The sequence below is a fragment of the Actinokineospora fastidiosa genome (genome assembly GCF_014648415.1).
Lineage (GTDB): Bacteria > Actinomycetota > Actinomycetes > Mycobacteriales > Pseudonocardiaceae > Actinokineospora > Actinokineospora fastidiosa.
This window is the reverse complement of sequence record NZ_BMRB01000011.1, coordinates 56,920-100,236: the sequence shown is the minus strand read 5'-3', so window position 1 is coordinate 100,236 and position 43,317 is coordinate 56,920. Positions and strand designations below refer to the sequence as shown.

47 protein-coding genes are annotated in these 43,317 nt (G+C 69.4%); 19 read left to right on the top strand and 28 right to left on the bottom strand.

Annotation, left to right across the window (positions count from 1 at the left end; all coding sequences use genetic code 11):
• Positions 1-396 (top strand): DUF349 domain-containing protein (locus IEY98_RS31315; protein WP_189214301.1); only part of this gene is annotated, 396 nt, incomplete at its 5' end.
• 424 nt (positions 397-820) lie between these two features.
• Here IEY98_RS31315 and IEY98_RS31310 read toward each other — a convergent pair.
• Both IEY98_RS31310 and IEY98_RS31305 read right to left on the bottom strand, forming a co-directional pair.
• Positions 821-1,246, bottom strand: a complete 426-nt coding sequence (locus IEY98_RS31310; protein WP_189214300.1) for a hypothetical protein — start codon at positions 1,244-1,246, stop codon at positions 821-823.
• Between the two features lie 82 nt (positions 1,247-1,328).
• Positions 1,329-1,826, bottom strand: a complete 498-nt coding sequence (locus IEY98_RS31305) for a hypothetical protein (RefSeq protein ID WP_189214299.1) — start codon at positions 1,824-1,826, stop codon at positions 1,329-1,331.
• Between the two features lie 195 nt (positions 1,827-2,021).
• Between IEY98_RS31305 and IEY98_RS31300 the strand changes: the two genes are divergently transcribed.
• Positions 2,022-2,960, top strand: coding sequence for a helix-turn-helix domain-containing protein (locus IEY98_RS31300; protein ID WP_229787807.1), 939 nt, complete (start codon positions 2,022-2,024; stop codon positions 2,958-2,960).
• Positions 2,961-3,452: 492 nt separating this feature from the next.
• Here the strand turns inward: IEY98_RS31300 and IEY98_RS31295 are convergent, their stop codons facing one another.
• From IEY98_RS31295 to IEY98_RS31195, 21 genes are all read right to left on the bottom strand, one after another.
• Positions 3,453-3,938: an Imm1 family immunity protein gene (locus IEY98_RS31295; protein WP_189214298.1), complete on the bottom strand. Its 486-nt coding sequence runs from the start codon at positions 3,936-3,938 to the stop codon at positions 3,453-3,455.
• The gene (locus tag IEY98_RS31290; RefSeq protein ID WP_189214297.1) at positions 3,935-4,801 is read right to left on the bottom strand and encodes a DddA-like double-stranded DNA deaminase toxin; all 867 of its coding nucleotides are present in this window, start codon (positions 4,799-4,801) and stop codon (positions 3,935-3,937) included. The genes IEY98_RS31295 and IEY98_RS31290 overlap by 4 nt, the downstream gene beginning before the upstream one ends.
• A gap of 256 nt (positions 4,802-5,057) precedes the next feature.
• Positions 5,058-5,354 (bottom strand): hypothetical protein, encoded by a 297-nt coding sequence (locus IEY98_RS31285; protein WP_229787805.1) that lies wholly within the window; start codon positions 5,352-5,354, stop codon positions 5,058-5,060.
• A gap of 216 nt (positions 5,355-5,570) precedes the next feature.
• Positions 5,571-6,335 (bottom strand): restriction system modified-DNA reader domain-containing protein, encoded by a 765-nt coding sequence (locus tag IEY98_RS31280; protein ID WP_189214295.1) that lies wholly within the window; start codon positions 6,333-6,335, stop codon positions 5,571-5,573.
• Entirely contained in the window at positions 6,332-6,748 is a 417-nt protein-coding gene (locus IEY98_RS31275; protein ID WP_189214294.1) for a hypothetical protein, read from the bottom strand. The genes IEY98_RS31280 and IEY98_RS31275 overlap by 4 nt, the downstream gene beginning before the upstream one ends.
• Positions 6,749-6,815: 67 nt before the next feature.
• Positions 6,816-7,073 carry a hypothetical protein gene (locus tag IEY98_RS31270; protein ID WP_189214293.1) on the bottom strand — a complete coding sequence of 86 codons (258 nt, stop codon included), beginning with the start codon at positions 7,071-7,073 and terminating at the stop codon, positions 6,816-6,818.
• Between the two features lie 82 nt (positions 7,074-7,155).
• Positions 7,156-8,895, bottom strand: coding sequence for a hypothetical protein (locus IEY98_RS31265; RefSeq protein ID WP_189214292.1), 1,740 nt, complete (start codon positions 8,893-8,895; stop codon positions 7,156-7,158).
• A 50-nt stretch (positions 8,896-8,945) separates the two neighbouring features.
• The gene (locus IEY98_RS31260; RefSeq protein ID WP_189214291.1) at positions 8,946-10,169 is read right to left on the bottom strand and encodes an AAA family ATPase; all 1,224 of its coding nucleotides are present in this window, start codon (positions 10,167-10,169) and stop codon (positions 8,946-8,948) included.
• Between the two features lie 1,305 nt (positions 10,170-11,474).
• On the bottom strand, positions 11,475-14,561 hold the full coding sequence (locus IEY98_RS31255; protein ID WP_189214290.1) for a transcriptional regulator: 3,087 nt from the start codon (positions 14,559-14,561) through the stop codon (positions 11,475-11,477).
• 183 nt (positions 14,562-14,744) lie between these two features.
• Positions 14,745-15,164 (bottom strand): hypothetical protein, encoded by a 420-nt coding sequence (locus tag IEY98_RS31250; RefSeq protein ID WP_189214289.1) that lies wholly within the window; start codon positions 15,162-15,164, stop codon positions 14,745-14,747.
• A gap of 49 nt (positions 15,165-15,213) precedes the next feature.
• Positions 15,214-15,603: a hypothetical protein gene (locus tag IEY98_RS31245; RefSeq protein WP_189214288.1), complete on the bottom strand. Its 390-nt coding sequence runs from the start codon at positions 15,601-15,603 to the stop codon at positions 15,214-15,216.
• Between the two features lie 101 nt (positions 15,604-15,704).
• Entirely contained in the window at positions 15,705-16,112 is a 408-nt protein-coding gene (locus tag IEY98_RS31240) for a TadE/TadG family type IV pilus assembly protein (RefSeq protein WP_268244622.1), read from the bottom strand.
• Between the two features lie 122 nt (positions 16,113-16,234).
• Positions 16,235-16,690: a TadE/TadG family type IV pilus assembly protein gene (locus IEY98_RS31235; RefSeq protein ID WP_189214286.1), complete on the bottom strand. Its 456-nt coding sequence runs from the start codon at positions 16,688-16,690 to the stop codon at positions 16,235-16,237.
• Between the two features lie 5 nt (positions 16,691-16,695).
• A complete protein-coding gene (locus IEY98_RS31230; RefSeq protein WP_189214285.1) occupies positions 16,696-16,884 on the bottom strand; it encodes a hypothetical protein in 189 nt (62 codons plus the stop codon).
• Between the two features lie 50 nt (positions 16,885-16,934).
• On the bottom strand, positions 16,935-17,828 hold the full coding sequence (locus tag IEY98_RS31225; RefSeq protein WP_189214284.1) for a type II secretion system F family protein: 894 nt from the start codon (positions 17,826-17,828) through the stop codon (positions 16,935-16,937).
• Between the two features lie 5 nt (positions 17,829-17,833).
• Entirely contained in the window at positions 17,834-18,760 is a 927-nt protein-coding gene (locus tag IEY98_RS31220; protein WP_189214283.1) for a type II secretion system F family protein, read from the bottom strand.
• Positions 18,748-20,121, bottom strand: coding sequence for a TadA family conjugal transfer-associated ATPase (locus IEY98_RS31215; protein ID WP_373292507.1), 1,374 nt, complete (start codon positions 20,119-20,121; stop codon positions 18,748-18,750). The genes IEY98_RS31220 and IEY98_RS31215 overlap by 13 nt, the downstream gene beginning before the upstream one ends.
• A gap of 101 nt (positions 20,122-20,222) precedes the next feature.
• Complete coding sequence (locus IEY98_RS31210) at positions 20,223-21,125, bottom strand: MinD/ParA family ATP-binding protein (RefSeq protein ID WP_189214281.1); 903 nt, start codon at positions 21,123-21,125, stop codon at positions 20,223-20,225.
• Entirely contained in the window at positions 21,125-21,835 is a 711-nt protein-coding gene (locus IEY98_RS31205) for an SAF domain-containing protein (RefSeq protein ID WP_189214280.1), read from the bottom strand. Before IEY98_RS31205 ends, IEY98_RS31210 begins: the two co-directional genes overlap by 1 nt.
• A 120-nt stretch (positions 21,836-21,955) precedes the next feature.
• On the bottom strand, positions 21,956-22,843 hold the full coding sequence (locus IEY98_RS31200; RefSeq protein ID WP_229787803.1) for a hypothetical protein: 888 nt from the start codon (positions 22,841-22,843) through the stop codon (positions 21,956-21,958).
• Between the two features lie 134 nt (positions 22,844-22,977).
• Entirely contained in the window at positions 22,978-23,370 is a 393-nt protein-coding gene (locus IEY98_RS31195; protein ID WP_229787801.1) for a hypothetical protein, read from the bottom strand.
• 578 nt (positions 23,371-23,948) lie between these two features.
• Between IEY98_RS31195 and IEY98_RS31190 the strand changes: the two genes are divergently transcribed.
• From IEY98_RS31190 to IEY98_RS31125, 14 genes are all read left to right on the top strand, one after another.
• The gene (locus tag IEY98_RS31190; protein ID WP_189214278.1) at positions 23,949-24,473 is read left to right on the top strand and encodes a prepilin peptidase; all 525 of its coding nucleotides are present in this window, start codon (positions 23,949-23,951) and stop codon (positions 24,471-24,473) included.
• Between the two features lie 710 nt (positions 24,474-25,183).
• Positions 25,184-25,558, top strand: a complete 375-nt coding sequence (locus tag IEY98_RS31185; RefSeq protein WP_189214277.1) for a hypothetical protein — start codon at positions 25,184-25,186, stop codon at positions 25,556-25,558.
• A complete protein-coding gene (locus IEY98_RS31180) occupies positions 25,558-25,797 on the top strand; it encodes a hypothetical protein (RefSeq protein WP_189214276.1) in 240 nt (79 codons plus the stop codon). Before IEY98_RS31185 ends, IEY98_RS31180 begins: the two co-directional genes overlap by 1 nt.
• Before the next feature lie 160 nt (positions 25,798-25,957).
• Positions 25,958-26,440 carry a hypothetical protein gene (locus IEY98_RS31175; protein ID WP_189214275.1) on the top strand — a complete coding sequence of 161 codons (483 nt, stop codon included), beginning with the start codon at positions 25,958-25,960 and terminating at the stop codon, positions 26,438-26,440.
• 7 nt (positions 26,441-26,447) lie between these two features.
• Positions 26,448-27,152 (top strand): 7-cyano-7-deazaguanine synthase QueC, encoded by a 705-nt coding sequence (gene queC / locus IEY98_RS31170; RefSeq protein ID WP_189214274.1) that lies wholly within the window; start codon positions 26,448-26,450, stop codon positions 27,150-27,152.
• Positions 27,153-27,359: 207 nt separating this feature from the next.
• On the top strand, positions 27,360-28,133 hold the full coding sequence (locus IEY98_RS31165; RefSeq protein WP_229787799.1) for a reverse transcriptase family protein: 774 nt from the start codon (positions 27,360-27,362) through the stop codon (positions 28,131-28,133).
• Positions 28,130-28,696 (top strand): formylglycine-generating enzyme family protein, encoded by a 567-nt coding sequence (locus IEY98_RS31160; RefSeq protein ID WP_229787797.1) that lies wholly within the window; start codon positions 28,130-28,132, stop codon positions 28,694-28,696. Before IEY98_RS31165 ends, IEY98_RS31160 begins: the two co-directional genes overlap by 4 nt.
• Positions 28,693-29,154 carry a DUF6884 domain-containing protein gene (locus IEY98_RS31155; RefSeq protein ID WP_189214272.1) on the top strand — a complete coding sequence of 154 codons (462 nt, stop codon included), beginning with the start codon at positions 28,693-28,695 and terminating at the stop codon, positions 29,152-29,154. Before IEY98_RS31160 ends, IEY98_RS31155 begins: the two co-directional genes overlap by 4 nt.
• Positions 29,151-30,215, top strand: a complete 1,065-nt coding sequence (locus tag IEY98_RS31150) for a glycosyltransferase family 2 protein (RefSeq protein ID WP_229787795.1) — start codon at positions 29,151-29,153, stop codon at positions 30,213-30,215. The genes IEY98_RS31155 and IEY98_RS31150 overlap by 4 nt, the downstream gene beginning before the upstream one ends.
• Complete coding sequence (locus IEY98_RS31145; protein WP_189214271.1) at positions 30,212-31,189, top strand: radical SAM protein; 978 nt, start codon at positions 30,212-30,214, stop codon at positions 31,187-31,189. Before IEY98_RS31150 ends, IEY98_RS31145 begins: the two co-directional genes overlap by 4 nt.
• The gene (locus IEY98_RS31140; protein WP_189214270.1) at positions 31,186-31,749 is read left to right on the top strand and encodes a phosphoribosyltransferase; all 564 of its coding nucleotides are present in this window, start codon (positions 31,186-31,188) and stop codon (positions 31,747-31,749) included. Before IEY98_RS31145 ends, IEY98_RS31140 begins: the two co-directional genes overlap by 4 nt.
• Positions 31,742-32,881, top strand: a complete 1,140-nt coding sequence (locus IEY98_RS31135; protein ID WP_189214269.1) for a glycosyltransferase family 4 protein — start codon at positions 31,742-31,744, stop codon at positions 32,879-32,881. The genes IEY98_RS31140 and IEY98_RS31135 overlap by 8 nt, the downstream gene beginning before the upstream one ends.
• Positions 32,881-33,735 carry a 5'-3' exonuclease gene (locus IEY98_RS31130; protein WP_189214268.1) on the top strand — a complete coding sequence of 285 codons (855 nt, stop codon included), beginning with the start codon at positions 32,881-32,883 and terminating at the stop codon, positions 33,733-33,735. The genes IEY98_RS31135 and IEY98_RS31130 overlap by 1 nt, the downstream gene beginning before the upstream one ends.
• A gap of 5 nt (positions 33,736-33,740) precedes the next feature.
• A complete protein-coding gene (locus tag IEY98_RS31125) occupies positions 33,741-34,370 on the top strand; it encodes a PIG-L deacetylase family protein (protein ID WP_229787793.1) in 630 nt (209 codons plus the stop codon).
• A gap of 948 nt (positions 34,371-35,318) precedes the next feature.
• Here the strand turns inward: IEY98_RS31125 and IEY98_RS31120 are convergent.
• From IEY98_RS31120 to IEY98_RS31105, 4 genes are read right to left on the bottom strand one after another with little or no spacing between them, the layout of a single operon-like run.
• Complete coding sequence (locus IEY98_RS31120; RefSeq protein WP_229787791.1) at positions 35,319-36,233, bottom strand: phosphotransferase enzyme family protein; 915 nt, start codon at positions 36,231-36,233, stop codon at positions 35,319-35,321.
• Positions 36,226-37,611, bottom strand: coding sequence for a helix-turn-helix domain-containing protein (locus IEY98_RS31115; RefSeq protein ID WP_189214308.1), 1,386 nt, complete (start codon positions 37,609-37,611; stop codon positions 36,226-36,228). Before IEY98_RS31115 ends, IEY98_RS31120 begins: the two co-directional genes overlap by 8 nt.
• A 4-nt stretch (positions 37,612-37,615) precedes the next feature.
• Positions 37,616-37,975, bottom strand: a complete 360-nt coding sequence (locus tag IEY98_RS31110; RefSeq protein ID WP_189214267.1) for a hypothetical protein — start codon at positions 37,973-37,975, stop codon at positions 37,616-37,618.
• A gap of 14 nt (positions 37,976-37,989) precedes the next feature.
• A complete protein-coding gene (locus IEY98_RS31105) occupies positions 37,990-39,273 on the bottom strand; it encodes a helix-turn-helix domain-containing protein (RefSeq protein ID WP_189214266.1) in 1,284 nt (427 codons plus the stop codon).
• 449 nt (positions 39,274-39,722) lie between these two features.
• Here IEY98_RS31105 and IEY98_RS32975 point away from each other — a divergent pair, with 449 nt between their 5' ends.
• The 3 genes from IEY98_RS32975 to IEY98_RS31090 all read left to right on the top strand — a co-directional run bounded on the left by IEY98_RS32975 (position 39,723) and on the right by IEY98_RS31090 (position 41,761).
• Positions 39,723-40,481: a 6-carboxytetrahydropterin synthase gene (locus IEY98_RS32975; RefSeq protein WP_229787787.1), complete on the top strand. Its 759-nt coding sequence runs from the start codon at positions 39,723-39,725 to the stop codon at positions 40,479-40,481.
• Entirely contained in the window at positions 40,478-41,191 is a 714-nt protein-coding gene (locus IEY98_RS31095; RefSeq protein ID WP_189214265.1) for a 7-carboxy-7-deazaguanine synthase QueE, read from the top strand. Before IEY98_RS32975 ends, IEY98_RS31095 begins: the two co-directional genes overlap by 4 nt.
• A 270-nt stretch (positions 41,192-41,461) precedes the next feature.
• The gene (locus IEY98_RS31090) at positions 41,462-41,761 is read left to right on the top strand and encodes an NUDIX domain-containing protein (protein WP_189214264.1); all 300 of its coding nucleotides are present in this window, start codon (positions 41,462-41,464) and stop codon (positions 41,759-41,761) included.
• Between the two features lie 142 nt (positions 41,762-41,903).
• Here the strand turns inward: IEY98_RS31090 and IEY98_RS31085 are convergent, their stop codons facing one another.
• Entirely contained in the window at positions 41,904-43,301 is a 1,398-nt protein-coding gene (locus IEY98_RS31085) for an FAD-dependent oxidoreductase (RefSeq protein ID WP_189214263.1), read from the bottom strand.
• Positions 43,302-43,317 lie beyond the last annotated feature (16 nt).

Sequence of the window (43,317 nt, the reverse complement as noted above, 5' to 3'; positions counted from 1 at the left end):
GAGAACGCCAAGCGCAAGGAGGAGCTGCTCGCCGAGGCCGAGAAGATCAACCCGCAGGGCGACCTGGAGGCGGCGCGCGCGCAGCTGCACCGCATCCAGGAGCGCTGGGAGGAGATCGGCAAGGTCCCGCGCGAGCGCATCCGCGAGCTGGAGGGCAGGCTCCGCGCCGTCGAGGAGAAGGTCCGCACCGCCGCCGACGCGCAGTGGCGCCGGACCGACCCGGAGGCCGAGGCCAGGGCCGCGCAGTTCCGCGAGCGGGTCGAGCAGTTCGAGGCCCAGGCGGCCAAGGCCCGCGCCGCGGGCGACAAGCGCCGCGCCGAGCAGGCCGAGGCGCAGGCCGCCCAGTGGCGGGAGTGGCTCGCCGCCGCCACGCAAGCAGCAGAACAAACCCTTTGAGCCGCCCGATTGGGACGAGTATCTATCGCCTCAATTACATCGATGGGCACATCCGCTCACGCCGCTGACCGGTCGCGATCAGCGCGTCCGATCACCGGCGATGCTGCCGTTGGAAGTTCCGCCGCACCGCCGACGATGTGAAGGCCACCACCGTGGAGGCTCGACAACCGACGGAACGGCCAGCGACAGGACAGCATCGTGCCTGGCTCGGTATCGCAGCTTCCTCGGGCTGCCAGTCCCTTCCCCACACCTCGACGCGGCTTGGCCACGTGGACTCGTTACGACGGGCGCCGCCAGCTTCAATCGCTGAAGATCGCGAACGACCGGAGGCCGAGTCCGATGGACCGAACGACGCATCGGGGTTTGATGTCGGCCGTGGCGGTCACCGTCGTCGAGAATGGCGTAGACGAGAAGCGTCCAACGTTCAGCTGTACGAGGACACAGGGCGCGTTTCCACGTCGCCGGCGCCTGCTCCGACCATGGCGGTGAACGGTCGGCCGTCGGTGCCGAGGAAGAGGATGCGTTGAGTGAACAGCGGTGGGTTGTCGTCGAGGGTGATGATGTTGTGGTCGCTGGCCAGTTCGAAGAGCGTGTTGGCGACCTCCCGGACGGTGGTGCGGTCGGGGTCGGCTTCGACCGTCAGTCCCTCCACGCGGATCTCCAGGACGCGCTGGTGCGGCAGGACGCTGATCATGGTGCGCACTTGTGTGGGAATGCCGCCGTCCTGGCGGAGTGCGGTGATGTCGTTCGCGAGCCGGACGGCGGCGGCTTCCAGGGTGTAGCCGAGGCCCATGCCCGCTTGCGCGCCCCAGACAACGTCTGAATCCGGGCGGGAGTTGAGGTGCGTCATGACACAACGCCCTTTCGCTGGGCGCGACGGGCCTGTGGCCGTCTGATCCTTCGTTTGGCTACGGGTTCACGAACGGGCATGGTCAGGCGACGGTCCCGGTTGTTTTCGGGCCGACTTCCGGCTCGGCGACGTCGGTGGCGTGTAGTGGGTGTACGCGCATGGTCGCGCGGTAGGTGCCGCCGCTGACGGTGCTGGCCTGCTTCAGCCAGGACTGTGCTGCGGTGGTGTCGGGGAAGGGTCCGATCCAGAGGAGCAGTCGCCGCGCGGGCGGATCGACCAGCACGGCCACCGCGACGGGTCCTGCGCGGTCGGTCCCAGGGTCGGATTCGTTGGCGGTGAGTAGTGCGTCGGCGACGTCGTCGGTCATTTCGAGCACTGTGCCGGTGGGTGCGGTGGTGGCGCAGGTGGTGATGGGGTCGGCGTCGGGCGGGTACAGCGCGAGCGTGCAGGCGAAGGTGGTGATGTCGCTGGCGAATCGTCCGGTCGCCATGTCGGCGTCGGCACGGTCGGCGTAGGGTCCGTGCACGGTCATCCCGTCGGCGCCGCGAAGTCGTAGTGTGGCGAACTGCTGCGGTTCCATCGTTGCCCCCGTCATTGGGCCGTGTTCGCCCGGCGGCTGCCCGGCAAGGGGTATGCACGCTCTACTCCGGCCGGACTGTCAAGCGATACACCGAACCGGGTGACGATCCACAAGAGACCGTGTCTCGCTCCACTCAACGCTTGACTTCGACGGCCGACAGAGCGTTCATGGTCGTGTGGCCCAGAAGGACCGGCGGTGCACTGGGTCATCCGGCTCCGGCCGAGGTGCCAGCCAGCCGTCGATCACGAGATTCGAGTCGATCGCGAAACCGAATCGAGGAACGTCATGACCGCATCAACCCGCACCCGTGCGAACGACAAGACCCGCGCCACCGGCGGGCTAACGCAAACGACCGAGATGTCCCGGACGCTGTCGCCGGATCCCGACCCCGTCGCGACGCCTCGAACTGACAGCGAGGACAAGCTGTGGGCGGCGTTGCACGCTCACCCGAACAGCACCGCCGCAGTGCTGTCCCAGGTCGCCGGGATCGGGAAAACCACCGCGCAGAAGATTCTGCTCCGGTGGGCAGGCGAAGGTGGCGTCACCCGCACCATCGGGAGGGTTGAGGCCGGACGCCGCGCCGCCGATCTGTGGACGATCACTGACAAGACTGCTCCCCCGGCAGACGTAGTCGAGCCCGACATCGCCACCAACGTCGCCTCTGAGAACGACCACGCCGCAGCCGACACGCCCGCGCCCGCACCACACAACCCGACCCTCACTGACCCCGAATCCGCTGACAGTGCCGAGAACAACTCGACCCCGACCGCCGCGGACGTTCAGGGCGCGGCTGCTCGCGAGTCCTCTACCCTGACTGACGAGGACACCGTCACCGAGACCGCCGAGCCGCCGGTCCGCAGTGCCGAATCCGTCGATACGGCGGATGGCGAAGGGGGCAAAGCCGAGCGACTAGCTCCGGGCGCGTTGCGCGGGATGGTCGAGGACTATCTGCGCGATCATCCCGGCCAGGAGTGCAGCCCGGTCGAGATCGCCAGGAAGCTCGGCGGCAAATCCACCGGCGCGGTCAGCAACGCGCTCGACAAACTGGTCGGCGATGGTGTCGCGGTACGAACCCAGGACCGTCCGAGGCGGTTCACACTCGCCCCGCCGGAGGCAACCACCGGATCACACTGACCATCCCGGAAACGCAGCGTCGGATGTGCCTCATCGGTGAAACCTCAGCGATGAGGCACACCGTGTTTCTCCGTGAGCAACACGGGGCGCGAGATCACGCTCCTGTTGGAGCAGAGTGACGGTGGCCGCCGTTCCAGCTCAAGCACACGTCTCCCGTAGTGCGGCTGGCCGGTCGTGAACAACACCAGGCGCCTACAGACCCATCCGAGCTGACGCCGCACGCTGGTCGTCCGAGCCAGCTTGGCCAGCGGGCGAGTTGAGCGAAGGGCGAGCGGTATCCGGGGCGCCGCCAGGGAAAGGCTTTCACCAACCCAAATGGTCGTTGTCGTGCTGGCCGACGGCGGCGTTCCCGGACGTGAGGGGCCCGGCCGCGTCGATACGGTTCGGCGGTTCGGGTGGGGTGTGACCTACGCGCTCGCTTGGCTTGGCCACGCTGTGGCGCGGTTGGTTGCAGCTCGCGAGCTTCCACCTGTGCTGCCCCGCTTCGTCTGGTCATCCCCAGACGTCGGCGTCGAGGGGGTCGGGCATGTCGCTGCCCGGGGTTCGTGGGGCCTTCCATTGCTGCCACCGACAGGTAGTCGGTCGGGTGCCGGTGCGCGCGTACTGGTGCACTGCTGCTCGGACGTCCGCGGCGGGGATCTCCGCGTCGGGGGGTAGTTCCATCTCGTTGTCCTGGTACCGGTACCGCAACACCGTCATCGTGTCAGCCAGGCCCTGACCGCGGGGGCCCGCCGAGCTGTAGTGCAGCGCCTTATCGTCGTTGTAGCGCAGGGCTCCGACCTCGCCCCGGAATCCGGCGTAGAGCGTGGTCTCGTCGTCACCGTCTCGGGTGATCTCCGCGACGATCCCCGTCTCGCTGAGGTGGCTCGCGATGCGGTCCAGCAGTGCATCGAGTTCGTCGGGGGTTGTGGCCACGTGGTCGCCGCCCTGGTTCGGCGCGAACCAGATGACCAGAGGTGGGTGGAACGGGGGTGTCACGTCGGCTCTCCGGTGAACGTGTGGCGGCTCTTGGGTGTGACCACCGTAACCGAACACCCCGGCGGGAGCAGGCGCGGCAAGTAGACGAAACAGGATCGGGGGCCGCCGCACAGCTCGTGGTTGATCACGAGGGTCACGGTGATGGTCTGGCCGGTCTGTTCCCAGCGTTGTCGAACGCGCGCGGCGACCTTGATCTCGACGTGCGCACTGATCGCGGCGAACCGGAAGCCGATCCTGTCCAGGTAGCTCTGCGCCAGGTCGGCGACCTCGTCCTCGCCGCTGATGATCTGTTGTGCGGGTCGGTCGCCGACGAACCACCGGCCGTGCGTCTTCCGTCCGCTGTTGGCCCCTTCGAGCGGAGGCGGTAGTTCTCGGCGTAGGTGCTCGACCCGGTCGATACCTGGTGTCGGCGACCGCGTCGCGGCCGAGGTGGGCGCCGGGAGGTTCGCCACGGTCGAGGTGTCGCCTGCGGCGACGTTGCTGAGGTAGGCGGTGAACCCCTGTTCGGCGTGGGCGGCCTGGGTGAGGACCTCGGCGATCCGGTGCAGCGCCGCCGTCTGGGCCGCGATCGCTTGCCCGGGTTCGGGTCGTCTGGTGCCTTGCGTGGCTTGCTGGAGGAGTGCCCGAGCGGCGTCGAACAGGGTTGCCGCGGTGAGCAGGGACGCCTTCCCGGCCTCGATCTTGGCGACTCCGTTCCGGATCGCGGCGGCGACTTCGGCGAGGGACACGCACTCATCCTCGCCATCGCCGGCGACGGCTCGGGCGGGTTCGGGTTCGCCATAGTCACGGTCCACTCGTTCGGGTGAACGACGAGTCGAGTCGGGTGCGTCGAGGGGTGCGCTGTCTGCGGGTCCCCCGCTCAACCAAGACGCCGACTTTGACTACGCGGGCGAGCAGGTAAGGGCACCTCTGGTCGTGGGGTGAAGTCCCGTGCACCGACCTTGCTGGTCGACATTCTCGTGGCCACACACGTCCCGCCCGCTGCGTCGGCGTCGCAGCCCTCCAGGGCACTGGCCGGTCCCCGCAAGAAGTGTTGCCCCGGAAGCGGGAACCGGAACGACACAGCCCAACTCGGCCGCGCGCCCTTCGGTGCACCGGCCCCGCTTCGGCGGCCGGAGGTCAGGCGGGGGCAATCCAGAGGCGGGTGCTCGGGTCCCACATCGCCTCGGTGTAGAGGCGGTGGAGGTCGGGTAGGTCGGGGCCGATCATCCAGCCGAGGCGCTCGCAGTCGGCGTGGCCTGGCCAGCGGCCGGTCCAGAGGTCTTGTCCGCAGTCGTGGTCGAGGTCGCACATCAGCCGTTGGTGGCCGGTGACGAGGCAGCGGGCGACATCGCAGCCGCCGTCGTACTCGTCGTATTCGTGGGCTTCGCCCACCTGCACGTCGCAGTCCGGGCACCGCTCCAGGGGGTCGGTCAACGAGGACAGCGCAGGCCGTCGCATTGAGTGGGGGTTGCTGTGGTCGCTCATCGTGGCCTCTCTGGTTCGGTCGTCAGTAGTAGTTGGGTTCTCGCCGCGGGGCCCGGGATACCTCCCGGAGCTGCCGCGGCGAGCGTCGATCATGTGGCGTGGGCACGGTTGGGTGTGCCGGTTGCCCGCCGGGGCGTTGTGTCCCGGCGGGCATCGGGCGGGGGTTCAGCGGGTGGCGAGATCGGTGCGCAGGTCGGCCAGGAGGCGGTCGTCGTGGGCGCGTCGCCAGAGATGCCAGCCGTTGGCGGTGGTGCCGGTGAGGGTGGTGGCGAGGGCGTTGACGGTGGACACGGCGAACCTGTCCGGTCCGTGTTGCAGGATCCCGCCCGCTACGACGGTGGCGCGGTGCGCGCCGAGAAGGACCGGCTCGCCCTGTTCGATCAGTCCGGCATCGAGGAGTGCGGCGAGTGTGTTGGGTTCACCGCCGGATGCGGGCTTGCCGGTGAGGATTGTCCACTGCGCGTCACTGAGGGCGGCGTCGGCGAGGACTCGCATGCGCAGGAGCACCGACGTGACGACCTCGTGCGGCCAACGCGTGTCGAGCGCCTGGTAAACCAGCACGGTGTGCCATTTGCCCTGGATGGCGGCGAGGACCTCGACGTCGACCCGGGTGGGGTCGTCGTCGGTGGGGGCGAGTAGCCGCAGCACGACGTCCCCGCTGTGCAGGTCGGCGGGCGGCGGTGCAGGTAGCCAGGTCCCGGCGAACAGGTCGGCGATGTCGGTGTGGGCGGGGTCGGGGGCGGGCGCGTCCCCGACGAAGCGCACCGGGGGCGCGGTGGCGTCGGTGGTGCGCACCGCGACCACGACCAGTCCCCACGCCCCGGTGGGCGGCCGCATCGGCACGGTGTGCGCGGGAGCCGGGGCGAGCAGAACGGTCTCGGGCGGTAGGACGTCGCGCAGGGTCGGCGTCGTGGTGGGGTGGCTGCTCATGCTCTTCCTCCAAAGGATGGGGTTGGGCAAAGGACTTGCGGTAGTGCTGACGTCAGCGCGCTGGGTCGACGGGCGGCGGGGTGGCGGGGCGGCACAGGTGGGAGTGCAGCGAGGACCCGTGCGGCGCGGTCGAGGAGCCGTTGGGCGATCGGGGCGAGTACTTCGGTGGCGTCGGGTACCAGCCGGGGAACGGGCGCGCTGTACCACCAGTTGTCCGGGGCGTCGGTGACGAGGCTGGTCCAGGTCAGCTGGTCGGTGAGCACCTCGGCGAGCGCGTGGCTGTCGGTGATGTGGCGGTCGCAGCGCACCCGCGCGCGGAGGACGCGCCCGCCGAGGTCGACGACGCGGGTGTAGTGGTAGTGCCAGGAGTTGACCGCCGTCTCCACGTCGAGGTCGGTCATGACGGTGGTCATCGCGGGTGCCCTTCGGTCGTCCGTCGTCGGTGATGGGTTCGCAGACTTGGGTCGGGCGGGGTGGCGGTCATGCCGACCACCCGAGGGCGTCGGCGGCGATCGCGGGCAGGTGACCGATCTGCTCGCCGGTGCCGAGCCACGCCACGGGAGGGTCGGTGGGTCGGATGCCCCACGACTGGGCGTCGTCGGGGGTGCGCACCACCCGCGCGAGGTGGTGTTCCATCGGGTAGCCGGGTTGGGCGGCGATCCGCAGCGGGGTGGCGGGGTCGTAGCCGGACAGGGCGGCGATGAGGTCGCCCACGGTCTGGGGGTGTTTGTAGGTCATGGCGGGTCACCTCGTGGTCGTGGGCTGGTGCGCGGGGTGAGGTGGTCCGGGGCGGGGGTGTCCCGCCCCGGGACCGGTGGGGCTAGCGGGTGGTCGCGCGGAGGGCGGCGGTGGCGGCGTGCCCGATGGCGCGGGCGGTGGTGGTGGGGTCGGTCAGCACGTGGACGGTGGACCCGGCGAGGGGGGTGTCGTGGGTGGCGGTGGTCAGCCACAGCACGGCGCACCCGGACGCGCGCAGCCGGTCGAGTTTGCGTTGCCCGTCGATGCGGGGCTGGTAGCGGTAGTCGCCGTCGGACACGATGACCAGCAGCCGCGCCGCGCCGGGGCGGGACAGCCCGAGGGCACCGTCGAGGGCGTCCAACGCGACCGGGATGTCCTCCCAGTTGTCGTTGGACTCGAACTCGGTGACCTCGGCGGGCGGGCGGCCGGGGTGGGTCAGCGGGCGCACATGGTGCCCGAAGATCACGGTGGCGGTGTCGGTGGGCACCCAGGTGTGGCGGGCGGCGTTGGCCAGAATCCACGCCGCCGAGGCCACGTGGGCGCGTGCCCACCCCATCGAGCCGGACACGTCGCACGCGATCCCGACCCGCAACGGCGGGACGGTGACCGGGGTGCGGGTGGTGCGGGTGAACGGTTCGGCGGTCACCACCGCCCCGGCGGCACGTTGGGCTTCGGCGGCACGCACCCCGCGCATCCGCAACCGTCCCGGCGGGACCTGCGAGGTGGACTTCACCGCGACCCGTTCCCGGACCCCGGCGGTGTCCAACGCCCGCGCCAACACCCGCGCGGCGGTGCGCTCCTCCGCCGTGGGCGGGCGGGTGCCCGCGAGCCGGGTGCGACCGGTGCGGGGACCACCGGCGGCGAACACCCGCCGCGCCGCCTCCTGCGCCTCCTCGTCGGCGGCGTCGGCGTCCGCCTTCGCGGCGGCGGCGACGGCGGCGGGGTCCTCGGGTGCCTTCTCCCGCGCCACCGTCGCCGCCACCCCGGTGAGCACGGCGGCGATCGCGTCCGCCAACGGCGACGGGTCGGGTGCCGCGCCGGGGTCGGGGTCGGCGGGGGTGTTGGGGTCGGTGTCCGGGTCGGTGCCGAGGATCTCGCACCATTGCCGCCCGAGGTCGAGCATGGTCTCGCCGTCGTCGTCGGCGGTGCGCAACGCCGTGCGCCACACCGCCCGCAACCTGTCCAGCACCTCGGCACCGAGTACGTCCTCGATGACACGGGCGACCGGGGCGACCTCGGCGCGGGTGAGCACCCCGCCGTCCGCGCGTCCCAGCAACAGCGCGGCGGTGTGCGCGGCGTGCGCCGGGGTCATCTGCGGGGCGGTGGCGGGGTCGGCGAACAGGTGCAGGTCGGCGGCGACGATGCCCTTCACGCACGCCCGCAACCAGTGCCGGTCGTCGGGGCGGCGGCGGACCTGCGCGGCTTCCATGCGGGGCTCCTCCAACAGCATGGCGGCGGCGACCACGCCGGGCGGGGCGTCAGGCGGGGGTTCCCAGGCGGTGTGTTTGGCGTGCCCGCACTCGTGGGTCAGCGCACCCCACGCCGGGGCGTAGCGGGGGCGGTCGGACAGGTTCGCGGGGTCGACGGTGGCGGGGTCGACGCCGAGGTGGTCGCCGTCGACCTCGATCAGCGCGCGGGCGGGGTAGAAACACGCCGGGGCTCCCCCGCCCGCGCCGGGGGCGACGGTGACCAGGAGGTCGTCGCGGTCGGCGATGATCGGGACCTCGTCGGCGAAGGCGGCGGACAGGGTGAGCCATTCCGGGCGCGTGGGGAATACGGCGGCACCGGTGGCGGTCGGGTCGGTGGTGAAGTGGGTGCTCACGGTTGGGAGTCCTTTCGCGACGGTCGCGGTTCAACGGAGTGGGTGGCTGATCAGGGTTTGGTGGTGATGCGGGCACCGAGGGCGAGCGGGGTGACGGTGCGCCCGAACGCGTCCCGCACCACGGCGGCGACGGTGGCGCGGTCCCCTTCCGGCGCGATGCCCACAAGATTCCCGGCGGCTGCGTCCACACCGAGCACGGCGGCGATCTTCTTGAACGCCAACAACTCGCGCAGTTGTGGTGCCCACCCGACCTCGCCCCGTTCCTGCCGGGTGGCGAGGTTGCGCGCCACGCGCACCGCCTTACGGTCCACCCCCAACTGGTCGGCGAGGTCGTAGTCGCTGGACACCTGCACCTGCACGGAGAACCGGGACGCGAGGGCGTCGGTGAGCACCGCCCCGTGCACGCCGGGGTTGTGCCCGGCGACCACGTAGAACCCCTCGGCGGCGTCCACGACCTCGCCGCCGTTGGCTTTGATCACGATCTGGCGGCGTCCGTCCATCGCGGGGTAGACCACGGCGAGCACGGTCGGCGGGATCAGCGTCGCGTCGTCGATGAACAGCGGCACCCCGTCACGCATCGCGCGGACCAGCGGACCATGCACGAACACGAACTCCCCGTCCGGGGTCTTGGTGTAGTCGCCCACGAAGTCGGCGACCAAGGTGTCCCCGTCGCCCTGAACCGTGATGCAGTCCGGGAACGCCGCCTCCACCACCGACGTCTTGCCCGTGCCGGGCGGTCCGTACAACAGCGCGGCGACCCCGGCGTCCCGCAACCGCCGCAACGCCGTCACGTCCGGCAACGAGGTCCCCTGCACCAGGCGCGGGTGGTAGTCCATCCCGTTGGGGCGTTTCACCGGACCGGTCACCACGCCCGACGACCGGGCGGAGGACCCGCCCGTCCCGGACGGGGCGGGCGCGGCGGTGGCGGCGGGTGCCGGGGCGGAGGTCCTCGCGCGGGGTGTGCGGGGTGGGGCGGGGGTGATCGTGGGTGCGGCGGCGGACGCCGTGGTCGCGGTCGCCCGATAGCTCACCGGGGTGGTCGAGGCGACCTCCGCCTCGCCCCGGTCCGCCAACGCCCGGCACGCGTTGCCCACCGCCCCCGAGGACCGGTTCAACGTGTGCGCGATGGTGCGCGGGGTCAGCGCGGTTCCCGTGTTGTCGGCGAGGATCTTGGCGACCATCGCGCGCAGTTCACCGTTGCGCAACCGCGACCCGCCCGCCGGGGCGGTGGGCGTGGCGGCGGGTGCCGGGGCGGTCGGGGTGGGCGTGGTCATCGCGGGTCCTTTCGATTCCGTGCGACAGGCGGGCGCGCTATTCGGGTCACCTGCAACTAGTCCGGGGAGTTGTTTCACCGGACATGGCTCGCGCCGGGCGTGGTATTCCATGTGATTCCGGTTCCCCTGGCGACAATTCAATTATGACTCTGCACCGCACGTCGCGCAACGGTTTGGCAGCTCATTTTCAAGACTCTTTTCGACCGCACCCGGCGAATATCGCCGCCACCAATCATGGGAAATCGGGCATTCATAAATGCGGTGAACCCGCGTTCGCGCAGGTCAGCGGCATGCGTAAATGCCGCGACTCCGCGGAGCGGAACCGAGACCAACGGGAATCGGAGACAAAGGAGATTTCCACAACAGAACCCAAAACAGTAGGGACACGCGAATCGAATCGGTCATGAGACAGAGGAGAAGTAGCGGGAATCCGAATGATCGGAGTGTGACCACGAGTCCGCCCCGATGTGTTCACCGGCTTGTGGGCAAGCGAGTCTGGGATACCAGTGGATCCCCCCACAGCCCCGGTGACCGGCGTCTTCACCGGCCGCGGGGGGTGGCGTTCTAACGGGATCCCCAACCTGATCCCCAAGGTGATCCCCCATGTGAACCCCCAACGGAAGCGGCCGTACGCGTGAACGATCTCCACACCGGAACGGCCACGTTGACCGTGTCGGGTTGCCTCAGTGGCGCGCTCAGGGGGAGGCGCCGTCACACCTCGCCCGGTCGGACGCGGCTCGAAGACCGTGCCGAAGCACATGGGAAGGGGTGCGGTGGCATAGCGAGACGACGGAGTCCCGTGGGACCTGCGCCGCCTGTAGAAGAATCTTTTCGCCTTCACCTGCGGGCTCGCCGTTCGGGCGACACTTCGCGACGGCCTGAGGCGTCGAGTCGAGACTCTCTCCACGGTTACTCGTAATCCATCGACAAGAATGACGGTCAAACACACTCCCCATGCACGATAGCATTCCGACCCCCGACATCGAAGCGATGCCCAATAGGTTCCCTTCTCGTCCGCTGAAGATGCGAAAAGCCTCTTCCAGCGAAAGTCCTGTGCGCGCCTGGCGTGGGCATTATCGAGGTGTTGAGGCCGGTGGGCCCTTCGTCGAGTGAACTCGGAGGGACGCGAATTGCTTGGACAGGCTCAGTCGCGCGCACCTGCACGGTGGCGAGAGTGCCTTTTCCGCGAACACCGGCGGAGTTCGACGACGGTGACCGATCCCCCGCCGCGGCGCCCACCCCGCAGCGTGGCCCGGGCGGCAACTGACCGACCTGGTCGCCGCCAGCCGGGCGCGGTCGTGGTGGTCACCCCGCCTTGCTGTGGTCACGATCGGCTCCGGGCGGATGAGACGGGTCGCCGACGTCGTGGCGGCGGCGCAGTCGCTCGGCAAGGCCGATCGTCTGCGGGGTCGGCCGCTCGTCAACCTCGGTCAGCCGCGTGGTCAGCAGGGTGAGCGTGCGCGGGATGGCGTCGAGTTGGCCGAGGCGTTCCTGCAGCCGCATGATGTCGCGGTAGATCAGCTCGTTGTGTGGGTCGAACGCGCGGGCGATCTCCAGCAGGTCCAGTGTCTGCTGTGGGTCCTGGTCGACCAGGGCGCGGGCGAGGGCGGCGACGGCGTCGATCGCGTCGCGGCGGATGGCCTCGCGGGCGGTCTCGATCCACTCCGTGCTCAGGCCGTCGGCCAGTGGTCCGCGGTAGCTGTCGACGATGTGCCGGTATGCCTCGACCCGCTGCTGGTCGGTGGTGGCGGCGCGGCGGGCCGCCACGGCGGCGGCGAAGGACCAGTAGTCCACCTCCACCAGTTCGGCGTCCAGCCGGTAGCGACCCTCGCCGACCAGCACGACGTCGGCCAACGCACCGTCGGTGGCGGCGGCCAGCGCTCGACGCAGACGCGAGAGCGAGGTGTTCATCGCGTTCGTGGTCTTCTCCCGTGGGCTGGTGGCCCACAGGGCTGCGGTGAGCGCCTCGCGGCTGGCGCCGTCGGGGTGCAGCGCCAGGAACGTCAACAGCTCGCGCAGGCGAGGTTGGAACGCCGAGGTGACGTCGCGTTCGGTGGCCGCAGCGTCAGGTGCCTCCGGCGTGGGGCGCCACCAGACCTGCGGCGGTCCCAGCACACGGATCCGCAGCGGCACGAACGGCGTGCCCTCGCCTGCGTCGCCGCGGTCCTCCGGGTCCTCTCCGGTCGGCCGCTCGATCTCGGTGGCGCCGTGCCGTTGGTCGTTGTCGGGGGTGGGTTCGCTCCGCGGGCGGGCAGCCTGCTGGGTGAAGCGCAGTCGAAGACCAGGCGAGGTTAGGGACGCGGATGCGACGATTTCCAGGTCGCGGTCGCCGCGCCGTTCGCCATCGCCGTCGGTGGCCATCAGTTCGAGATCGGTGTCGTCGACCGGGTCCTCGGCCACGATGTGCTGGTCCTCCGTCGTCGTCGCGGGGCCCCCCGCCTCATCCGTGCGCTCTCCGGGGGCAGGATCGTCGGTCACGACGAGGGGGTGCCGCGGGTGCCCTGGAGGCGGGTCGTCGCCGGCGAGGTCTTCGGGTTCGGACCCGTCCTCGGCATCCGCGTCTCGCAGCAGGGCCAGCAGGTCGGCGGTGTCGTCGCAGCCCAGCCGAAACACGCTCGTTCCGTGCAACGACACGCCGAAGCCGGGACTGGTGGCGGAGATGGTGCCGTCGTCGCGGACGTAGGCGGTCACCCCAGGAGCCCACTGGCCCACCAGCAGCCCGGTCACCCCGACGCTCGACCCGTTGTCCAACACCGCCTGCAACCGTCGGGACTGCCGTCCCGGCGCGCGGGCCACCAGCACAACGGGCTCCCATGCCTGACCGGCGGCGGGATGTTGACCGAGGCGCACCAAGGTCTCGGACTCCAGCACGTCCAGGGCGGCGTCCAAATCGGCCACCACGTGCACGCCCGCCGGTAGCGGCACCTGGGCCGCCCGCCGCCCGAGCAACACCGCCAGGTCCTCGGCCGCGACGACAACCCTGGCCGGTCCACTGGCGGCCTCGGACGCGGTGGTCAGGACGGTGACGAGCAGCGCGCGGACCGCGGCGGAGGCGCCCGCGCCAATCAGCCCGAGGCCGTGCGAGGCGGCCAGGTCCAGCGCGATCTCGCGGCCGTCCCGAACACCCACTGGCAGGATCGACACCTGATCGTCGTGCCTGTCCTCGGCTGTGCCGACCACCACGGGCGGCGCCGGTGCCCGCCGCAGGCGTGCACTCGGCCCGTCGAGACCCAGCTCGCCGTCCTCGACGTCGGAGCCGAGCACGTCGTAGTTCGCGCGCAGGTGCGCCAGCCGTAGCTGGTAGATGACCGGTGCGACGGGCAGGTCGCTGCGGTTGCCACTGCCCGGCACGTAACGGCGGCGACTGCGGCGGCGCGCCGCGACCAGGGCCGCGCTGACCGCCGAAGCCAGACCGAGTCCGACGAACAACTCCTCGCCCCACCGGAGCCCCGGTTCGTCGAGCACGTCCGTACTCGGTGGCGCCTGGGTGGCGGACGGCCGGATGTCCTGGGGAGCCTGTGTGGTCGCCGGGGTCTGCGTCGTGGCGGGTGCCGGTGTTGTGGAGGGTGTCGGCGTCGTCGGGTTGCTCGGTGGGGGTGTCGTCGTTGCCGGAGGGGGCGTTACGGGGCCCGGTGTCGGTGGACGGGGTGGGTTCGCGGGCACGGTGGCGTCGTCGGGTAAGGCCATCTCTTCGCCGGGGAAGACCAGGCTGGGATGGATGAGGGTGCCGCCGTCGGGTTGGGGTTTGCCCTTGTTGAGTTCGAAGATCTCCGGCCAGCGGTTGCCGTCGCCCAGGGTGCGGTCGGCCATCCGCCACAGCGAGTCATACACACCGGTCCGCGGGTTGTACGGGAGCACCACGGCGGACTTCACGCGGGCGGGTTGCTCGGCCGCGACGGGGGGTGCAGACCGGTAGGGGGCGCTGTAAGCGGCAGTCTGCACCTCGGCGGGATGGGACCACGCGGACGCCGTCGCGACCACGGCGGGACCGCCGGGGCCGAAGGCGGGCAGCGGCGCGGCAACCACACTGGCGCGCTGCCCGAGGACGGAGATCAGCACCGCGCCGACGAGCACGGCCGCGATCCGTTGCATCGGACCGGCCGCGGCCAGGTCTGGCAGCCGGGCGTTGCGGGCGATCTCGATGGCGCAGCGGGCGACGTCGAGGGCGAAGGCGCCCCACACGAGCCAGGTCACGCAGGCGAGGAAGTCCAGCAGGAACGTCGCGGTCATCGGGCCGAGCACCACGCCGTGGATCTCGGCCCAGGAAGGCAGGTGGTCGGGCAGCGGCCAGCCGATGAAGTGCGTCAGCGCCCACGGCAGCCCGGCCAGCAGAGCGGCAAGGACGACACCGGGCAGCAGCCCGCGGGTCAGCCTTGCGAGGAATCCGAGCACGCGCCCGGCGCCATGCCACGCCCGAGCTCGCCGCGGCCGACGCGGCTTCTGCCGAGAGAGGCGTGGTGGTGCGGTCATGACGTACTCGTTTCCTCAGCGGAACAAGGAGGTTGATGCTCGCCATCGTCTGGCGCGATCACCCACGTGTCCGGCGGCGAATCCGGGCGGCAGCGGCCAGCGAGGTCAGCTCGCCTGCGCGACGAGTCGCTCGACTGCACCGGCCGCGGTTGCCTCCTCGCGCGGGGTGGTCGCTTCCTCGGCTACCGGTGTCCTCGGTCCGGAGGTTCGTCGCGCGTTGCTGTGCGTCCCGGAACCACTCGGGGCCTTCTTACGCTTGCCGCGGGTGGCTTTGCAGCCCGCGAGCCACCCGGTGAGGTCGCTGGCCTTGAGGTCGGTGAACTCGGCCAACTCCTCGACGCCGATGACATCCTGGGCTTCGGCCAGCACGTCGCCGAGTTCGCGCTCGATGTCCTCGAGTTGTCCGACGATGGCGGCGCGGCGCTGGGCGAGTTCGCCGACCTGCTGCGCGGCGGCGGCCCGCCGCGCACTGCGATTGGTGTCGGCCAGCTCGACACGCCGGCGAATTTCCTCCGGTGTTGCCATGCTGCTTCCCCTTCCTCTGCTGCCTATTCACGATCAATAGGCGGTGTGGTCATGGATCGAACGCGCTCACCCCGCGCTGCGGATGGGCGCTGGCCTGGCCGTGAACGTGGAGCGAGCCGATGCCGATTAGTCCGAGCAGTTGGGTGGGCTGGGTAGCCGTCACAGTGACCGTGACGGTGTCGCCGGAAACGGTCACCGTGCCGGTCGCGCCCTCGGCGGCCAGATGCGCCTGGGCGCCTGCGGCCGCCTGAGCGGGCACCAGCTGCACCGTGCCGCTGCCGCGGTAGGCGGCAAGGTCGATGGCCTGGGCTCCGGCGCGCGCGGCGGCCTCGGCCTGGCCGTTGGCCCGCACTTTCGCGGCCAACGCGAGGCCACCATCCAAGGTGAGCCCGGCCAGGGCGAGGATGCCGAGGGTGAGCACGACGACGAACGCGCTCACCCGCCCCTCGTCCGCGCGCCACCACAGCTTGCGGGTGCGCCACCAGGCCGTCCACGAGCTGGCTGCGTACGGGGTCGGCCGGACATGAACGGCTCGGCGAATCATGTCTGCCCCCCGGTGTTCACCGTCGAGCGCCAGAGGTCTACGGGTTCGACCGAGGTGGCCGACAGGGTCTTGCCGCCGGGGACGCCGAGGATGAGCGCGTCGCCGAAGTCCACTTTGCAGGACACGGTCACGCTGACCGTGCCGCCGGGTCGCAGGCCACCGGTTGCGGCGCTCACCAACAGGGACGCACACGTCACACCCGCCGAGGACAATGCACTCGCCGCAGTCGACTGGGCCGCTGCGCTCGCCGCCGCCGGGCTGCGTTCGATACTCGCGGCGCGAGCCGCTTGGTGGGCGGCGTCGTCGACGCGGATGCGCGCGTCGACACCCCGGTGGATGACCACACCGACGAAGACCAGCAGCATGACCAGGAAGGGTGCGACGATGGTGACTTCGGCGGCCACGGAGCCGCCGTCAGCCCGCCACCAGGCTGCCCACCCCTGCCGGTCGGGGCATAGGCGGCAGTGGAACTGTCGTCGGGGTGTGCCGGGTGGCTGTGGTGTTGTCGTCTGCGCTGTCATGGCGATCACCCGCCCGCCAGGTCGGGAACGAAGCGCTCAACCGGCCCGACCGCCTCAGCGTGCACGGGCAGACTCAGGAACGGCACCACCGAGGTCGCTGTCCCGTTGATCCGCACCGACGCCGACGTCGCTGCGCGGTCGGTGCTGACGGCGGTGTCCCGCAATGGGCCGCCCGCGAGCTGGTCGAGAAGCTGCTGCGCGCTGGCTGTTCCCGCTGCGGCGGTCCCGTGCTGGACTCGCGCGGCGGCCAGACCTTGGGAGGCTGCAGCCTGGGCGATGTGCGTAGCGTGCGACCAGAGCGCGAACTGCACGATCGCCAACAGCATCAGCAACAGCAGCGGTGTGGCGACAACCAGTTCCGCGCTGACCGAGCCGCGCTCGCCGCACAGCGCGTCGCGGACTCGGCACCACCAACCGGCACCGGACGCCCACCCACTACGTAGGTCTTTGTGGTGGCTCATCGGGATCACATGGTGATGCCGTTGGCCTTCTCGGTGACCTTCGCGACCACGATCGCGATCACCGCGAGCGCGGCCACGACCAGCAGCGCGGTCACCAAGACGGTCTCGGTCGAATACCCGGCCTCCGGCCGTCGCCGCAACTCTTCCCACCGTGCTTGCACCACGCCCCACAATGCCTCCACGTGTGTGCGCATCGTGTTGTCCTCCCTTGTCGTTCGCGTTTGGTCGTTGTCCGCGCGAGATGTCACAGTCCATTGAGGACCTGCGTAAGCGCGGGGTAGGCGATGAAGGCCAGGAACCCGAGAAACAGCGCCATCACCGGCAGGCTCATGCGCTCGGTGGCGGCCTGGGCGTCACCTTCGGCCTCGGTGATCTGATGGGTTCGCAGCGCTCCGGCCTTCGCGGCCAGGGAGGTGCGGACCTTTGCGCCCTCGGTGCCTGCCAGGCTGACCGAGGCCGCGAGCTCGGCGAGCTCGGTCACGTCCAGTTCCTCGCCGAGCTGGCGCAGCGACGCCCACGGGGTCGTGCGCGTGAGGCGGGCGGTGTCCAGGGCGCGGCGAATCTGCTCGAACCCCCACCCGCGGCCGATGTTCACCGAGTCGCCCAGCGCGCTGTCGACTCCGGCTCCCCCTGCCAGGGCGATCCACACCAGGTCCAGGTAGGCCGAGAGGGCGTGGCGGAACCCCGTGCGCAGCTTCGCGGCTTGGGAGCGGGCTTGCAGATCCGGCAGGACGAACCCGACGGCCGCCAGGACAAGTCCGGCGATGATCGGGAACTCGAAGCCGAGTCCGAGCCCGGCCACGGTAAGGACCACGGTCAGCAGGACGGGCAGCAGCAGCCCGGCGACAGTGAGGGTGGCTTTCTCGGCCAGGTGGGTCGAGGTCGAGCGGCCGATGACTGCCAGGTCCTTGGCCAGGCGCGGGCCGGGGAGCCCGAGCACTCGCAGTGGGGCAACGGCGGGTCGGCCGAGCCGGGCGGCCCAGCCGGTGTCGTCGGTGGCGACGATGGGTGCTGGAGCAGGTGGGGCGGTGGCGTGGGCCAGCACCGCGCCGAGGGCTGGTCTTGGCGGGAACAGGTAGACCGCCAAGGCCCACAGGCCGATCCCGGATCCGATGCCCAGGGCGATGTAGGTGATCATGGCGTTCACTCCTGCCTCGCGGTGACGAGACCCCGTGCCGGGCTGGTCGCCGAGTCCTGGTCGGCGTTGGTGGAGAGGAAGCGGTCGGGCTGGGCGACGCGGGCGATGCGGTTCAGCCACGTGAACCCGGCGGCGAACAGTGCTCCGATGCCCAGCAGCACGATCTGCCCGGCGGCGCTGTCGTAGGCGCCCATGTAGTTGCGGTTGAGCAGCACCACGGCGACGGCGAAGGCCAGGGTGGTACCGACGATGACGCGCACCGAGGTGCGGGTGCGGGCACGTCCGGCCTCGACGCGCATCCGCATCGAGGCTTGCCCGCGGGCAGCGTCGGCCAGCGACCCGAGCAGGTCGGCGAGCTGGCGGGTCTGTTGTTCGGCGGCCAGCAGCAGGGCAGCGATCACCAGGTCGCCGATCGGGTCGTCCAGGCGTTCCCCCAGGCGCCGTAAGGCGGGCGCGAGCCGGCCGCCGTTCTCGATCCCGGCGGCGAGTTCGCCGACCTCACCGCGGATGGCCGTGGGTGCCAGCGGCGCCGTGGCGAGGATGGCCTGCTCGAGCCCGGCCGCGGCCGACAGGGTGTCGCGCAGCATCTCGGTCCACATGGCGATGGCCTCGATCCGCGCGACTCGGCGGGTGTGCTCGGGGTCGCGGCCCAGCACCCGCGGAAGCGCCCAGGCGGCGAGGCCGGCCAGGACGGCGCCGACGACCCAGCCGGTGAGCAGACCGGTCACCACCCCGGCGGTCACGGCCAGCGCGATCCGCAGGCCGCGGTGCTGGTCGACGGTCCCTGCCGCGCGGGCCCGGGTGCGGCGCTGACGCCGTGGGTTGGTTCCGCGCCAGCCAAGGATCACCAGTAGCAGGCCGAGCCCGGTGCCGACACCGAGCAGCGCCGCGGCGGCCGTGGTGGGGCTGAGGGTGATGTTCACGGCCCCCACCAGCCCTCGGGGTTCTCCAGCACGCCGGGGTCGAAGCCAACGTCGACCAGGTTGTCGAGGGTGTCGCTGCGCAGCGCTCCGGCCACGGGGCGCGCGCGGCGGTCAGGGCCAGGGCGGTAGACCTCGTTGGAGATGACCTGTGGGCCGTCGGCGCCGACGACCTCGCGGATCGAGGACACGACTCGGGTCCGGCGGTCCTCGGCGCGGGCCAGGTGCACCACGAAGTGCACCGCTGAGGCGACCAGCAGGTTGGTGGCTTCCAGCGAGAGCCGCTCGACACCCTGGGCGGCGTAGGAGGCGAGGCGGGTGAAGGCGATCCGGGAGCTGGAGGCGTGCAGGGTGGCCATCGAGCCGTCGTTGCCCTGGGACATGGCGTTGCACATCGGGATGACCTCGGGACCGCGGATCTCGCCGACGATCACCCGGTCCGGGCTCATCCGCAGGCCCCACCGCACGAGTTCGGCCTGGCTGATCGCGCCCTCGCCCTCGATGTTGGCTTCACGGGCCTGGAAGGCGGTCACGTCGGCGTGGATGTCCGGGTCGTGGTCCAGGCCCAGTTCGAAGGCGTCCTCGATGGTGACGATGCGCTCCAGCGGATCCATCTCGGACGCCAGGGCGCGCAGCAGGGTGGTCTTGCCCGCGCCGGTGCCGCCGGTGATCAAAACGTTCTTGCGGGCCTTGACCAGCGCCCGCAGAAACGCCTCCAAGCTGGGGTCCAGGGTGCCTCGGCGGCGCAGCTCGGGCAGGGTGACGGTGAGGTAGCCGTGACGGCGGATCGACAGCGCGGTCACGCCCCCGGCGGTCAGGCTCATCACGGCGAACAACCGCTCCCCGCCGGGGAGCTGGAGGTTGACCGCCGGGGAGCCCTGGTCGAACCGCCGCTCCTGACTGCTGGCGCGGGCGGCGAGCAGCCGGACCAGGTCGGTCAGCTCCTCGTTCGAGCCCGCGATCGGGCCGACCGGGGCGCGACTGCCGTCGTTGTACTGGACAAAGACCCGGTCGAACCTGTTGGCGTTGATCGTCTCCACGGTCGGGTCGTCCAGCAGCGGCTGCAGCCCGGCCATGCCGAACAGCTCGTTGACGACCTCCCCGACGACCCGCTGCTCGACCTCGCGGGGCAGCAGCTGCCGGCCCGCGGCCAGCTCGTTCTCGGTGTGCACGCGCAGCGCCTCGTCGAGGATGCCGCGCGCCAGCTCGCGCCGCGCCTCGCGGGTCGCGGTCGTCCCGGTGCGGTCCTGCTGATCGGCCACCCGCTGCGGAAGTTCGGCGTTCAACCGGTCCCGCAGGTGCTGCCGCAGCTGCGTCGTACCGGCCGAGAGGTCCGCGGTGTCCTCGTCGGTGCCCCATCCCAGCGGTGGCACAGCAGCGTCGGGGCCAGGTGCGGCGCTGCCGAACGGGGCCGCTCCGGACGGCTGGTGGGGGCGCAGCGGCACCGGCGCCGGGTACTGGTTGGTCGGGTACGTCACGACGCCTGCCCTCCCTGCTGGTCGTGGTGGTCGGCAGCGGGGTTCGATGCGACGCGCACACCGTTGGACGAGACTGCGCCGGGTTGCACACCCGGAACCGAGCGCAGGGCCGGGGCCTGCGTCACCGGCTCAGCGGGCCGGGGTTGAGTTCGGCTGGCCGGTGTGCGCTCGCGGGTGGCGAGTTCGGTGGCGACCCGGTGGGCGAAGCGGCCCAGCGCCGAATGTGCGGGGCCGCTGCGCCCCCAGCGCAGCTTGTTGGGCCGTCCGCACAGCACGGCCGCGCCGCTCGGATCGTCGGGCACGCGCCCCAGGGGCGGGACGCCGAGTTCGCGGGCGACCTCGGCGGTGGAGTAGCCCTCGCCAACCAGCAGCAACACCGGGTTCGGGCTCCAGCGGCCGACAGTGGGCAGCTGGCGCGGCAGGTGCGCGAGGTCGTCCGCATGAGCCCGCGACAGCAGCACGACCGCGTCGGAGGCGCGCACGATCGGCAGAGCGGGCGAGCCGGGGTCCATACGCCCGCAGTCGACGATGACCACCGTGCCCGGCTGGTCGGCCGCCGCGCGCAACACACCGAGCCCGCTGGTCGGGTCAGGAGCCAACGCCGACAGCGCCGCGCGGGCCTGGTCAGCATCGGGCGGGGCGGAGATCACCGGCAGGCCGCCGGGAAGCTGCTGGGCGTGCCGCCACACCAGGTCGGCGTCGCCCCCACGGCGCGCGGCGGCGGCCAGGCTGACCAGGCCCGGTGTCGAGGACAGGGAGAACCGCAGGCCGAGGTCGCCACCGGAAGGATCGGCCTCGACCACCAGCGCCCGTGCCGGAGCGGGCCAGCGGGCGGCCAAGGCCACGGCCAACGTGGTGGCGCCCGGTGAGCCTTTCAGGGACAGGACCGACATCAACATCAGCGACCTCCAGCAGAGAGCATCACGATCGACAACTGACCGGCCTGCACCGCGGCGACCTGGCGAGCGGCGGACTCCGACAGCTGCACCGACACCACGGTGTTCTGGTCGTTCGCCGGAGTGGTCACGCTGGTCACCACCGCAGGCCAGACCGTGCCGCCATCGGCGGGCGGACTGGTCGCGGTACCGACCTGGCCGGGCACGAACACCACCGACACCCGCGCTCCCGGACCGACCTCCGCAGGAAACTGGCCCGGTTTGAGCGCGAGGGCGGCGATGGCCTGCCCGTCCGTGGGCAACGCGGCGCCGCCGACGGCGTTGGGGGTGAGCAGTGACCCAGCCGACAGGCTGGTGGCCATCGGCCTGCCGACCACGGTGGCCGCCTGGTCCGCGCCGACGACCGCGACGCCGGGGTCAACCGCGACGTTGACCTGCCGCAGGTCCTGCGTGGTCAGCACGTGCCCTACCGGCACGCCGCGGGCCAGCGCGAGCACGGCCTGCCGATCTCCGGAGTTCAGCGAGATCAGCACGAAGCCGCCCACGCAGGCCAGGACCAGCAGCACGCCGAGCAACAGGTACGGCACGCTTCGACGGCGCCCGGTGGTGCGCAACCGCGAGGCGGGAGGCTTCTTGCCGTCGTTGATCCAGGGGCCGTTGACCATGCTCGTGGCTCGGTCGGTCTCGGGCCGGGTCGTGGTGTTGGTGCTCACGCCGGTACCTCCAAAAGGCATGGGGGTAGTGCGCCGCGTCGCCGAAGGACGATCAACGCGCGGAACAAGTGTTATTGCTGCTTGTTGTGAAAGGAGTCGTTCAGAGCCGGCCCGTGCTGATCAGCCGCCACCGTTGTTGAGCGCCTGCGACTCCGCCACGCGGAAAGCCGCGTCGCTCGTTGTGGTCATGTCCGGGAAGGTCCCGCCCTGGCCCGCGCCCGACCACGTGACTGTCCAGTGCACAGTCGCCGTGACCGGATACGCCTGCCCCGGCTGCCCAGCCGACGAACGGCGGTAGACATGGCCGCAGTCCGGGGAAGGCGCCTTCGGATCATTTCCTGCCTTGTAGGGCGTCCCGGCATCGGTGCAGGTGACAGTGGAACCGTCGCCCATCACCCAGTCCACCGACGTCGGCGTCGCCACCGCCGTCACCGACACCCCAGGCACCGAGGCCGTAGCAGAGACAGGGCCCCAGCCGCCGGACAGCCACATCCACGTCGGCAGGTTCACCAACTGCTCGCCAGCGGGGTTCGCGGCAATCGTCGGCGAGGGAAGCCGGAGCTGCTTGCGCGCCATCTGCGCCAGCTCGGCAGGCGAGGGCAACAGCGCCGCCCCGGGCTGTCCGCCGTCCGCAATCCATACCGGCGGCCTGTAAAGCCCGTCCGCGACGCCCTCGGTGGTGCACTTCCACACGTACCAGGCTCCGGGGCCCTGACCGGGCTGCGCCGCCTGCCAGCGAACCACAGCCGGACGGAACACCGCGGCGTGGACCACGTCGCCGCTGGTCGTCGGCGGCTGGTACGCGGCGGTGACGACGCCACCGGCCGGTGGTTGGTAGTCGCTCTTGACGTACGAGCAACTCGCCAGGTTTGAGTCACCACCGACGATCGCATCGCCGGGGTTGCTGGGCTTCCCGCTGCCGGGGTTCGTGCCGGTGCCGGGACGGTTAGGGGTATTGCCCTGCCCAGGGTTTCCGCCGGGTCGCCCGTGGTTGCCGTTGTTGCCCACTCCCAGCTCACATGCCGGAGTGGGGACCTGACTGCAATTCGTGTTTCCCCAGCCGCCGTCGGCGAGTGCGGGTGCTGCGAGACCGCCAAGGCTTGCAGCGACGATTCCGGTGACAAGTGTAAAGCGTCGCATGGTCAACACGTCCCCACGTCGTGTACGCCGAAGTCCGACACCTTCCAGGAGCCGTCAGATTGCTTCTCAACGATGGCGTTGATCGCTTGACGGCCGCCCGGCTCGTTGTCGGCGAGCTGCCCGTTGTCGGCGCGGTACTTCAACCAGTCCGTCGAGTCACCGCAGTCGGAAATAATGATCTTCTTCGGATCGCCCGCAGGTTCTACCGAGGACACTGTCGGGTTCAACACCGGCTGACCCTTGGTGACCAAGCCGTTGTAGTGATCGGCGTACAAGCCGCGTGACAGGTTCGTCAGAGCGACGCCCGTCGCGTGTTGCCCCAGCTTCGGCGACTGCCAGTCGGACGTGCGCCCGGCCTCGACAAAGTTCTGCCACATTCCCCGATAGGCGGCCAAGGCGTCGTTCTTGGCCTTTTCCTCGGCCGACAGCGCGGTACTCGGGCTCGACGTTGCTGACGGCGCCCCCGCGGGACTCGACGTCCCCGGCGGCGGACTCGCCGGATCACCGGAACTGCAGGCTGCGAGGACAGCGAGGCTGACTGCGCTCGTGACTGCGCGGCCACCCCAGGAGCGGAATATCCCCCGTACCACGGGTGCACCCCCATACTTCCGTGAAGATCGCCTTGTGTCTCGTGACACTCCCACGTCTACACCACCCGCCCCGACCGACTGCAAAGTCGGGAAGCACTGACTTTCAAGTCGGCATGGCATCCACTCACAAAGATTCACCCGATCGGGCCATTCTGGTCACTCTGTGAGACCTCACGAGGTATCACTTAGAGCGAGAAGTGGCGCGCCTTAGGGGTGAAAGCCGTGTTGATATTGCCACGAACGATGATTACGGGTGTGATCACTTGCCCTCGCCCGTATTGATCATTCCCTGGATGGCCCTCGGCATGCTATCGGGAAGCGTGCTCGGTTTCATGACGCGGAGTCTGCTGCGAGCGAAGCCATTCAGCCGTCTTAGTTGGACGATGTCAGCAACGCTCACCGGGCTACTGTTCGCGGTGCTGGCATGGCGGCTGGGCTGCGGTCTCGCCTTGCTGGCCTACAGCTACGTGGCGGCCGTGCTGGTGCCGCTCTCGATCGTGGATTGGGCTGAGCAACGGCTTCCCAGCATGGTGGTGCTTCCCAGTTACCTGGTCCTCGGCGTTGCCTTCGGAGCGGACGCTGTTCTCGAGTACGACTATGTGAACCTGCTGCGGTCGGCGGCCAGCATGGTCATTCTCGCCCTGGCCTATCTCTCCCTCGCGCTCGCGACTGGGGGTCTCGGTGCCGGTGACGTCAAACTCGCTGGCCTCCTAGGGCTCACGCTCGGGTGGTGGAGTTGGTCGGCGCTGTTCACCGGGACGTTCCTCAGTTGGCTGTTCGCCGCGACCGCTCGGGTTGTGCTCAGGTCGACCGGACGTGTCGAACGCGACGATCCGATGCCCCTAGGTCCATACCTCGCGCTGGGCACCATGGTGACGGTCGTTCTCGGCTTGTCGACTAGCTCCTAGCAAGCGAGTCGCCCGCGCGAGAGCCGGGCGCGTATTCTGACAGTCCGTGATGCCTGCGCCGCTCAGACGGTTCGCCGCCGGTAGGCGCGGCCCGGGATAGACGCCTCCATAGCAAGCCGATCGGTGAGCCGTTCAAGCCGCATGCTGTTGCAGAAGGCATCAACGGCGTAGCGGTTGATGACTACCTTCCGCGATCACACGTCTCTATCGTGTTCCCCTGACGGAGCCGAGTCGCTACCACAACCCACGCCCACGTGTCTTCACTTACCGAGGAATACGCACAGTGGCATCCGGTTTCACCCGGATGGCATATCGCGGTCATTTCGCCATTTTCGCACGTCACCACACCCGCCGCCCAGTAGCCGCCCCATCGCCGCCACGCCCCCGCTCTGGTTCGTGCTGTGCGGCGGACGTTTAGCTGCGTTGGCGGGTTCGCGGCGGTTCTACCAGCACCGTTACCACCGGGAACCCAGCGCCAGTTCGGTTCGGCTGGCGAGCAACTAAACGTTCGATGCTATGGGAGTAGCAGAAAGTTCGAAACAAACGTAAATCGGGACTCGCTGAGTTACGGAGTAGAAGATGACACTCTCGCAGCGATTCGCGGAACCCGCGGTTCCGCGATACCCACAATCAAGGCTCGCTGTGCCTTGTTTCCTCGTGCAGCCGGTGTGGGTACGGAGTTGGACCACCGCACGAGGCGGTGACGCACGATGAACGACCGCGGACCTTGGGCGGTGACGTGCCGCGACGTCGTCGGCCGTCCTAGGAGCCTGACGGTGCTCGTGCGCGGCTCGGAAGTCGTGGTGGTGGCGCCCGCAGGTGAGGCAGCCGCACTCGACGCCGCTGAAGCCGAGCAGTTCCGCTTCGTCTTCACCGAGGCCAAGGAGGTGGCCGCCACCCCGGACCCCGGTGGCCCTGCCCCCTCCGCGGGGAACGGCACGGCGAGAACGGTGAAGCAGTACGGCGACGGTCATCCCCCAGCCGTCGCAGGGCGCTCTGCTTCGCCGCCATGTCGCGGCGGAACCACGACCTCGACACGTGGTTCCGCCGCGATCCCCGCCACTCCGTCGACGAAGGTCGCGTGATGGCGCTGGCTCCGGTGATCACAGCGCTCGCGGCCGTGGTGCTAGTTGGTTGCCTGCTGTACCGGGCCTTCAGGCAGCGGCGTTCCGAGGCGGCATCCGGCAGACACAGTCTCGCCGCGTCCTACATCGGCAGGCATTGGCGTCAGCCGAAGCAGCCGCCGTCACCGATGTTGTTGCACGCGCTGGAAACAGTCGGCACGCACGGCTTCGGTTTCACCCGCGAGAGCGAAGCAGCGTGACGTCTCGGCGATCAACGACGACCACGCATTCCGCGCGTGTTCGGGCGACCTAGGTAGTCGCGCGGCCATGAGTGTCGCGTCCTCGATCACGGCGGAGCCGAGGTTTTTCCTTGAGGCGCCTCGGCTCCGCCGAACCACCCCTGCAAGAAGGAGTCCTTCCATGACCACGGCGACAGCAGCCGCCACCCGGCAACGGGACGATGCCAAACCGATTTTGCTCTCGCAGTACTACACCGACCTGCTGAGTTGGCCGACGACGATCGCCCCCGATACCGGCGAGGTCCAACTGCGCCTGGGCGAGACGATCGACGCGCTGGTGATGCGCGCAAGGTTCGGCGGTGAGGTGAACCACCAGCTCGTCCAAGCGATGCTGCATGTGCCGATCATCATCGTGCCCGGCGCGAAGGTGGTCGACTGGGTCTTTCTGACCCAGCCTCGCACACCGATGCGCCGGTCGACCATCGACGATCTCATGGCCGCTGAGGTCGGGTGGTACGACGCGGATGACACGATCGCGCTGCCCGCCTTCGGCGCGACCGAAGGTGACCTGCGCTGGTTGCAGTGCCCGGAGGCCAGAGCGGAACTACCGAGCTGGGAAACCATCGTCGGCGCGGTCCGGCGCACCTTTATGCGGACGTGGTGATCGGGTCATGACGATCGAGCACCCCGAGCACCGTCACCCTGAACACGCGGTGGTCATCGCCTCCGGCGGGCTGGACTCCACGGTGCTGGCCTACTGGTTGGCCGCCCGCCACAGCCGCCTGACGCTGGTGTCGTTCGACTACGGGCAGCGTCACCGCGTCGAACTCGACCACGCCGCCGAGATCGCACGGCTGCTGCTGAGCCCGCACCGGATCATCGACCTGACCAGTCTGGGCGCGCTGCTGACCGGTTCGGCGTTGACCGACACCTCGGTGGCGGTGCCCGATGGGCACTACACCGACGAGTCGATGGCGGCCACCGTGGTGCCCAACCGCAACGCCATCATGCTCGACATCGCCGTGGCGGCCGCTATCGCGGTGCGCGCGGACGCGGTCGCCTTCGGCGCGCACGCCGGAGACCACACCGTCTACCCCGACTGCCGACCGGAGTTCGTGGAGCGGTTCGCCCGCAGCGCGCAGACCGCCAATGAGGGCCTGTTGGCGCCGGGGTTCCAGGTGCTCGCCCCCTTTCTGACCTTGACCAAGACCGACATCGTGCGCGTCGGCGAGGCGCTGGGAGTGCCGTTCGCCCGCACATGGTCCTGCTATCGGGGCCGGGAGGTGCACTGCGGCACATGCGGGACCTGCACCGAGCGGCGGGAAGCCTTTCGCAGCAACGGCATCGCCGATCCAACCGTCTACTGGGCCGCGTAGAGGGGCGTGAGGATCGTGGAAGCGAAGTCGACAAGTCTCGGGCCTGAGCGGGGCCGTCTTTCCCTCGTTCACAGCTCGCGCGTGTTGGGTTGCGAGCCTGGTCTCGGTGATCCGGGGAGCGTGCCTACCGCCCAAGCGAACCCGACGCTAGCGCACCAGCCCAGGGTGTCGCCACCCTCTGTGCGGCAGGCGCACTCTCTAATGCCGATGCTGGACGAAAAGCGTTTGCGAGCCGCGCTGCGGCAGTGCGGACGGCGAACGTCGACACCCGGCGCGGACCGGATGACGCTCAGAGAGTTGCGGAGGCGTTCGGCCGAACTGCTGCCCCGGCTGGCCGAGCAGTTGGCCGCGGGCACGTGGCGGCCGGGTCCGGTGCGGGAGGTGTCGTTCCCGACCTACACCGGCAAGCCGATGACAGTGTGCGTGCCCACGATGATCGACCGGCTGGTTCACCGCGCGCTGCGCAACGCCCTCGAACCGATTCTGGAGACGCAGGTGCTGGCCGATTGGGTGTCCGGTTACCGGCCTCGCCGCAACCGCGTGACCGCGCTGCGCCATGCTGCGGCTTACGTCGAGGCCGGATTCCGTGTCGTTGCCGACGTGGACGTGGCCTCGGTGTCCGAAGGCCCGACGGTCGAGCAGGTCGTCGACTGGTGTGCGCGGCACATTCAGGACGGTGCCTTCCTCGACCGTATGCGCACCGCGCTGGCCGCGATGCCATACCCGATCGCGCCGGGTTCCGGGCTCGCGCCGCTGCTGATCAACCTGCGCCTGTCCCGCCCCGACGGCCTGCTAAGTGGGCTGCGGGTAGTTCGGTTCGCCGACAACTACGCGGCCTTCGCCGTCGACAAGACCCAAGCCAACGAGGCCAACACGCTCATCTCCGAGGCTCTCGGCCGCTTCGGCATGCGTCCCAACGAGTTTAAGAGCCGGGTGCGTCCACGCGCCAACGTCGAAGACCTGTTTCTGATCGGGGGATGATCATCATGCGCATCGAGTGGGTCGAGATGCCCGGAGGGACCTGCCGGTTCGGCGACGATGCCCGGCCGGTCATGGTCGACGCGTTGCTGTGGACACGCACTCCGATCACCTATGCCCAGCTGCGCGGTGAGCGCGGTGGCGAACGCGGGCTGCACCCGGTCACCGGGATGACCCACGCCGCAGCCGCCGAGATCGCCCATGCCTTGGGTGGTCGGCTGCCGACCTCGGCGGAGTGGGAGTGGATGGCGGGCGGAGCCGTTCGACGGCGCTGGCCGTGGGGCGACCAGGACTGGACACCCGAGTTGGCGAACCTGCGCGAGCGCGGCCTCCACACGACCAGCCCGGTCGACGCCCATCTCGACGGGGCGACCCCGGAGGGGTTGTTGGACGTGGCGGGCAACGTGTGGGAATGGACCGCCCGCGTCACGATGGGTGGCAGTGTCACGCTGCGCGGCGGCTCCTACGCCTCGCCCGCGCTGTACGCACGCACCACCTTCCTCAATGCCGCGCCAGCCGAGCTGGCCTCTCCGGGGATCGGCATGCGGGTGGTGCGCCTGCCATGACTCCCACCAGGAGGCTCGATCCCGACCAGGGGCTGATCGTCGTCTCCTGCAGCCGGAGGAAGCTGGTCACCACGACCCCGGTCCCCGCGCTGCAGCTGTACCGGGGCGCGCTCATGCCCCGCCTGCGCGGCCACCTCGCTCCGGAGCACCGGGCGCGGGTGCGCATCCTGTCCGCTGAACACGGCGTGCTCCACCCCGACGACCTCGTGGGCACCTACGAGCGCAAGCTGCGCACCCGCGGCGAAGCACAGGCGCTCCAGGCTCGCGTGTCCGAGCGCCTCACCACAGACCTGCGGGCCGAGGCGTTGCGGCACGTGCTGGTGGTGCTGGAGCCGCTGTACCTGGCCGCCGCCACGTGCCTGTTCGACCACGCGCCGCCGCTGACCGTGACGTTGCTGCTCAACCCCGTCGACTGGACCGGGACGAGCGCGGTGTTGTCCGGGTGGGGCTGGCTGTGACCACGTCCGAGTTCGCGCCCGGCGCGCTGCCGCTGCGGGAGGAGTTGCTGCGGCACGGCAACAATCACGTTTGCAGCACACGCGGCTGGGAGGCCCTCGCCGACGGACACGGCTGGCACCAGCCCACTCCGTCGGATTGCTGGCTGGCCCCCGCGCGCCGCGTCTCAGTGGTCATCCCCGCCCACCAGGTCGGCTACTGCCTGCCGACCGTGCTCGACGCCCTGAACGCCCAACACCACCAGTACGAGTTCGAGGTCGTCGTCGTCGACGACGCCAGCACCGACGACACCGCCTACGTCGCTGCTCGGCACGAGGTGGTCGACCGGTTGGTGCGGCTGCCACAGCGGATGGGCGCGGCCACCGCCCGCAACGTCGGCACCGTCGTCGCCACAGGGCAGACCGTGCTCTACCTCGACGGCGACATGGTGATCCCGCCGCACGTGATCACCGACGTCGCCGCACGCGCCACCGACACCAGCGTGCTGGTCGGCTTCCGCCACAACGTGCGCCACGAGGTCCACTTCCAGGACTCGGCCATCCTGGGCCGCATCCCGAACCTCGCCGCCGACCACCGGGTCGTGTGGCGGCCACCGCCGAACATCCTGCTGCCCTACAGCGGGATCACACTGCCCGAGCCGCTGGACGGGCGCCCGCTCGACGACACCCACGACTTCGTCGACCTCGGGTACGGGCAGTCCTACTACGACTGGGACCTGCCCCGCATGGTCGTCACCGCCCTGGTCGCGGTGCCGCGCGCCGCTGTGCTCGACGTCGGGGGCTTCGACCCGGAGTTCGGCCGCATCGGGTGGGGCATGGAGGACACCTACCTCGGCGCGTGCCTGATCGCCGCCGGGCTCCTGGTCATCCCCCTGCGCCAGGCCGTCGGGTTCCACCTCGACCCACCGGATGCCGCCGAGCAGTGGCAGCAAAAGCTCGCCAGCTGGCCACGCACCCTGGCCCGCTACCGCGACCTGCTGGAGCGGTCCGCGCCGCGAGGCCGCACCCAGGACTTCATCGCATCCATGTCCGAATTGCTCACCCATTGCGAGGTATTCCCATGACCACGACAACCGCGACCACCGGCCGCGCGTCGGCACGCCGGATAGTCGGCTGCGGCGCCCGCGGCGGGACCGGTGCCGTCTACGACCCGCTCACCGGCCTGACCCACCGGACCGACCAGCCGCTCTCCACCGGACGCATCGCCCTGGCCCACGAAGGCATCGCCTCCCTTCCGGAAGTCCACCCCGCTGAGCTGGGCGACGTGACTCCGGTCAGCGTGTGCTGGTCGCCCATCGTGCGCTGCAACCTGGCCTGCCCACACTGCCTGGACGACAAATCCGTCCCGGAACTCGGCCGCAGCGAGCGCGCCGAGGTCGCCGCCAGGATCGCCTCTTCCGGTGTACTCGGCGTGGACGTCTCCGGCGGCGAACCGCTGCTCATCCGCAACCTGCCCACCCTGCTCGACGCGCTGGTCGACGGCGGCTGCGCGGTCAGCGTCACCACCAACGGCACCCACCTGCCCCGCCGCGCCGAAGCACTCGCCCGCCGGATCGACGCGATCCGGGTCAGCCTCGACGGCCCCGACCCCGAGCACCACGACCACTGGCGCGGCGAGGGCAGCTTCGCCGCAGCCGTCTCCGGAATCCGCGCCGCCATCGCCCACGGCATCCCGACCCAGATCCAGACCGTGCTCATGCGCTCCACCGCCAGCGGACTACCCGCGCTGGTCGAACTGGCCGACCGGCTCGGCGTCCACGGCCTGACCGTCCTGCAATACCTGCCCTTCGGCGAAGGCGCCCCGCTCGCCATCACCGAACAGGTCTCCGACGAGGACGCCCGCCACCTGGTCGCCGCGCTCGGCGCAGCACCGATCCCGGTGCGGCTTCGCACCCGCGCCGACGCCGCCGGGTTCACCGTGGTGCGCGCCGACGGGCAGGTCTGGCGCAACACCCCGGACACCACCGGCATCGCCGCCCTGCGCCCGCTGACCGGATCGGTCAGCCTGGCCGTGACCGGACGGGACGGTTCGGCATGACCCGCACCGCACAGCGCGTGTTCGAGCACCAGCGCATCTGGCGGGTCACCCCCGACGCCCTGCGCCAAGCCTGCCTGCTGCTGTTCGCCGCCATCAGCCGCGACCACCCGGAGGTCGACCACGTCATCGGCATCGCCAACGGCGGCGTCGCCCCCGCCCGCATTCTCGCCGGCCGCCTCGGCGTGAAATCCAGGAGCGTGAAGGCCCGGCACAACGCCGACGACGGCGTCTACCGTCAGGCCACGGGCAAGGTCGCCGTCGACTTTGACGCCTTTCGTCGCGGTCTCGGCCGTAAGAAGCTCGGTGGCACCGTCCTCGTGGTCGACGACATCTGCGGCAGCGGCGCCACCCTGTACAAACTTCGCAACGTCCTAATCCCGGTCCTCGCCCCGGACGCCCGCGTGATCACCGCGACGCTGTGCCTGAACACCGGGGCAGAGACCTGCCCGGACTACTCGGTGTGGACCGTGTCGGACTGGGTGAGCTTTCCCTGGGAGAAGCGCCCCGACCAGCCGACCGTTGACATGCCCATCCCGGAGCGGGCAACGAGCCATGCCTGATGCCAGCAAGGCGCTGACCGTCGCGTTCGTCCTGGCCTCCTACACCAGCGACGCCCCGGCCGGGATGGAACGCGCCACCGCCGCCCTCGCTGAGGGTCTGCGCCAACTCGGGCACCGCGCTTTGATCATCACCGCGATCGAACCCGACCCAATCGAGCACGGTATCGACGAGGACCTGGTCGTGCTCGGCTCGGTTGGGGTCACCTTCCCCGCCGACGACGGCGAACTGCGCGAGGCGATCAGCACCCACGGCCAGGATGAGATCATCGCCGCCGACCTGGGCGCCCTCTACCGTCATCACCGCGTCGACACCGCCGTTTACGTCGATGCTCTGTGGGGGCTCGGGCGCCTTGCCCCGGCCTGTCCCGGCGTCCGAACAGTGCTGGCGATGCACGTTGTCGGCCACGATCAGGACCTCGTGCCGGCACTGGAGCGCGCCGATGTGGTGTTCACGCCGTCAACCACGGTTCTCGGCCAAGCCCATGACCGGAGCTATGACAGCACCTGCTGGCGAGTCGTGCCCAACGCGCTGCTCGTCGACCACGGCGCGCCGGATGCCCGCCAGCGCGAGGCGTTGCGGCAGGGCGGACCGGTGCGGGTGCTGGCCCGGCTCGGTCCCGAGAAGAACGTCCGCGCCCTGCTCGACGCCGGCCGCCTCGTCGACCGCGGCATCGAGGTCGTCCTCGCCCAGGCCGGCTTCGAGCACGCTGCCGGCGCACAGGCGGCCGAGTACCGTCGCTGCGCCCACTCTGCCGCCCACCTGCTGATGGGCAGCATCCGCGACGGCGGCCTGCCGTGGGATCAGGTCCAGTCATGGCTGGCCGACGCCGCCGTGGTCATCGTGCCCTCGCTGAAGGAGACCTTCGGGCTGATCGCCCTGGAGGCCATGAGCACGGGCACCCCGGTGGTCGCCTTCGACGTGGACAACCTGCCCGCCCTCATCGGCACCGGGGAGGAAGCGGGCGGGATCGTGGTGCCCCGCGCCCGCGGCGAGTTCGGGCTGTGGGATGCGGCCGAAGTCCTCCTCGACGATCCGGTACGCTACGCAGCGCTATCACGGGCTGCGTACTACCGCTCGCGGGACTATCTGCCCACCACAGTCGCCCATGACTTCCTCAAGGCGGTGCGGTGATGAACGATGTCCCTCTTCTGCTGGTCGACGGCCACAACCTGCTCTGGCGCGGAGCCTTCGGCTTCCCGGCCGCGATCCATTCTCGCGACAAGACCCGCGACCTGACTGCTGAGTTCGCCTTCTTCGCGCTACTGCGGGTAGCCATTCGCGAAGAGTTCGCCGCACCGCCCGAGGTGATCGTGGTGTTCGACGGCCAGCACGGCGCGGCCGAACGCCAAGCCACCAACAGCGACTACAAGGCCAACCGCGTCCTCGACGAAGCCGCGCTCAAACCCATCCGCGCCATCCCGCACGTTCAGGAAGCGCTGACCGCCTACGAGCTGGCGTGGATCGAGGTCGACACGGCCGAAGCCGACGATGTGATCGCCACCCTCGTCACCCACGTCCGCCGCGACGACCCCGAGCGCCGGGTGTGGATCATGTCCGGTGACCGCGACTTCTACCAGCTCGTCGACGACCACGTCCGGGTGCTCAACACCGCCATGAAGCGAGGCCGCCGCCACATCGAGCCCGACACCGTGTTCGACCGATACCAGGTCCAACCGACTCAGTGGGCGGACTTCCGGGCCCTCACCGGCGACCCGGCCGACAACATCCCTGGCGTGCGGGGCATCGGGACAGGCACGGCGGCCAAGCTCCTGGCTGGCAGCCTTACGCTCGAACAGCTCGCCGACGCCGGGCGGCTCACCGGCACCAAGGGCAAGGCCATCGTCGAAGCCTGGGACCAGGTCCTCGGCTGGCGCGACCTGATCAGGATGCGCACCGACCTCGACCTGCCCCTGCTCCCCGCCGGCCGCAGCAGCCGGGCGCTGCCCACGCCCGCCGAGGTCATCGACAAGCTCGGGCTGTGGTGACGCCCGTGACCGCGACCGCGTTCATCCCGCCCGCCTCGGTCCTGACCGTGATGGCCCACCCCGACGACGCCGAACTCTGGGCAGGCGGCACGCTCGCCCTCTGCGCCGCCGCCGGAGCCGACGTCACCATCGCCGTCCCACTCCACCCCGAGCCCCGAGCCAGCGAGGCCGTCGCCGGGGCCGCCGTACTCGGCGCCGGGCTCCACGAGATCAACGAGCCCACCGCGGCAGCCGTACGCGAACGGCTGCTGGACACCCGCCCCGAAGTCGTCCTGACCCACCCCCTGCGCGATGTGCACCCCGACCACCGACGCATCGCCGAAGCCGTGCTGGAGGCACTTCCCGAGGTCGTCATCGCCACAGGATGCCCTCGGCGGGTCTACACCACCGACACCTACAACAGCCTCACCCTCGACGGTCCCGTCCACGCCCACACCACCGTCGACATCACCTCTACGTGGGCCAGCAAACAACGCGCCCTAGCGGCGCACGCCTCCCAGCCCATCGCCGAGCACTTCGGGCCGATGGCCGAAACCCTCGGCCGGTTGTGGGGCGCACGGGTCGGCGTCGCCTTCGCGGAAAACTTCGTCCCGCTTCCCATTCTCGGACGCCTGCCCACCGCAGTGACCCTCTGACACCGCAGAGGTCTTCGTAACATCGGCCGAGAAACCGGCGGACCGGATACCGCCCCCTGCGGACCCGGGACACCTTGCGTTCGTATGCAGCCGGAAGATCGAACCGGAGCGGGGTGTCCGACGGTCGGAACTGCCCACTGAAGAGGCCACCGCCGTGCCGGTGGCCTCTGACCAGGACGGTGGCCTGCCGCGCCGTGGGTGCTGCGCGGGGACCTTAATCTATGACCTGGATTGGGACGTGGACGCCTGGAAGCTGTACGGCCACTGCACACCCGAGCGCACCATCCCGAACCCGCCACCAGCACACGGTTCCTGAATCGGCCAGTCCGTTTGAACGCTGCCTGAGACGAGGACAACGCCACCACCCGCGCCATCCACTGCCACTCCACGCAGCCGGTGGATCAAATCCGTCGTTCGTCCAGCCGGTTGATCACCTCGTTCACCGGATCCCGACCTCCTCCCGGTGAGGGCGGTGAACGCCGCGCCTGGGTAGCGACCCACTGATCCCGGCGGTCCCGCTGGTCGACGGTCAATCCGGCAGGTTCCGGCCCGTCACCCGGCAACGGGTGGTACGGATCCTCCAGATCGCCGGGCGGATCTTCCCACCACCCAGCACGCCGCCACCGCGGCCTCGGCCGCTTGCTCATGCCTCATGCACTTCACGACCGTACCCCGACCCCACCCCCACCGGCTACCTGACCACGACCGCGTGACCCACCACCACGCAGCGTCCTCAACGGACTCCTGGTAGCGCGGAGAACGGCCCGATGGGACAGAACGATCGTTTGTGCCCCACTTCGGTTGATCGACTGGCTGCGTGACCCCGAATGACACTGACCACCCGAAGTGGGACGTTACTCGTGTGCGAAATGTATTTGTCGTCATTGACCCCTGTGGTCGTTTGCAGTAGGTCCGAATGGAGGGGTGGCGCCAACATTTACTCCGGCCTCAAAAGGCCGACCACGACCACGGCCGTTCGATCTCGCCTCGCAGGCACGCCACCCGATGTTGTACCTCTTCGGAGGCTCTCGGGTCGATCGCGGCTTTGCCAAGGACGAAGGCGGTCCACCGTAGTTCTCTAATCGTCGCCAGCGTGCGGTAGCCAGGCCAAGCGGTAAGGTCATACCCGCCGTATGCGTCCACGAAAGCTTGGTAATCCGAGTCCGCGATTCGGGCGAAGTCGGTGTAGTCAACCGCCAGCGAGACCAAGTCCCACTCCTGAGGTCCGATCCCGACATGGTCTAGATCCAGCAACACGGGAGCGCCACCGGCCCTGGGGACAACAATGTTGCCCTGCCAAGCATCGCCGTGGATGACGCACCGAGACAGTCCCGGGACCATCGCCAGGTACTCCCTGTGCAGCCGTTTCACGAGGTCTCGAAGCCAGGCTCGGTCATCCTCCGGCAAGGCGGTACCGCGGTCGATTGTCTCGCGTAGCCCTTCGAAAGGGTCGACAGCGGGGAACGAAGGCGACTCTGGTACGTCCAGCGCGTGCAGGCGTCTCAGGACCGCACCCAGTTCGGCTGGCGTGGCATGGCGGTGATCCGGAAGCTGCACCCACCAAGTGACGGGCCGATCGCCAACGATCGTGCGCTGATCGATGGCGTCGATTGCACGCACGACGGGAATGCCGGCGTCAGCCAGCCAACGCGACGCCTGGATTTGACGGGCAGCTACAAGCTGTGAGCCTGGAGGGCCCACACGAGCCACAACGCCATCGGTTACCTCGTAGATGACGTTCGTGCCGTCACGGATCAAGATCGCTCCCGCGGTCGGTACGCCAACCTTCCTGCCCGCTACCGTCAGCGCGTCAAGCGGGTCTACCGACGGGACCATGTCTGTGTCGGCGTCTACATCAGACATGGTCGATACCGGACGCCACGAGTTCCGAGAACTCGGCCACTTCGGATATCGCACGATGCCGTTCGCAAGCCCGCACCAGCTTGGCGAGTTCCTCGTCCATCCGCTTTGAGTGCAACATCGTGGCGTCATCGACGGCTTGCCGTCCGAGGAGGACGGCTTCACGCGGATCCCCGACTGCCATGTGCAAGGTAGCCAAGCGCGCCCTAGAGAACGCGCGCGAGCGAGGATAGGCGTCGCTATGGAGTCGAACCGCAGAGACAAGTCGCTCAGCGGCATCCCCCGGCTGCTTTTCCGCGACGGCGAGCGGAGTAAGTGCCCGCGCGCTGCTGCCCGCATGTTCGGCTTCGTCGTAGTAGACCAGCCAGGGCGGGTCGGTCTCCGGTTCCCGTTGGGAGAAGTACGCATCCGCGCGGTCCACTTCGGCTCGCGACTCGTTGTGGCGACCCAGCATCGCCAGCAATCGGGCCCGGACCACGCCGATCATGGCTCGCGCGGTGGCGGTCAGCCGGTCAGCTCGGACCTGGGCGAACTCGATCAAGGACAATGCGTCGTCCAGGTTGCCGAGATAGATGGCCTGCCGTGCCATGTCTGCGAGGGTCGCGGCACGCAGTTCCCACGAGCCGCTCTGCTCGGCGCACCACAGACTGAAGCGAAAGCATCGAGCCGCTGCGTCGTGGTTTCCGACGTCGAAAGCCGAGAATGCCACCACTCCCGCGAGGTTCCCAACGGCCTCGAACATATCCGCCGCGACGGCGGTACTGGCTCGGGCACTCAACAGCCGGCCAGCCCATCGCAGGTGCGCGGCTCCCGCTTCACCGGCCATGCCCCCGCCATAGAGATTCTCGCTGGCGGCCAACGTGCTCGTCATTAGCTTGACCTGCTCGACCTCAGCCGATCCGATCCGCCGCGGTGGCTTCACGGTCAAGGTGAGGGACTCGAGGAACTCAGCGGGCACCAATCCCATGTCGAGGCTTCCGGCGGGTTCATACGCGGCGGTGAGCGCAGAGGCGGGCGAACTCGACGCTGGCGAGGATCGTCTCCAGGTCGTTTGCCCTGGGACCGACTGTGGCAGGTCCTGTCGGCCGTGAGTCGGGCCCTGTCCGAGCAACACGTGCAGTTCGTCGAGGGAAACACCCAACGCCGCTGCAATTCGAGGGCGCCGCCACGGTTGAGGCGTCAGAGCACCGCGTTCCCACCGCCCGACGGTGGAGAACTCCACACCCACAGCCGCAGCGAGCCCTTCCTGGGTGAAACCCATCGCTTCACGTCGGGCCGCGAACGCCTCGCGTTTGTCACCCACGCCGCTCACCTCGCTAGCCTGCCTCAGCCCCCGGCCTGGCTGCTGAATGGTCACACCGCATGGCTGCCGGTGCAGCATACGGTCAGAGGTCTTGTTCGATGCGCTCAAAGATGTCGATGTCCGTGGCCTTCTGCCAGTCGGGCAGGTTGTTCCAGTCAGCGACGTATGACGGTTTCGGATCGGGGAAGTGCTTGTAGATCTGGCCTATCCAGCACAGTGCGACGAAGCGGCCTTTCTGGTCCGGGGTGAGCTTCGCGGTGGCACCGTCGGTGGCCTTGATGAAGTCCAGGACCTGGTCATACACGGCTGTCGCGGCGTCGCGTTCCCAGTCCGGGGTCTCCTCCCACGGGGCGATGTAGCCAGGCTTCGGCTCGCCGGGGTAGTGCTTGGTCACCCCGGCGATCCACGCCTCGCGGAACACGCGGCCACGGTCGTTCTGCATTCTGTTGTCCTCCATCATGCGGCGCGATTGCCGGCGAGTTCTGTGATCTCGGCGTCGAGTCGCTGGATCTGCTGGTCGGTGAGCAAAGGAGCCAGGTTCGGCTGTAGACCGCGCAGCTTGCGTGCGATGACTCCGGAACCGGTCTGGCGGGCAGTGGCGAGGGCGGCGTCGACGTAGGTTGCGACCTGGTCAGGATCGCGCCGATGCACTCCGATCATCGCCAGGTCGGTGAGAACACCGGCTTTCCGGCGGGCTGTGAGGTCGCTTTCCAGCGCGTCGGTCAGAGCGGCTTCGGCGAGGTCGTAGCGGCCCAGGTTGACGTAGCAGGTGCCGCGTTCCTCGGCTAGCCGGGAGCCGTCGAACCGGAGCCAGCCACCGTTGTGGACCGGGCCCTGCAGGTGCTGGACCTCCGCGGCCATGTCGAGTGCGCGCTGGCAGGCATCCAGGTCACCGAGACCGGCGAAGGACTCTGCCTGCACGGCGGCGATCCACTGCCGGGTTGAGAGGGCGGGATCGCCTCGGCGGGCCAGGTCGGCGGCCAGTTCGAGCAACGGTACGGCCTCGGCGAACCGGCGCTCGTATACGGCGATGAAGGCATGTCTGGTCAGCGCGCAAGCCCACAGGTCAGAAGCGGCGGCCTCCCTACCCGCTGTCGCCGCCAGCGCGTAGCAATGGGCGGCGTCGGTGTACCGGTCGCCGTCGAAGAAGATCTCCCCAACCAGCTGATACAGGTCGGCGGTTAGTTCGCAAAGCCGCCGCCGAATGGCCGGTGTCTGCGGTCGGCGTAGAGAGTCGGTGAGCACGTCGAGTTGGGCCCGTGCCAGCGGCAGTACCTGCGCCTTTGTCGGCGACAGGACGAACACGCGCCACAGGTGGGAGTTGAGTTGAGCGAACTCCGCTGTCCCAATCGTGTCCACCATGCCGGTGTGAGCCGCCCCAGCGAGCCGGTCGACATCGCCGAGAGCCGCTTCGTCAGCAGGCAGCCCGAGCAGCGCGCCCGTCATGCTGAACAAGCGCAGCAGGTCTCGACGGTTCATGTCGTCGGCCTCCGCAGGGTCGGGTGGTACAGCGGCAACGGTAGAAGTCTGCCGGGGTGGCGTGAGCAACGCACCCAACTCGTCGAGGCTCACATCGAGTGCCTTGGCGATACGGTGGCGGCGGTACGGCTGCGGGGTCAGGTCGCCTCGTTCCCAGCGTCCGACGGTGGAGAACTCCACCCCCACTGCCGCCCCGAAGCTCTCCTGGGTGTAGCCCATCTGCTCACGCCGCGTGGCGAATGCGTCTCGCCGGTTACCCATGAACACCACCTCGCCGGTTGGTTACCCGCCACGATAACCAGCCTCCGGTCAAGGCCAATCACCCGCTCCGCGAGCTGTACCCGTTCGGACTACCACCTCAGAGAAGTCATATGCGCAGGTCAGACTTGGTGCCGCCCCATTGCCGCCTCATGGTCGCCCCATCGACGCTCTGGCTGTCGTTGATCAGCCAGCGTTGACTGGCCTAGCCATAGTCCGCGGTATCCGCTTCGACGCACCCGGGTCGAAACCGTTTGCCGAGACATGTTGGTAAGGGGTGAGTGGTCAGAGCGGGTGGGGATCACAAGCCGCTACACCCCGGGTGATTCGTGAGCCCCTCGTGAGCCCTCCTGCTGCGGTCCACATCGCGACTCCATGAGAGCCAATCACACCCAGTATTTAACGAGAGGATGACCATGGGGCCCCACCCGGCGAACTCGACCCGAGTCGCGGTGAGCGACCTCGCTCAGGGACGCTATTGCATCGGCGACGGCAGCTTCTCGTTTGCCGCGGCGCACCGCCTCGTCACTCTGCCCGACGCCGAGAACAAGGCCGCGCGACCCCACGGTCACACCTTCACCGTCGAGGTCCAGCTCGCCGACACCGAACTGCGGGCACCCGGTTTCGTGGCGGACTACGCCGAACTCGCCCCCGTCGGTGAGTACCTCAAGCGCGAACTAGACCATCGCGACCTCAACGATCTGTTCACGTTCGACACCACCACCGACGCGCTCGCCCACCACATCACCGCGTGGTTCCTGGCCAACATGCCCCCGGAGCGGGGGAGGCAGCTTCAGGCCGTCGACGTCGGCCTCGGCGCAGCCACGGGGGCACGCCAGCATGTCGATGACGAGTCGTTCACCTTCGAGGCGGCCCATCACCTGGAGGGCCTGCCTGACGGGCACAAGTGCGGCTGGCATCACGGCCACTCTTACCGTGTGGACCTCCGGCTGGACCCGCAGACGCACCCCGGCCGCCGCGCCAGGCTCCACGCCCTGCTCGCCGAATACCTCGACCGGCACCTCGACCACCGTGACCTGAATGCCGTGCTCCCGTTCCAGCCGACATCAGAACTGCTTGCCGAGCACCTGTACGCCTGGACCCTCAGCCAGGCCAATGCACAAGAGACCGCCGCAGTCCAGGCGGTTCGCGTCTGGGAGTCGCCGCGCCGATGGGCCGAGTTCACCCAGGACGAGCGGAGCGGCCGATGACGGTCACGCTGGCCACCGACGAACTGTTCGTCGCGGAGAAGTTCGGCCCGACCGTGCAGGGCGAAGGCCCGTCGATCGGGCGCCGTGCGGTGTTCATCCGGTTGATGAACTGCAACCTGACCTGCAGGAACTGCGACACCCCCTACACCTGGGACAGCGCCCGTTTCGACCTGGACGCCGAAGGCACAGTCGCTTCGATCAGCGATCTGCTGGCCTGGGCGACAGTGCAGCCGGTCGATCTCGTGGTGATCACAGGCGGCGAGCCGCTGATGCAGCAGCGCCGCCTCATCGCACTCGTGCAGGGGCTCGCAGACGCCGGGCTGCAGGTGGAGATCGAGACCAACGGCACGATCGCCCCCGCAGCGGACCTGCTCGCATCTGTCACCCGGTTCAACGTGTCGCCGAAGCTGTCGAGCTTCGGCGCCGGGATGCCATCCTCGAAGCGGATTAAGGGCCGGGTGCTCGGCGACTTCGCGGCCAGCGGCCGGGCCGTGTTCAAGTTCGTCGTCTCCAGCACTGCCGACCTCGATGAAGTCACCGGACTCGTCGCCGACCACGATTTGGCACCGGTGTACGTGATGCCCGAAGGCCGAACCGCCGAGGAGATCACGAGGCGGCTGGCCGAGATCGCCGACCCGGCCATCGAGCGGGGCTTCCACCTAACCACGCGGCTGCATGTGCTCACCTGGGGAGACCAGCGTGGCCGCTGACCTTGCCGCAAGCCAGCCCGACCCGCAGCCGTTTGAGACCACCAGCGGTGATGATCACCGTCGAAGGGAACAGGGGCACCGGGAAACCACGACTGCCACCGCGCTGGGCGAGCGGCTGACCGCCGCCGGATTCTCGACCTGCGCCGTGCACTACAAGCCCTGCCACGGCGTCAGGCCGTACTTAAATCCGACTTCGACATCACCCTCTCCGTCGATCGCGAGGACAGGATGACCACGCCCACCTCGCCAGCCCTTGGGCCGCTTGTCGCGGTGTACGGCCTCGTTGGCAACGATGAACGCCTCCTGGCCGTCCACGACCAGGACGTCACCTCCCACCGCCTGCCGGGCGGCCTCGTGCTGGCTGGTGAAGCCGCCGAGAGTGCGCTGCGGCGCATCCTGCGGGAGCAGGTCAACGCCGAGGTCGCACACCTGGACTTCTACGCCGTGGTCGAACGCCGAAGGAGCCGCGGCGGCAGGGAGAACGCGGTCTACGAACTGGCGCTGCTGTTCGACGTGACCCTCATCGACCCCATGCCGTCCCGGCTGGTCGCGGCGAAGCGCACTGGGTAGCCGAAAGTGAACTCGGCCACCTCAAGCTGGGCCCCGCGGGGCTTGCAGACAGGTTGCGAACCGCAGCTCTAACCCGGCGAGCACCCGTGGTGGCCAGCCCAGCCCTGACAACACCCTCCAAGCTCTTTCGATCGATTGCCACCTAGGAACCTGACGGTGGTAGCCCCGGGTACTCGTCGGAAGTAAGAGGAGGCTCGGTCCGGGCTGGTTCACGAGGGCCCAGAAGAGTTGCTATCAGCACGGAGGGGCTCAACATGCGGCTGGGCGGTTGCGAGAGGGTGTAGACGTCCAACTGAGCGGCGGCAACGGCGCGTCGATCGGTGGCCGCCCAGGCAATACGGTCGAGGAAGCGCTGCTGCAGCCGGGCGGTTGGACCGGGGCGCGGTCCGATGGTGCTGGGGTATCGAAGGTCCTGCCGAGAAGCCATTTTCCAGGCGATATCGGCCACCTCGGCGATGGTCTGTTGGATGCGGTGGGTGGCTCGGGTCGTGCCATGCCGCTGCAGACCGGCATCGAGGGCGAGGGCACCGCGAGCAGCGATGGCCATGCCGTGCCCGTAGATGGGATTGACGGTGCAGGCGGCATCCCCGAGGACGACGAACCCGTTCGGCCAGGCGGCGAGGCTGTGAAAGTGCCGGCGGCGGTTACCGGGGATGCGGAAGCCGCGAGGTTCGGTTAACGGCTGGGCGCGGTCGATAAGGTCGGCGATGATGGGGTGGCGCAGGCTGCGCGCGTAGGCGCCGAACCTGTTCGCGTCGGTGGGTGGCCGGTGGTCGTGGGTGCCGACAAGAGTGACGATCCATTGCCGGTTCTCGATGGGCACCAGGACTCCAGCTTTGACGTAGTCGGTGCGGGCCGGGTCGGACATAATGTTGATCTCGGGGAAGTCGCTGACGGTTCCGGCAGGCTGCTGGTAGATGCGGGTGCTGTAGAAGACCTGGGGGTCGATATGTTCCTCAGCCGGTGTGGGTAGGCCGAGTGCGGTCAACCAGACGCTAGCGTCGGATCCTTGGCCGGTGGCGTCGACCACGAAGTCAGCGTCGAGTTCCTCGATTCGTCCGGTCTGTCGGTCGCGGATCCGCACGCCAGTGATCTGCTCCGGGTCGCCACATAGACCGATGGCGTCAGTGGCGTGGCGAACGGTGATGCTGGGTTGCGCCAAGACGCGCTTTCGTATGACCCAGTCCAGGAGATTGCGGCTGCAGCCGATGATGAATTGCATCTCCTCGAAGCGGCCGAGCCAGCCGCGGGAGAGCAGCACGAGCAGCCGATTGGGCGCACCGATGTACTGAGCGCCATGGTCGAGCAAGGCGCGGGTGCTTCCAGGAAGGAGTTGATCGAGTGCGCGGGCACCGCCGGAAACGAGCACGTGGGTGTGGTGGGCTTGAGGGGTGCCCTTTCGGTGGGTGGGTCCTTCGGGCAGGCGGTCGCGCTCGATGATGGTGACCTCGTCGGTGTGGCGTGCGAGGACCGCAGCAGCCAGGGTGCCAGCCAGCCCGCCTCCGAGGACAACCGCGCGCAGGGACTTTCCGGTGGGCATGGGAGTGTCCTTTCCG

What these genes read in the sequence shown, in the direction of transcription:
- IEY98_RS31260 (WP_189214291.1), bottom strand. Translation starts at nt 10,169, where the DNA reads ATGACCACGCCCACCCCGACCGCCCCGGCACCCGCCGCCACGCCCACC.
- IEY98_RS31230 (WP_189214285.1), bottom strand. Translation starts at nt 16,884, where the DNA reads ATGCGCACACACGTGGAGGCATTGTGGGGCGTGGTGCAAGCACGGTGG.
- IEY98_RS31160 (WP_229787797.1), top strand. Translation starts at nt 28,130, where the DNA reads ATGATCATCATGCGCATCGAGTGGGTCGAGATGCCCGGAGGGACCTGC.
- IEY98_RS31140 (WP_189214270.1), top strand. Translation starts at nt 31,186, where the DNA reads ATGACCCGCACCGCACAGCGCGTGTTCGAGCACCAGCGCATCTGGCGG.
- IEY98_RS31210 (WP_189214281.1), bottom strand. Translation starts at nt 21,125, where the DNA reads ATGTTGATGTCGGTCCTGTCCCTGAAAGGCTCACCGGGCGCCACCACG.
- IEY98_RS31190 (WP_189214278.1), top strand. Translation starts at nt 23,949, where the DNA reads ATGTCAGCAACGCTCACCGGGCTACTGTTCGCGGTGCTGGCATGGCGG.
- IEY98_RS31250 (WP_189214289.1), bottom strand. Translation starts at nt 15,164, where the DNA reads ATGGCAACACCGGAGGAAATTCGCCGGCGTGTCGAGCTGGCCGACACC.
- IEY98_RS31115 (WP_189214308.1), bottom strand. Translation starts at nt 37,611, where the DNA reads ATGCTGCACCGGCAGCCATGCGGTGTGACCATTCAGCAGCCAGGCCGG.
- queC (WP_189214274.1), top strand. Translation starts at nt 26,448, where the DNA reads ATGACGATCGAGCACCCCGAGCACCGTCACCCTGAACACGCGGTGGTC.
- IEY98_RS31110 (WP_189214267.1), bottom strand. Translation starts at nt 37,975, where the DNA reads ATGCAGAACGACCGTGGCCGCGTGTTCCGCGAGGCGTGGATCGCCGGG.
- IEY98_RS31165 (WP_229787799.1), top strand. Translation starts at nt 27,360, where the DNA reads ATGCTGGACGAAAAGCGTTTGCGAGCCGCGCTGCGGCAGTGCGGACGG.
- IEY98_RS31185 (WP_189214277.1), top strand. Translation starts at nt 25,184, where the DNA reads ATGAACGACCGCGGACCTTGGGCGGTGACGTGCCGCGACGTCGTCGGC.
- IEY98_RS31225 (WP_189214284.1), bottom strand. Translation starts at nt 17,828, where the DNA reads ATGATCACCTACATCGCCCTGGGCATCGGATCCGGGATCGGCCTGTGG.
- IEY98_RS31095 (WP_189214265.1), top strand. Translation starts at nt 40,478, where the DNA reads ATGACGGTCACGCTGGCCACCGACGAACTGTTCGTCGCGGAGAAGTTC.
- IEY98_RS31145 (WP_189214271.1), top strand. Translation starts at nt 30,212, where the DNA reads ATGACCACGACAACCGCGACCACCGGCCGCGCGTCGGCACGCCGGATA.
- IEY98_RS31175 (WP_189214275.1), top strand. Translation starts at nt 25,958, where the DNA reads ATGACCACGGCGACAGCAGCCGCCACCCGGCAACGGGACGATGCCAAA.
- IEY98_RS31120 (WP_229787791.1), bottom strand. Translation starts at nt 36,233, where the DNA reads ATGTCTGATGTAGACGCCGACACAGACATGGTCCCGTCGGTAGACCCG.
- IEY98_RS31280 (WP_189214295.1), bottom strand. Translation starts at nt 6,335, where the DNA reads ATGAGCAGCCACCCCACCACGACGCCGACCCTGCGCGACGTCCTACCG.
- IEY98_RS31130 (WP_189214268.1), top strand. Translation starts at nt 32,881, where the DNA reads ATGAACGATGTCCCTCTTCTGCTGGTCGACGGCCACAACCTGCTCTGG.
- IEY98_RS31155 (WP_189214272.1), top strand. Translation starts at nt 28,693, where the DNA reads ATGACTCCCACCAGGAGGCTCGATCCCGACCAGGGGCTGATCGTCGTC.
- IEY98_RS31310 (WP_189214300.1), bottom strand. Translation starts at nt 1,246, where the DNA reads ATGACGCACCTCAACTCCCGCCCGGATTCAGACGTTGTCTGGGGCGCG.
- IEY98_RS31105 (WP_189214266.1), bottom strand. Translation starts at nt 39,273, where the DNA reads ATGGGTAACCGGCGAGACGCATTCGCCACGCGGCGTGAGCAGATGGGC.
- IEY98_RS31305 (WP_189214299.1), bottom strand. Translation starts at nt 1,826, where the DNA reads ATGGAACCGCAGCAGTTCGCCACACTACGACTTCGCGGCGCCGACGGG.
- IEY98_RS31085 (WP_189214263.1), bottom strand. Translation starts at nt 43,301, where the DNA reads ATGCCCACCGGAAAGTCCCTGCGCGCGGTTGTCCTCGGAGGCGGGCTG.
- IEY98_RS31180 (WP_189214276.1), top strand. Translation starts at nt 25,558, where the DNA reads ATGGCGCTGGCTCCGGTGATCACAGCGCTCGCGGCCGTGGTGCTAGTT.
- IEY98_RS31275 (WP_189214294.1), bottom strand. Translation starts at nt 6,748, where the DNA reads ATGACCACCGTCATGACCGACCTCGACGTGGAGACGGCGGTCAACTCC.
- IEY98_RS31135 (WP_189214269.1), top strand. Translation starts at nt 31,742, where the DNA reads ATGCCTGATGCCAGCAAGGCGCTGACCGTCGCGTTCGTCCTGGCCTCC.
- IEY98_RS31235 (WP_189214286.1), bottom strand. Translation starts at nt 16,690, where the DNA reads ATGAGCCACCACAAAGACCTACGTAGTGGGTGGGCGTCCGGTGCCGGT.
- IEY98_RS31270 (WP_189214293.1), bottom strand. Translation starts at nt 7,073, where the DNA reads ATGACCTACAAACACCCCCAGACCGTGGGCGACCTCATCGCCGCCCTG.